This is a genomic window from Arcticibacter svalbardensis MN12-7 (genome assembly GCF_000403135.1).
Classification (GTDB): domain Bacteria; phylum Bacteroidota; class Bacteroidia; order Sphingobacteriales; family Sphingobacteriaceae; genus Arcticibacter; species Arcticibacter svalbardensis.
Window position 1 is genome coordinate 1 of sequence record NZ_AQPN01000022.1, and the last position, 53900, is coordinate 53900.

A 53900-nucleotide genomic window follows, 5' to 3' on the forward strand; every position below is an offset into this window, starting at 1 on the left:
GACCTTGGGATGTTTAAGGATCGTTTGACAGCATCTTTTGATGTCTATCAAAGAGAGACCACCGACATGATCACTGCGGGTCCCACCCTTCCTTCTGTTTTCGGGGCCTCATCACCCAATCAAAATGCTGCTGATTTGATAACCACAGGTTTTGACCTTTCTGTACGTTGGAACAACAATGGACAATTGGCTGGTAAGCAGATTTCTTATGATATTGGTGTAGTACTTTCAGATTATACCTCCAGGATCACAAAATTCAACAACCCAAATAAATTGCTGTCTAATTATTATGTTGGTCAAAAAGTAGGAGAAATATGGGGATATAGTCTAGATGGATATTTCACCTCTGATGAAGAGGCTAAAAATTGGCCAATTAATCAATCTTTTGTAAATAGTACCATTATAAGATCACCCGGTGAATGGAGCACCCTTCACGCTGGTGATATCAAATTCAAAGATTTGAATGGTGATAATATTATAAATAATGGCAAAAACACAGTAGATGATCATGGTGATTTAAAAGTAATTGGAAATAAATTGCCAAGATACTCTTATGGTATCAATGGATCTGTAAGATGGGCTGGTTTCGATTTATCATTATTCTTACAGGGTGTTGGTAGGCAAGACTGGTATCCGGGTAATAATGCTGATAAATTCTGGGGATTTTATTCCCGTCCCTATTTTTCCTACATCCCAAAAGATTTTGAAAGTCAAATCTGGTCGCCTGAAAATCCTAACGCTTATTTCCCACTATTGCGTGGATACACTGCTCTTAATAGTGGTAGTGAGTTAAATAGTCCGAATGACAAATACATTCAAAACCTTTCTTATTTGAGGTTAAAAAATCTAACAATTGGATACAACATCCCACAAACTTTTATTAAGAACTGGAAAAGGAATCAATTCAAAATATTTTTCAGTGGACAGAATTTAATGACGCTTACAAATCTTAACACAAAGTACATAGATCCAGAGCAGGCCATAGCTGAAGCCAATGGGCGTGTATATCCATTTTTTAAGATCTATTCTTTTGGTCTCAACGTATCATTTTTATAACTATAAAATATAATTAGTGATGAAAAAAATAATCTTGGCAATATTTTTAGCCCTCATTTTTGTTGGATGTAAAACGGACTTTTTAGAAAGAACTCCGCTATCCCAAATCTCACCAGAAAACGCTTTCAATACAGAGAGCGAACTACAATTATATGTTAATTCATTTTATAATAGCTTACCATCAGGTCCAGAAATTTATAGTGAAGATGCGGACAACATCGTAAAAACATCTCTTACTCCTGAGCAAACAGGAAATCGTACCGTTCCTCTCTCTGATGGTGGCTGGATATGGACCGACTTAAGAAATATCAATTATTTTTTGTCAAACTATACAAAAGGTGGCCTTAGTCCAGCTGTGACAAATAAATATGTAGGGGTAGCAAAGTTTTTTAGAGCCTACTTTTATTTTAACAAAATGATAAGGTTTGGAGATGTCCCTTGGTATTCAAAAGTAATTGAATCAAATGACATTGAAAACTTAACAAAAGCTAGAGATCCTAGACAATTAGTTATCGATTCTGTTATTGCTGACCTCGATTTTGCTATTGCAAATTGCAATACAACTGTTAGGAGTGACCAAGTCACCAAATGGACTGCTCTTGCATTAAAATCAAGAATTTGCTTGTTTGAAGGGTCTTTTAGGAAATATCATCCGGAGTTCAACCTGCCGGATGCAGATCTATTTTGGAAAAAAAGCGCTGATGCTTCAAAAGAATTAATGAGCGCTGAAAGTTATGGCTTATATGTTAGTACTCCTGATAAGTCATACGGAGAATTGTTTTCCTCTACTTCTGCGATCCCTAGAGAGATCATTCTAGCCAAAAAATTTAGTACAGAACTTCAGGTATTTCACAATGTAAATGATTATACAATTACGGCGACACAGGGAAAACCAGGTCTGGAAAAAAGTCTAGTGAACAGCTACTTAAATAAGGATGGAAGCAGGTTCACTGATGTAACAAATTATCAAACACTTCAATTTTATGATGAAGTTCAAAATAGAGACCCACGATTGTCACAGACCATACGAACACCGGGTTATACCAGAATTGGAGATAACGTGGTGAAGGTTCCAGAATTTGGATCTTCTGTTACTGGTTATCAATTAACCAAATTTGTTACAGGAAATGGAGGCGATGGAGCCAACCACTCTAACAATGACCTTCCTTTGTTGCGCTATGCAGAGGTACTTTTAAATTATGCTGAAGCAAAGGCCGAATTGAATGAATTGACTCAAAATGATATAAACATATCAATTAAATTACTTAGGGATAGAGTAGGTATGCCTAATTTGATTTTGGAGACGGCAAACAATACTCCTGACCCATATTTGGGCAACATATACAACAATGTGACTGGAGCAAATAAAGGTATTATACTAGAAATTCGTAGGGAGCGTAGGATTGAGCTGGTAATGGAGGGTTTTAGATGGAACGACATCTATAGATGGAAACTGGGTCGCTTAGTTACAAATCCATTCAAAGGTATGTATTTTCCCGGTCTTGGCCAATATGACTTGGATAGAAATGGAACAATAGATTTAGTAATTTATGAGGGCACTAAACCCGGAGGCAATGGACCTACTTACCTCAAATTAGGGAGTGAGATTGATTTAGAAAATGGCAATAATGGTGGCAATGTGGTGGTAAATAAAAATATCATTAAAAAATTCAATGAAGATCGGGATTATCTATTTCCATTACCTAGCCAAGAGATCTTATTAAATCCAAATTTGTCACAAAACAATCTTTGGACACCCTGATCTAAATTTATTATTCATCTTTAATCAGTAAATAATGATCCTTTATATTAAAAAAAACAGGCTTTACATATTCATACTATGTGTATTTTTTATTTCGCTACGAAATGCTAATGCAAACTCCAAGCTAGGTCTCCTCACTTTTGCTGTTGTAACAGATACGCATATTGGGAAGCCTGGCAATACAGAAGGGCTAATAAAAATTATTAACGACATTAATCAGCGATCAGAAATCAATTTTGTAGTTTTAACAGGAGACATCACCGATTTCGGTTTAATGCCTCAACTTTTGGAAGCAAAACGCATCTTAGATAAATTGAATAAGCCATACTATATCATTCCCGGAAACCATGATACTGCATGGTCGGGCAATGGAGGCCTATCCTTTATAAAGATTTTTGGTAGCGATAAATTTCTTGTGGACTACAAAGGCTACCAACTAATCGGTATAAACACAGGTCCATATATCAGACATGCTGGAGGCTTCGTGACTGACAAGCAACTTAAATGGCTTGATAGTGTGGTTAACGTAATCCCAAAAAACAAACCAGTTTTAATGTTCAGCCACATGCCATTTTTAGAAGACAATGTAAACAATTGTTCCTTAGTATTAGAGCGATTGGACCAGATGAATACATTAGTAACTTTTTGCGGGCATGGCCATAGTAACAAAATATTTGATTATGGAGGTCTTTATGGTATAATGACTGTTACTGCCCAAAAAAGAAATGGGATCACGGGATATAATATCTACAGATTGAATAGCGATTCGTTGGAAGTCAAATTGATAGATCCAGACTCACAGAAAGATTCTGTGTGGAAAAATCTGGAAGTTTCAGGAAATAGACATTTTGCATTTCACAAAACACCTATTCCGCTTGACACTTTAGAATTCAACAAAAAAAATCCACTATGGACTTTCCATTCTACAGGTAATATTGCTTCAACACCAGCTATATTAAAGGATTGTTTTTTTGTTGGTGATTTAAACGGAGAATTCAAATCTCATAATTTAAAAGATGGTAAAGTAAATTGGTCTTTTAAAACAACGCAAGCTATTTATTCTTCACCAGTGAGTTTTGAAAATAGTATTATTTTCGGTTCGGCAGACAGCAACATTTATTGTTTGAATGCGAAAAACGGCAAATTAATTTGGAAAATGAAGGTAGGTGATGCTGTTGTTGCTTCCCCAATTGTAAAAGATAATAAACTATACATTGGTGCAAGTGATCTCCACTATAGGTGCATAGATCCAAAAAAAGGGACTCTTCTATGGAAATCTCCGCAATTGGCTGGTTTCCCACCGGGCAAGCCCTCTATTGAAAACGGAAAAATCCTTTTTGGTACCTGGAACAGAGTATTATATGCTTTAAATATTAAAAACGGGCAGATCGCTTGGGAATGGCTAAATGAGTCAAAAAACCATTATTACTCTCCTGCAATCAGTACTCCAGCAATTTCCAAAAACAGAGTTTATGTGGTTGCCCCTGATGAAATGATACATATATTAGACTTAGCCACAGGTAAATTAATTTCTAAAATAGAAGGTCATCGTGTTAGAGAATCAATTGGGGTAGATAAAACTAACAATTTATTAATTGCAAAAACTATGAAGGATTCTGTGATTGTATGGGATATAAAAGATGATAAGCCAAAGATATTTTTTAAAATAAATGCAAAATTCAATGTCGACTATACGTTTTCTGACGTAAGTGTGCATAATAATATTGCAACCTTCGGTACAACATTTGGAAGAGTTTATGGGATAGATCTTACCAACAAAAAAATTAAATGGCAATCCAAAATAAGCAACGGTATGGTAAACTCACCCATATCGTTACCTAATGATAGGCTTTTAGTTACAGCTGTAGACGGAGGTATTTTCCTGTATGGTATTAAACCGAATTAAGATTTATAAATTCGGTTTAGAAGAAGTGAAATTTCATGTTTATAGCTAAGTGCTATTTTAAACATGAGGAAAGTATCTAAGAAAAACTCTAAAATTAAAACCCCTGTAATAATAAAACTACAGGGGTTTTGAATTTAATCGTACTCACTACGGAAGTTAGATCAATCCAGTTTATTGAGGATTTAAAGAAGATTGCTTATTTAGATCTTGAGATAAAAGAGTTTTCGAAATCCCGTTTTTAGGTCGATTGGCATTATCAAATTTTAAATAAATGAATTGATAATGTGGGTTTAAATGAGTTCCAGCTTGTTAAAATTTGGTAATAATGATTCTTCATGATTTAGGCATATTTCAAGAAATGAAATTTAATTTCAGTAATTAAAATATTATATTTGTATATGGTTATCATTTCAAAAGCCGTATTGCGTGATTTTTACCGGGTACATGCCGATGCAGAAACGCAATTGGAAAATTGGTATGAGCTGGCGAAAAATGCGGATTGGAAGAACTTCAATGAAATGAGAAACACATTTAACAGTGTGGATGCGGTGGGCAATGATCAGTATGTGTTTAATGTTAAAGGCAATTCCTACCGGCTGATCGCGCTGATCATATTTAAAGTAAGAACGGTATTTATATTGTTTATTGGTACCCATGCGGAATATAATAAGATTGAGGCTGGTACGGTAATATTTAAAAAATAAAATGGCTATGGACTATGCAATAAATTCTGAAAAGCATTATCACGAGACGATGGTTCAGATCTATGATCTGATGAACAAAGACGAGGAAAACCTCACTGAGGCGGATGTAAAAAAGTTGACGGCAATGACAAGCGCCGCAGAAAGATTTGAAGATGAAGTGCTGGAACTGAAACCTACAAGACAGCCCAACTCCTTACCTGAAGTAATTGAACTTTTTATGTTTGAAAATAAGCTTTCACAGGCCAGACTTGCCGATGAATTAGGTATTGGCAAGCCCAAGCTTTCGCAGATACTAACCGGCAAGCGTAAGCCGGACGTACCTTTCTTAAAAGCAGTTTACAATAAGCTAAGACTTGACCCAAAGTTCATTATGGATCATATTTAACCCTACTTACTCCGAGCTTGGCTAATCTACGCTTGAAGAAGAGTTTGAAAGAGCGTCATGCTGCCTAGTCTTCCAAATCGCTATTGCCTGAAACTTTCTTCCACTCCTCAAATTTAGCAAAGCGGTTTTTATAGTAACTATAGGTCTAGAACCATTACCTCATAAACCAAAAGCGTGGGACACATTCATCACAATTAGTTTATTTTAAACACATTACGCCTAAAAATCATTAACATCATCCTATGAAGCACAATGCGATCAGGAATATAATTTCATAAAACCACAAATGCAAGTCTCTTTCATCGGTCTAAATATATTCAAGTAAGTAATTCTTGTTTAATGTAATACCAAATCACAACTGTATATCCAAAGTAAGATTCATGATAGAGTTAAGAAGCCAATGACTCTTAATCACTGGGTCAACATTTCGAGGCTCTTCCAAGTCACTTGAGCGCAGTTTTCGTCAGGATTCACACATTTTTTTGTCTAATTTAACGCAGACCCGTCACAAATACGTCACAACAATTCTAGGTGATAGATAAGAAATCCCTAGTAACAGTCATTGAAAATCGTATAGTATTCTACATTAGCTTATCGTTACAGATATCATATTCATAATTTTATCAAACTGGATACTTCGTTGATTAATTGAACTACTGAACTTCACCTACATTAATATAATTCTTTACACCTCTATTCGAATAGGGCTTGACTTTTAAACATTCAGATTATTTCTCACACACCCTACTACCACCTTACTAACCGTTTATAAATTCCCCGCCTAAATTGCCCTTTGAAATTTAAAGGATAGTCCCTATGCTCAAACCAAAGCGTTCTGTAACCCCAGAAAAAGCAATAGAAATCCTTAAAAAACATGGAACAATTATTTCAAAAGAAGAGGCAGAGAAGATATTGCAAATCATGTACGATCTTGCTAAATTAGTTGTAGAAGAACAACTTAGATTGAAGAAACAACTTTAACTCGCTCTTTGATAAAATTAATATCAAACTATGAAAACTGCAGATCTATATATCCGGGTAAGTACAGACGAACAAGCAGATAAAGGCTACTCCCAAAGAGACCAAGATGAACGAATTAGAACCTATTGTGAAAAGAAAAACATACAATTAAGAAAAGTAGTCTTCGAAGACTACTCAGCCAAAACTTTTAACCGTCCGGAATGGACTAAACTATTCGCAGACTGGAAAAAAACTAAAGGAAAACAAACCGACTATGTGATATTTACAAAATGGGATAGATTCAGCAGAAACACCGCTGATGCTTATACCATGATCAGGACCTTAAAAACTCTGAATATAGAACCCATAGCAATAGACCAACCTCTCGACCTATCCGTCCCTGAAAGCAAAATGATCCTGGCAGTCTACCTTTCCACACCCGAAGTAGAAAACGACCGCAGAGCATTAAATGTATTTTATGGTTTACGCAGAGCGAAAAAAGAAGGACGCTGGATGGGAATGGCTCTACCTGGTTATATTAACCGGACCAGGGAAAATGGCACTAAATATATAGCCATTCACGAACCCGAAGCTTCACACATGAAATGGGCATTTGAAATGATCGCCAAAAACCAATATGCAATAGAACATATCTGGGCAATGGCAAAAGAAAAAGGACTCCGCTGTACCAGGACTTGCTTCTGGACCGCCATCCGAAATCCATGCTTTTGTGGAAAGATCGTTATTCCCGCTTTTAAAGAGGAAGAGAGGTTTCTGGCTAATGGACTCCATGAGCCTTTAATTTCGGAACGGTTATTTTATGATGTCCAGGACGTTCTTGACAACAAAAGAAGAAAAATAGGACAAGTAGTGCAAACAGATAACCTTCCCTTACGCGGATTTCTTATCTGCCCCGCCTGCAACAAACAACTTACAGGAAGCGCATCTAAAGGCCGCAATACCTATCATTACTACTACCATTGCAAATACCCATGCAAGGTTAGGTTTAATGCCAGGGAAGTAAATGAAACCTTTAAAAATGACCTCAGGAAAATCGTTCCCAAACCTGGTATGGCAGAACTTTTCAAAGCAGTCATTTGCGATGCCAACAGCGACAATGCACAATTACTTCAGCTGGAACGTAAAAAGACAATAGTAGAAATTACAGCCCAAAACAACCGGATCACAAAAGCTAGAGAATTACTTTTAACGGATGCTATTGAGAGTGCTGAATATAAATACATCAAAGCTGAATGTGAAAATAAAATCCTCCGGCTCGAAGCAAAATTGAAAGAATCTAATGATACGCTTTCCCTCGATATTGATTTAAACGACCTTGTCGATAAATCAGTGTTTAACCTCAAAAACCTCGTTTATTTATACCAAAACGCCGATTTAGCAGGAAAGCAACTGATCACCGGTTCGATCTATGCCCCAAAATGGGTAATTTCCAAAACGGGAGATCGAACCGCTCCGCTCAACGAAGTTGCCTCGCTTATCTACTTAATAAACAACAAGTTAGGACATAAAAAAACCGGAGAAAAAACTATTTCTAGTTTTTTCTCCGGTCAAGTACCCAGCGCCGGAGTCGAACCGGCACGGTTTCCCACAGGTGTTTGAGACCAGCGCGTCTACCAATTCCGCCAGCTGGGCATTGCTTGTTAGCGGCTGCAAATCTATCTATTCTAACCCATATTTGCAACAAATATCGAGAATTGTCTGACAGCCCTGACAGCCAGCAAATTACCTTATTTAATTACATATTTAAAAATGTCATTCCCTAATACGAACACCATTAAAGCCACAATAATAACAAAACCGACCAGTTGAGCCCGTTCCATAAACTTATCACTCAGCGGACTTCCCTTTACCATTTCCACAAGCAGAAACAACGAATGCCCCCCGTCCAATGCCGGAATAGGTAATAAATTCATTAAAGCCAACGCCATAGAAAGCAACCCTACCAGAGTCCAGAACCTAATCCAGTCAACTGTTCCACCAAACATATTCGCAATCCCTACAGGGCCTGTAAATGCTTTCTGGGCGTTTACTTTACCGGTTACAACCTTTCCTATCCCCTTGGCGTTATCAGTGAACAATCCCCATGCCTTTGAAGCTCCTATAGGAAGCGATGCAAAAAGGCCATGTTTTAAACTTTCAGTAGGAAGATTCGCATCTAGCGATATACCAATTAAGCCCTCCTCGTTTACTACAGGGGTTAATGTAAGCACCTGGCTATTGCGCCAAACATTAATATTTACCTTATTCCCCTTATTAACCTGCATCTGACCTTGAAACTCATCAAAATAAGTAATCAGTTTACTGTTAACACTAAGAATACTATCTCCCTTTTCAAATCCGGCAGCTCCTGCGTTACTGTTAGGCGTCACCTCATTTACCCTACTTATCGTAGTCCTTGGCTGAATAAATTCAGCAATACCGTAGTCTGCTACCTGATCAAGAATGTTTCCCGGAACGTGAATTTCCTTAGTCTGCGATCCTCTTATTACAGTAAGATCTCCGCCTCCTAGTAATACTTTCGAACTGGTTAATTCCTCAAAACGAACTACTTTAGCTCCATTAACAGCTTCAATTCGATCCCCCGTTTCCAAGCCTATTGATTTTCCAATCTTACCCGGCACAATTCCACTCACCAATTTATCATTAGGAATGTAGGTCTCACCCAACTTAAAGGTAAGCATCCAGAATATGAACATGCCCAAAACAATATTAACTGTAACACCTGCAAGCATCACTATTAACCGTTGCCAGGCTGGTTTTGAACGAAATTCCCAAGGCTGAGGCTCTCCGGCAAGTTGTTCCGTATCCATCGACTCATCGATCATTCCGGCAATCTTGACATAACCTCCTAAGGGAAGCCATCCCATTCCGTATTCACAACCCTTGTAAGTAAAACTGAATAACTTAAATCCCCATGCATCAAAGAACAGGTAAAACTTTTCCACTTTAATTCCGAAAGCTCGTGCGGCGAAAAAATGCCCTGCTTCGTGAAGTATTATTAATATTGAAAGACCCAGCAAAAGCTGTCCCGTCATAACCAATCCATCCATAGTACTTATAAATTCAATTAGAATATTTCTTTAATAATTTGTTACCAACTGCATGGCAATTTTTCTAGTTTCCTCATCTGTCTCCATAAAATCAGTCAAATTCGGATCACGAATATAGGAAACTTCACTCATACATCTTTCTATCACCTCGCTCATCTCCAAAAACCCAAGCTCATCGTTTAGAAAAGCGCGAACCACAACTTCGTTAGCTGCATTCATGATACAAGGCACATTTCCACCTCTTTCCATGGCTTCAAAGGCGAATCCCAGACTTCTGAATGTACTAAGGTCAGGCTGTTCAAATGTAAGCTGTGCATATTTAATAAAATCAAAACGCGGAAATGTGTTTAATATTCTATCCGGATAACCTAATGCATACTGAATCGGAAGCTTCATATCGGGTAAACCCATTTGTGCTTTCATCGATCCATCCTGAAATTGTGCAATAGAATGAATAACAGATTGAGGATGAATGATCACATCAATTTGCGAAGGCTCAAGATCAAATAGCCACTTGGCTTCAATAACCTCCAGACCTTTATTCATCAGCGTGGCAGAATCAATGGTAATCTTTGCCCCCATGGTCCAGTTTGGATGTTTCAATGCCTCCTTTTTGGTTACTGATGCCAGAAAATCAATCTTCTTTCCCCTGAATGGTCCACCTGATGCGGTAAGATAAATCTTTTCTACTTTATTAGCCGACTCCCCCTGCAAACATTGAAATATAGCAGAATGCTCCGAATCAACAGGAAGAATAGACACTTTATTTTTCTTGGCCAAAGCATTTATCAGCTCACCGGCAACCACTAAGGTTTCTTTATTTGCCAAAGCAATATGTTTACCCGCCTCAATGGCTGCAATGGTCGGGCGCAATCCACAAAAACCCACTACTGCAGTAAGCACTACATCAATAACCGTCAGTTTAACCGATTCAATTAATGCCTCTTCTCCTGCAAATACCTGAATCTCCGTACCTGCTAAAGCTTTTTTTACTTCCCCGTATTTTTGCTCATCTCCGATGACTACCTGAGCCGGATGAAATTCCAAAGCCTGCTCAATGAGTAACCCAGCATTGTTTCCGGCACTTAAAACGGATACTTTAAATAGTTCAGGATGATCTCGGATTACTTCTAATGCCTGAGTTCCTATACTACCAGTAGATCCTAATATCGCTATATGTTTCAATATTAATTTATTTTAAAGAATGTAAGTGGTTAGCTCATCCGCAATATTGCGATCGTTTGATAGTCTGGGTACTTTATTTTGTCCCCCTAATTTCCCCTCTTTCTTCATGTAACTCTGAAAGCTTCCACCACGAAGACTTCGTATTATTAATGGTTGCAAGATATTCCCTTTTATTAAATCAAAATAATAAATGTTCTTCTTTTGCATCACCTGGTCAACCTTTTTGCTAAAACCAGCCAGATCCTTAGGAGGTTTAGCAAACTCGATGAACCATTCATGATAAGGAAGCTCACCTACCGCCGGAGTTACCTGAGGTGCTACCGTAAACTCAACAATTTCCAGTCCCTCATCCAATGCAGCTTCCATTAAAGAACACTCTACCTCTTCTCCTATTACATGTTCCCCAAACGCGGAGATATAATGTTTTATCCTTCCTGTCACCAAGATCCGATATGGGCTTTTTGAAACAAATTTCACCGTATCACCTATACTGTATCCCCAGAGACCTGCATTTGTATTCAAAATCAGTGCATAGTTTACATTCAACTCTACCTCTCCTAAAGATAATCGCGAAGGATTTTCATTATAATACTCTTCTGCAGGGATAAACTCATAAAACATCCCGGCATGAACCTGTAATAACAGTCCCTTCTCCGTTTGCGAATCCTGATAAGCAATAAACCCCTCCGATGCCGGATAAGTTTCAATAGAATCTACTTTACGGCCAATCACATCTTCCATCCGATTTCTATACGGCTCAAAGTTGACCCCTCCATAAACAAAAAGACTAAAGTTCTTAAATATTTCTTTAATTTTCTTGCCCCCTGCTTTGTCGGATAAACGGTCAAAATACATTTGCACCCATGGCGGAATGCCTGATATTAAACGCATATCCTCATGGAAAGTCTCCTCCACAATGGCATCTACTTTCTCTTCCCAATCTTCAATACAATTCGTTTCATAGGAAGGAAGTCTGTTTTTCTGCAGATAGTGTGGTACAAGATGCGCAACAATGCCTGATAATCTTCCTATTAATATCCCATGCTTCTTTGTTAAAACAGGACTTCCCTGCAGAAATATCATCTTTCCATCTATAAAGTCAGTTTTACCTGTTTCATGAATGTAAGTTAACAGCGCATTTCGGGCGGCCTTGATATGCTCAGGCATCGACTCAGCCGTTATGGGTATATATTTCACTCCTGATGTCGTACCCGATGTTTTAGCAAAGTATACTGGCTTTCCTTTCCACATCACATCTTCCTCCCCATTTACAACTCGTTCAATATAAGGACGAAGTGCTTCATAATCACAAATCGGAATATGATGTTTGAAATCTTGATAGGACTTAATGGAAGAAAAATCATGATCCTTACCAAACGCGGTAGATGAAGCATCTTTTACTAAAGCTAACATCACATCCTGCTGAACTTCTACTGCTCTATTTTTCCACTGGTTAATTTGGTAAACGGCAAACGCTGCGAATGGTTTACTGAGAATGGCTTTTAGTCCCATAGCGCAGATTAAATAATATTACCCATAATACCCGGATCTTCCTCTCCCTGGTACTCATTCATCATTTTACGGTAAGCTACAGCTATCGCCACGCTCGAAAGTGGAATAATTAATAAGGCGTTAACCAGGTTAATGAATACAGCAGAAAGCATATCCTTTTCTGAATAAATAACAATATATAGTCCCTGAAATATTGCCAGTAACATGAGTAGCATCAGCAACTTGGTAAAGTTCCCACGGGTAATTGCCATACTAAACCGTATAGATTTAAAAGGGGAACAGGCACTGTCTATGATAAAAAAGGGAAAAAATGAGATTCGGATCCAGGTAAATATAATCCCTAAAACACCCAATGATGTGGCTACCTGGGTTACAATATCCATCGGAATCCGCGCAAATACAAAAGGCATAACAAGCACTATTATAATCCCGTAAACGATTAAAATGCAAAGCACAAAGTAAAACGTAGCAATAAGAAATTTGAAGATTTGCTTAGTTGTTGGAAAAGAATCTTTCACATATACTTCATGATCGGGCTCATCCAATACCTTAAGAATAAATTTAAAAAGTGTGAGCTGAAAGCCGAAATAGGCAAGTATGAAAATTACCATCATGAGAACACTCAACCCAATATTAATTCCACTGATAAATATGGATAATATGCCTGATAAATTAAAAACCAGGAACATGATAAGACACAATCCTAATATTTTAAAATATTGGATTTTAAGTACCTTCCAAGCAATACGGATCACATCATTAACAGCAAATGTGCTCTCCTTTAGAAATTCAATCATGAATGTTTAAGAATTATTTTCTTCCAAAAATCCTGCATAAAACCCAACCCATAAGCTATAAGCTGAATAGAGGCAGAAATTATACTTAAAAACGCCACCTTTGCTGATTTGTTCGCATTCCAGGAATGAAAGAACAATAACAGTATATACAAGGCAATAAAGAAATTACATATACCGGCTACCCTCAGGTTCAGGACGTTTGCAAGTGCTGTAAAAATAACAAATAATGTAGCTATAGCAGGAAAGAAATGAATAAGTTTTAATTGCGAAGGATGATATATGTAAATATTAATCCTTGCTCTTCCAAAAAAGTGGATCTGTTTGTAAAACTGCAGGAAATTTGTCCTGCGCTTATGATAAACCACTGCCTCTGGTATCAAGCCTGTTTTAAACCCAAGCGACTGAATCCGAATACTATACTCAATATCTTCTCCTAATCGTGTTAAAATAAATCCATTCGTTTCTTCCCAAACTCGACGGGAAATTCCCATATTAAAACTCCTTGGATGAAAGGAACCTCCTATTCGCTTTTTGTTTCCCCTGATCCCCCCAGTAGTAAAGGGTGAAGTCATCGAATAACTAATTGCTTTTTGTATGGCCGTAAAGGATATATGTGCTGCATCCGGACCTCCATAAGCATCGAGCTGATGCTTCAGAAGATAAGCTGATACAATTTCTAAATAATCACCTGGAATTAAACAATCTGAGTCAAATATCACAAAGTAATCACCCCTAGCCCTCGCAAATGCATAATTACGCGTAAATCCCTGCCCCTCGTTTTCTTTTACATAATAATGGAGGTCCAGCTTATCTTCATACTCCTTAATAACATGCCGGGCATCAATCTTCGATCCGTCTTCAATAACTAATACTTCAAACTGTGTATAGGTCTGAAGGGTAAGCGTGTACAACAGCTCATCTAATTCTTGTGGTCTGTTATAAACAGGGATAATTATGGAAAAGAACATCAAACCTCTCTCTCTATTTGGTAATTATTGCGTTCTGATGAATTCCGGGATACCAGTTCAGCTACAAATCCGGTTAAAAATAATTGGAATCCAACTACAATAGCCACCAAAGCAATGAAAAACAAAGGTTGATCCGTCGCATTTCTAAATTTAACACCCATGGAAATATCATACAACTTCTCCCCTATCAGCCATATTGAAATTACCGTACCCGTAAAAAAGCTGAGTACTCCCATCGAACCAAAAAAGTGCATGGGCCTTTTACTGAATTTTCCTACAAATAGAATCGACAATAAATCTAAAAATCCATTTATAAATCGACTTAATCCAAATTTTGTTGTACCATATTTCCTTGGATAATGCTCTACTACTTGTTCATCAATTTTTTTAAAGCCTGCCCATTTTGCCAAAACAGGTATATAACGATGCATCTCGCCATATACTTCAATATTCTTGATTACATCTCTCCGGTACGCTTTTAATCCACAATTAAAATCGTGTAAGTTATGAATGCCGGACATTCTTCGGGTAGCCGAATTAAATAACTTAGTCGGGAGGGTTTTGGTAAAAGGATCATGCCTTTTCTTCTTCCAACCGGAGATCAGGTCATATTTCTCATCCATAATCCGGCTATATAAAAGTGGAATTTCATCCGGACTATCCTGAAGATCGGCATCCATGGTAATTACGACATTGCCCTGCGCAGCTTCAAACCCTACATTCAGAGCAGCAGATTTACCATAATTACGTCTGAACTTAATACCCCTCAACTGAGGAGTCTGTTTTTTAAGTTCTTCTATTACTTCCCATGAACGGTCTGTACTTCCATCATCTATCAAGATGATTTCAAAACTGAAATTATGAGCTTCCATAACCCTGCAATTCCATTCCACCAGTTCAGGCAATGATTCATCTTCGTTAAATAAGGGTATAACTACAGATATATCTATTTTTGAGTTTGACATATTTATTCGTCCCCCGCCTTGAAATACACAGGAGGTTCTCTTTTAAAAATTGCAGCAAATACTAATGCAGCTACAAAGATAATAATGACAGCTTGCAAATAGCCCATTATAACATCACCAATCTTTAAATCCGGACTTTCAGCAAACCCTGCATTTACTTTATCTACAGCTGCATCTATTTCAACTTGATCCGCACCTTGTTTTTCTAAAAACGATGAAGTCACCCGGATTAAATTCTCTTTCGTATGCACCTTTATACCAGGTCCCGCTGCTTTTAAGTAAGCAATACTCCCGGATGTTGAAACGAAATAAGCAACAAGAAACAAGATAAATATACCTGTAGTTGCCTGACGCAAATCCCAATATCCGTTTATTTTTTTTCTTAAACTAAAAATCAATACTACTGCCGCTACGAGCGGCAGTAGTATTGAAAAAACGACAGGTGTTCCTACCACAACGGCCAGATTCGAAGTGCTTGACATTAAATAAAAAGAAATAATGCCAGCCAGTATCATCACCATACCGAGTATAAGACCATAAATAGCCCCCGTTTTTTTTAACTTTTTCTGATCTAATTCTATCTCAGCCACTAGTCTGCTTCATTAAAAGCGATCAATAATGAATATACCGGAGCATCAAATGCAGCATCATCACTATATATAACTACAGTCTCCACATCATCTTCTTCTGGATTAGTCTCGAAAAAGAAACTCATTATTGGATAAAATAAATCCACAAGTTCTGAATCTTCTGGAAGAGTTGCAGCAACTTTACTTATTTCTTCAATACTGCTTTCCATCAAGATCTGGTTAGAAATCATTTCTTCATAGATCCGATGTTCATCCTGAAATTCATCTTCATCAACCAATAAAAACTCTTTCAAGAAGTCTTCCAGATCGGGTTGAATATCTTCGTCTTCACACTCCTGAATGTACAACAATACATTTAAAAGTTCTGTACCGCGATCAATGGTCTCATTTTCAATCTCTTCCCATTCTGGAGTTTCCAGATAATCATCTGCCAGTTTATGGACGTCTTCTGAAAAGAAGTTTACCATGAGTAAGTCAAAAAACACTTCCCTCAAATTCTCCAATGCGGGTTCGTCATCAAACGTTGCGTCTAAATCAGCAACCTTATCCATGAAGCCTTTATCAGATTCGAATACAGAATTAACCTTGTCCTCAAACTCAGCAATTGATTTTCCTGTAATTTTCTCAAATTGTTCTAACGCGGCAACTATTGCCTTCTCGATCTGTCTGTCCATAGTATTTATTGTTGATAATAAAACTGTTTTTTATTACACACTGCCAGCACCTTCCCTTTTAGTTTATGATTAATAAAAGGCGAATTAGCTGATTTAGATTTATTTGTTGATGCCTCGAATGTCCACTCTTCTTCCGGATTGAACAACACCAGGTTCACCTCATCACCTTTTTCAAATCCCGGTATAGGAAGATGAAGGATCTGACGCGGATTGATGGCCATCTTCTCCACGATTAATGCAGGTGATAATCCTGCTTTTAATGCTAAAGGTAGAGCGGTTTGTAATCCAATGATTCCAAAAGAGGCTATTTCGAATTCTACATCTTTAAACTCAATTTCATGTGGGGTATGTTGCGAAACGATTGCATCAATTGTACCATCCTTGAGTCCCGCAATCAATGCATCGACATCATTTTGTGTTCTTAAAGGTGGCCTGACTTTATATTGGGTATCAAAACCTGATAATGCTTCATCTGTCAGCACCAAATGATGCACAGCCACATCACAGGTTACCTGTATGCCTTTCTCTTTCGCTTTGCGAATCAGTTCGACACTCCCGGCACAGGATATCGTACTAAAATGAATTTTAGATTCATTGTATTCGGCCAAATACAGATCCCGTGAAATCGAAACTTCTTCTGCCAAATTAGGAATTCCCTTCATCCCCAGATAAGTGCTCACAATGCCTTCATTCATTTTGCCCTTTCCTGCTATAGAGGTATCCTCAGGATAAGAAAAGATAAGTCCGCCAAACCCCTTTACATATAATAAGGCCCTGCTCATCAGTCCTGAATCATTGATCGGACTTGTACCATCCGTAAATGCGATTGCCCCGGCAAGCTTCATATCATAAAGTTCAGCCAGATCTTTACCCGCCCTGTTATAACTGATGCATCCTAACGGATATACATCTGTCAAATAACTACTCGTCCGATTTAATATATACGATACACCTGCTTTAGAGTGAACAGGAGGTTCTGTAGCGGGTTGTAAAGCGATACCAGTAAATCCTCCGGCTACGGCAGTCTGTGTACCACTTATTAAATCTTCGCATGTTTCATTTCCGGGTTCACCGAAATTCGCATTCAGGTCAAAAAAGCCAGTTGAGATAAAACAACCTTCCGCGTTTATAATTTCTAAATCATCACCGTTTACATCTATAGTTTGGGCTATATCTTCAATCTTTCCATCCAATATCAGTAGATCCACAACTTGATTATGAAATTTAGATTCCGGATGAATAAGAGTGGCTGAGCGAAAGAGTAGTTTATTCATTTGATCATTAATCTTTTATGTTCATCTGCCTGTAATACCGCAGAAGAAGGATTTCCGCAGCAACGGAAACCAGCGATAAAATTAGACAAAGTTTCCACAACTGCACACCAAAATTTACTGCTTTTATTTCCGACGACAAAGATTTCGTTCCTGGTTCGAATAATTTAAACGATTCGCTCTTGAAAATTTTCTTTAGTTCAGTATCATTCAGGTAACTTAAATCTGATTCTGAACGATTATCATTGAATGCAACTTTTGCGAGTAAACTATCTCCATTTGTGAGTTTATAGATCCCTGATTTCATACCCTGATCTGAAATGAACATCCTTCTGCCTGTTTCTGTTTTTCTAAAATCAGGGATGATTTCCTTGTCCTTATTATTTAACCGCAGAATCGGATTTGCATCAAGTCCTGTTTGATTGATCTCCATATACAAATCTTTTCCAGGTGTATAAGATAAAGCCTGATCCTTTAAACTGTTGAAAGCGAATTGAAACATAATAGGAACAAATAAAGAATGCCTGACCAGATTGCTGCTTTTTTCATTTAACGCCACAGCAGATAAGTACACCCTTCCCTGTCGTACTTTATATTGCGACAAAAAAGGAATCTGATCTTCCAATTCCAGCAGATTCCTGCCATTACCCGGATAACGAATATATGCCAAAGCAAATGGAAGACTTATATTTCGCGGTAACGATTTAAAGACCCCCTTAAATAGTGGATTTTTCATATCAATCTTATTCACTTTCCTGCGGGAGCTGATCACCTCTAAAGGTCGACTAATGCCTAATGCAGTGGTCAATGTCTGCAAACCCGTTAGTTTATTTGTTTCAGAAGGGAAAACTACTAAATCACCCCCATTCCTTACATACTGACTAAGTTGCTGAGCCAATCCTACCGTCATCTCTTCTACTCCGCTAAGTATAATCAAGGGATATTCACTTAACCGGGAATAGTCTACATTAGCCTCTAAAATAGTATTCACATTAAAAAAGGGTTCCGAACCATAAACCGCTTCAATATAAACGTTTGTTTGATGATCATTAATAACAAGCAAGGGGATCTCTTTGCGAACATAAAAACTAAAATAATACTGATCATCAAACGTAATCGGATTATCCGCTATCTCTACCCTACCTTCTTCCCAGCCACCACTGAGTCCGCTAAAACTTAGGGTATCCAAACTAATACCCCTTGCCTCAATGTTCACACTTGCAAATGCCTTTTGCTGTTCATTAACAAGTACTTTTAAAGGAACCTGGTCTGCCTGTGTATCCGAGTTATTTTTCAAACGCACAATTAATTGTTCCACACCACCTGATTTATGTAATGGGGAGAGAAACCAAACCGAATCCACAGAAATATTAGCCTGCTTATTTGCTTTAAGTTGCACAAGCCGAAAAACACTTGCAGGATCCTTTTCAATACTATCCTGATCCCACATATTATTCTGAAAATCGGAAAGCAGGTAGGTAACTGTCGATTGAACGCCCGAACCTTTAAATAGCAGGTTCTGCCTGTTGATGATCTGCTTAAAACTCCGGCTTATGGAACTTATTTTTATCGTATCCACAGCCTCGGTAAAGTCATTCCGGGTCATTAAACGCTTATGGATCCCATCAAAATCATTTGTAATGAGTTGAAACCGATCATTCAGCGCATAAGCCCCCACTATTTCCTTCGCTTTTCGCTTTGCCTCATCTAGTAAAGTACCTTCTCTATTCAGAGCCTCCATACTATATGAATTATCCATGTAGATACTCACTACATTTTGACTGACAACGGAATCTGGTGTCGATGAAGGAATATAGGGACGCGCAAAAGCGAACACCAAGAACACAATAGTCAATACCCTACATAATAAAAGAAGATATCGTTTCAGCTGCCTTGCTCCTGTCGTTTGCTGACTCACCCTCTTCAACAAGGCCACATTAGAAAAATAGACCTTTTTATACTTCCTGAAATTGAATAAATGGATGATCACAGGGATCACTACCATGATAAGCGCAAATAGAAATTCAGGATGGAGAAATCGCATTACTCAAATTTACATAATAATATTACGGATTGGTAGTCCATGAGTTATTCCTTAAATCACTATCCATAAAAAGATTGCCATCTATCCGCAATGACTTGAGTTTTTTATTGGTCTTAATAGCAAGACCTGCCTTTTTCTCATTCGCAAACCAGATCTGTGGTGTTTGATGAATAACTTGATTCGATCCATCCGCGAATTCAAGATACACATCAAAAGGGATGGCAAACCCACCAATATTAGCAATAGATACGGCGTATCCATTCGCGTTTTTCTGAACTGAACTAATAGAGAGATCAATATAATTGCTGGAGAAAAACCAGTTATTCCAGAACCAGTTGAGCGATTTACCCGTAACATTGTTAAATGTATAAAAGAAATCCCAGGGAATAGGATGTTTGCCATTCCATCTATCCATATAAACATGAAGCGACTTTTTAAACACGTCATCACCAAGCAAATCTTTTAATGCCAGATAGGCTAACGACGGTTTCCCGTATGCATTATGCCGATAGCCATCTTTCAGTTCGCTAGAAGGAGTAATAATAGGAATTTGAGAAACAGCTAACTTGTCTGTTGCCCAATGACTCACCCTTCCCTGTCTATACGTTTTATCTACCGCCTTAGGATCTGAAAAGGAACGTCCAATTAAAAGCTCCAGAGTGGTTGCCCAGCCCTCATCCATAAAAGCATACCTGCTTTCATTAACTCCCATATAAAAAGGAAACCAGGAATGCGCAATTTCATGGTCAGTTACCCTTCGTCCTTCCGGACCATCAATTGAGGAATCGTTAACTAACATGGGAAACTCCATATCTGCATTTCCTTCAAACGCCGTCATTTTAGGATAAGGATAAGGCAGGCCCGGAAAGTTGTGCGAATACCAGTTCAAGGCATAACTTCCGTCATGAACAATGCTCCTGAATGCTTTGGCCGTATCTGAATAGGCAGCTTGCATTTCTGCCCGTCGTCCCGTTTTATTATCTACTACCGCACTGGATGCATCCCATAGATAATGATCACTTAATCCAAGGGCTATATCCGAAACATTGGATGCTTCAAAATGCCAAATATTCCTTTCGGCCTGAAGAGTTACTTTATGTTGAAGAAGCTCTTCTTTATTCGCTATGCTAATGGTTGAATCGGCGGTTGCGGCAATCTTCAGTTTTTTTATAATAGCGGACTGCAATACTTGCTCCGGGTTTTTTAAAACTCCTGTCGCCCATACCACATAGTTTGCAGGAACACTTACCTTTAAGCTATATTGATTGAAATCATTGTAAAATTCCTGACCTCCGGTAAACTCTGTTTTATCCCAGCCCAAATAATCATCATAAACGGCAACACGCGGGTAGAAATAACCCAGATAGAATGTGGTAGAGTCTATCATTCCCTCTCTTCCGGCTTGTTTGGAAACGTCATAATGCCAATCAAATTCCAGGTTGATATGCGCTCCCGGCAAAACACTTTTTTTTAGCAAAACATCCACCAATGTGGTATTATTGGTATTGTCCCATAGCCCATCAGTACCATCAATTGAAAAACGATCTATTACAATACCATCTGTCTGGTAATCCATACCCGAACCACCATAACGCGCCGCACCTGGTTTATGCTGATTAAGAATAAGTTTAATAACTAGTTTATTTAATGTATCGGGACTATTATTGGTATAGGAGATCGTTTCTGTCCCTTTTATCAGGCGTGAAGGTGGATCTGCACTAATACTAATAGCATAAGTAGCCGTATTTTGCCAATACTTAACACCAGGCTGCCCATCTCTCGATCTTGTATTTTTAGTATAGGCATCTTTTATATCCCTGGTTTCATTTAATGACTGGGCTTCGAGACTAAATGAGCAAATTGAGATAAAAACACACAATAAACCCGTTAATTTTACAAAATTCGAACTGAAAGGCATAGCAAACATCTATTAAGTTGGGAAATTACTTCTAAATAACCAATTACACGAGAAATTTTGTGAATAATAACCAAAACAGCAACACTTGTTTCCTGTTTGCTTTTTATGGAATAATTAAGCGACCTTAGTTTTTTAAAAACTCATTCCAAAATGTCAGACCAAAACATAAAAAACCACATCAGATTCTATGTGCCTCATCACTTTATATTTTATCCCCTGATTCTGGCGCTTACCATTTCCAGCGTTTACTATTTGATCACACAGTCGCAGGACCGCGTTATATTCAGTTTTATAACGGCCATACTTATCCTGATCGGATGGCTTTCCTATATGACAAGGCAGCATTATGCACTAAACAATCAAAACCGGATTGTTAGGTTAGAAATGAGATTGCGGTATTACCAACTTACGGGTCAGCCATTTGAAATTATTGAAGATCAGTTATCTTTCTCCCAGATAGCAGCATTACGGTTTGCTTCCAACACCGAACTGGTAACTTTAATTAAAAGGAGTATTCAAGAGAATTTACAACCAAAAGCCATCAAACAAGCCATTCAACATTGGATCCCCGATCACATGCGCGCCTAAAAGCGTACTTGTTTTAATTTTAGAGTTTTAAAATATGTTTACTTAGGATCTGGTAGACTTCATTAATACTATCGCCCCTTTTGAACTCTTTTTTAATAGGGAGCTCCTCTCCTTTGATCCAAATTCTCAAATCCGCTTCCAGATCCATAATTCCAGCACTTTCTTTTGAGAATTTCCTGATACTGGTATATGGAACAGTTAAATAATCTATTTTAGAACCCGTAATACCTTGTTTATTTACTAAGATGAGCCTCTTATTCGTAAAAATAAACATGTCGCGTATTAACTTGAAAGCCTTTTCAACAAATTCTCCTTCAATCATTAAGGGCTGAAACTCTTTCGCTATGGCATCCAGAGAAACTTCTGAGGCATGCCCCATTAAACCATCAAATAATCCCATTTTTTATATGTATTTTGTTTCTCCTAAATTAACCATATTAAAAGAAATTTAAACCCCTATGATTAACTAGTATTCACACAATACCTCGTACTTATTTTTCTCGCACATTATACCCACCTCCTCCGCACCTTCTCCGCACCTTGTTCGCTCCGATGCACATAAACTGCGTACCAGGTGAAACTTATATCCCTCTCAATTATAACGCTGCTAATTCTCAAACTTATTTGTGTGTCTTATAGGAAAAAAGTATCTATGGAATCGATCCTAAATCTCCTGTGTCTTAAAAGTAATTTGATGATGCGAATCAAGCTTTTGAAGCAGCGTGATCAGTTCAAATTTTTCCGTTTCACTGATGTTACCTGAAACAATATGACTTGCTTTCCTGACTTTAGCCATTACTTCATTCAATGCCGTTGAACCAACCTGCGTTATTCTAATAATTTTGCCCCTTCTGTCCTGCTCATTGATATATTCTTCGACAAATTTTTGCTGAAGCAGCCGATTAATAATTTGAATTCCGGTTGTTTTATCCAATACGTTACGATCAACCAATTGAACCTTCCCCATTGGGCCTGAATGTAGCAGGTTGAGCAAAAATATGACTTCATCAATTGTTCGGAATGGCGATTCCAGAATAGCCATTTTACTATAGTGTTTGGCATATCTGCTTAAATGTAGAAGTAAGCTGTTTAAAATGCTATCTGCTGTCCGCCCTTCTTCCTTTCCTTGCCACACGGGTTCAATAATTGATTCCTCCTTTGCTAATTTAATATAAAGCCAACTGACAAACACCTGAAGATCATCACTTTTAAGCGTCTCTTTATTTTCAATCTCAAACTCTTCTACCTGAGTAATCAGCTTTTGTAACAATATATAAGACATAAAAAAAAATTTAACTTGAATATTTACAATAATAAGAAATATTAGTACGTTTACATTCATAAATTAGTACATTTAAATACTAATATAAATTATATGATGGATAAAGATATTTCTTTTTTAAAGGCTTCTCACCATGTCATACTAGTTGATAAATTCGACAAGGAAGTTGGCTATTGTGAAAAACTTGAAGCACATAAACTAGGGTTGCTTCATAGAGCCTTTTCCATCTTCATTATTAATGATGATGGAAAAATGCTTTTACAGAAAAGATCCAGAATAAAGTATCATTCAGCGGGACTGTGGACCAATGCATGCTGTAGCCATCCGGGACCTCAACAGTCCATTCTGGAGTCTGCCTCTGTGAGACTAACTCTCGAAATGGGTTTTGAATGCGATCTTCAGCTCGTTGACCACTTATTGTATAAGCATGGTTTCAAAAATGGATTAATTGAACATGAGTATGACCACATTTTATTGGGATACTACTCTGGAAAAGTAGTCCCCAATCCTTTAGAAGCTAGTCAATACAAATGGAGCTCGTTAGAGGACATCGAATTGGCTTTATTGAAAGATGAAAAGAGCTTTACCTTTTGGTTCAAACATGCTTTACCTAAATTAAAGTTCCACCTAAAACATTTAAACATAGCCTGACAAAATGCATATCTATGCATAAATATTAATTCTTATTCAAACTTAACAACCTCCCGTTAGTTTAAAGAGAAACATACAAAATAATAAAATGCAGGAAGAACGTACAATTGCAGGAGAAACCGAAGACCAAATTTGGCAACAGGTCGATGTTGACTTTAGGCCAGCAAATGACCTTTTAGATTATCACGTGGTACTGGATCAGGCCGGAAGACGAATTTTGTTGGATATGGGCATTGATTTAGGTGGAGGTTTTGAAAGTGGCAGTGCATATACAACCTTTAGTGCCTATCTATATGGCCGAAGTCCCTTTCGCTTTTCTATTCATAAACAAGGATTTATTGATGAAATAGGTAAGTTTTTCGGCATGCAGGATGTAGTTCTTGGCTACCTGGAGTTTGATGAAAAGTTTATTGTTAAAACGAACAGTGAAGTAAAAGCAGCTGAAGTTTTTGCTGACGATAGGGTAAGAAAAGTTCTTCTTAGCTATCAGGATCTGGAGTTCGGCATTGTAGAATATGCAATGGAAGATAGCACGGAGAAAGCTCCTTTTCTCGAACTTAAGATCGAAGCAGGCATAACTGACCCGGTTTTACTCCGTGAAATATATTCTGCCTTTTATTCAGTGATTCAGACTATTGATTAGTCTGATCCGGTATTCCGGCTAAAATTTTATTAATTTCATCTTCCGTAGCGCGTAGTCTGGACTGGCAGAATTGGATCAGTACAGCTGCCCGCTTTACTCTTTCGGCTAAAAGATCTACAGATACCTGCTCATTGTTGATTTCCTGATATATTTTATCCAGTTCAGCATAAGCACTCTCGTAAGTTAGTTCATCCATCATATTATAGTTTTTTTATTATTTCAGCCTCGTAACTGCTGGTTTCTTGAATAATTTCTATCTCTTCCCCTGGGTTTAATTTCTCATTAACGACATAAGTGCCATTCTTCTTGATTAACACAAAACCTCGTTTGAGAAGTCTTTGCGGACTTAAGCTCTGAATATGGTCTTGCAGGTATAACAGATTTTTCTGCATTGCAGTAAAATAAAAAGGCAATCGAAAACTAATTTGCAAAGATTTCTGCTCAAGCTTCAGCGCCTCATTTTTCAATACCCGAAACACGGATGGAACTAAATTAGATTCCACTTGAGACAGCTGGAACGTCTTATTTTGTAAGGCCTCCTTCGTAATGGAAAATAATTTAGATTGGAGCATTAAAAACTGATTGTTACGCGAAACATACAATGACATGGCGGTTTTATTGATTGATTCAGACAATAAATTAAGCCTGCTTTCAAACTGAGCATTGTAATCTATCATGTACTGGGCAGCCATGGTGGGTGTTTTCATGTGGATCCTGGCAAAGAAATCTGCTATTCCCTGATTCATTTGATGCCCGATACCCGTCAATATAGGGATTGGAAATGTCGCAATGCGAAGCGCCAGGTCATAGTCATCAAAAGGTAGAAAATCAGCAGGTGCCCCTCCTCCCCTGATTAAAACCGCAACATCATACTTTTTACCTGAGGCTAAAATTTGATCCATTGCCTCCATGATAGATATTGTAGTTGAATAACCATGCACCAGTGCCTCATATATGTCGGTATGAAAGCGATAGTCACGATCGTTATTCTTGATACAATGCATGAAATCGGCAAAAGCATCTGAAGATAAAGAAGTGATCACTGCTACACGTTGAATAACTAAAGGAATGGGCAACAGTTTATTTGGTGTCGAATAAATACCATCCCTCAGCAGAATCACACCCGGATTTTTAAGAAGTAATCGCTCCAGCGTTTGTTTACGCTGAAGCTCAATACCTCCAATTGTAAGTTCAGCATCCAGTTCCAAAAGATTTAAACTCAATCCATATACGGGATGGTAGTTTACTGTGGCCCTAAGTCCTATCTTAATTCCATAAGCAAACTTCTGACCAGTAGTCTTTTCGAAGTCTGCAATAGCCTGGGTGCCCTCTCCGTAAAATGCAGTACCTCTTATTTGTGCAACCTTTTGTCCGCTACTTAACTGAATGAGTTCAAAATAGACATGTCTGCCTACCTTGCGTACCCCTGCCAGTTCAGCTTTAATCCAATAACTTTCAGGGAAAGAATATTTGAGCTTTCCCTGGATGTTAAGGAGAAATTGTTGCAGACTGAGGTAAGATTGCATGTGTACTTTAGTTTTGTTTTGTCTTAGCAGTCGTTTTATCCTCTGGCAAAAGAATTAATTTGATCAGATTTTTACCACTTAAATAGGTATTAGCTGCTGCTTTTAAGCTTTCAGGCGTAACCTTTTTTAATGCCTCTACATAAGTAAGAATTTGATCCGGATCTTCCTGTAATTGATAAGAAGATGATAGATACCCTGACCAAAAACCATTTTGCTTAAGCTGTACTTCGGTACTCCGCTTTTCTTCAGCAAGGAATTTTCCTATGTCTGATGCTTGTGCACCATTTGTTTTCAATTTGTTAATCTCATCGAGCGTAGCAGCAATCAGCTTATCTACATTTTCGGGACCGCAGCCAAAGGATACCGTAAAGGAAAATTTGTTTTTTGGAAACTTGGTATAACTGGCTCTTGCACCCGGACTGTAAACACCGCTTTCCTCTTCACGCAAACGATCAATTAATTTAATTTGCAATACCTCTGCTAAGGCGTCTATTTGATTATTATTTTCTGCGTTGTAGGTATAATATCCACCGAATACCAAACGAACAGTTGCTTTAGGTTCTTGTCCCTTGTATACCTTTTTCTCAAGCAATCCTAAGGGAGCATTAATATTTAAATCTCTGGCTTCTTCAACTCTTTTTGTTGTAGGCAAAGATCCCAGATATTGTTCGAGCAAAGGTTTAATTTTCTCAATGTCAAAATTACCAACAAAGCTGAAGGTAAAGTCACCCGCATCAGCGAAACGATCTTTATACACTTTAAGCACCTGATCTGCCTTAACCTGGTTTAATTTTTCAAGAGTAGGTCCGGTGCGTCTCACATTATGATTTCCCATTACAGCGGATATCGTATCACTGAACACACTATTTGGATCATCAGAACGATTAGCCAATGCACCTCGTTGCTGTTGAATAACAGATTGGAAAATTTCCTGATCTAAGCGTGGTTGTGTAAAATACAGGTTAATCAGCTGAAAAGCTGTTTCCAGGTCTTTAGGCGCAGAAGATCCGGCAATACCCTCTGTCCTTTCGGTGATATATGGGTTTATAGATACCAGCTTTCCATTCAATAACTTAGGTAGTTGAATAGAATTGAAAGAAGCCAAACCACTTCTCGCAACTAAGGCACTGGCCCAAGAGGCAGATTCATATAAAGAGTCAGGGTATAAAGAGGTACCACCCGGACTAAAGGCATTAATCAGGATCTCATCATTTTTAAAATCAGTAGGTTTTAAAATTACCTTTACTCCATTACTTAGAGTCAATTCTGTAAAACCTACCTTATCATCCTTTTTCTCCGCAACAATCTTTCCTGGCTGAGGTTTAACATCCATTAACGGTTTATCGGATATCTGGTCTATATATGCCAGAACATTTGAATTTGTAACGTCCTTAATCCAGGAATTAACGATAGCTTCTTTAGGCAAACTTGCAAGATCTTTTTCGGGTGCCATAATAATTACATCACGGTTTACATCGGTGAGGTACCTTTTGGTCAATCCATTCACTTCTGCAAGGGAAACCCCAGGGAGTGTCTTTTTTGCATAGTTGTATTCATATTCAATACCGGGACTAGCAGATCCTTTTAAAAACAGCTGCACGTATTCCTGTACATAATTCTCAGAACTGGTTTTATCTTTTTCTTTTAAAGCGGCTTCCATTCCGGTTAGGTAGGTTTCCTTAACACGATTCAGTTCAGTGGAGGTAAAACCAAATTTCTTGACCTTTTCCAGCTCTGTAAATACGGCCTTAAATCCTTTTTCAAGTTCACCAGGTTTAGCTACCACTACAGCAGTTGCAGCATCAAGACCAGCAAGGAAATTGCCGATATCGCTTCCGCCCTGAAGAAAAGGAGGATCAGCCTGTTTCATCAATTCGGAAAAGCGGGCATCCATCATTTGATTATATAGGGATCTGATGATACTGTTCCGAAGATCAGTTGTGGTGATGATTTCAGTTCCAGGATGTTTGATGATCACTTGCGCAACGGTATACTGCATTTCTTTATCCGTTACGGCAATAAACTGATTTTTATTAAGCAAAGGGATTTTATACTCTATTCTTTTGGGGGCATTAGCGGGGTTCTTAAGATCAGAGAATTTATCCTTGATCATTTTTTCCATCTGAGCCACATCAATATCTCCTACAACAATTAATGCCTGCAAATTAGGACGGTACCAGTCTTTGTAAAACTGTGTTAATGTAGCAGGTTTAAAGTTATTTAATACTTCATCCGTTCCAATAGGTAAACGTTTTGCATATCGTGATTGATTTAAGATAGCCGGAAGATACTTGTTCTGCATTCTCTCCTGTGCTCCTTTTCCTAAACGCTTTTCTTCGAGAACCACTCCTCTTTCTTTGGTTATTTCGGAGGGGTCAAGTAAGGCATCCTGTGCCCAGTCGCGCATAATTTGCATACCATTTTTAAGCAGTTCAGGGTCGTCTGTAGGAAGTGGCAATTGGTAAACAGTTTCGTCAAAGCTGGTATAAGCATTCAAATCTGCGCCAAAACGAATACCAGACTTTTGCAGATAATTAACCAATTCATTTTTAGGATAGTTTTTGGTGCCATTGAAGCTCATGTGCTCCATAAAATGCGCCAGCCCCTGTTGTGTGTCATTCTCTAAAATTGAACCGGCTTTTAAAGCCAGGTACAGTTGCACACGATTTTTGGGCTCAGTATTTTTACGGATATAATAGGTAAAGCCATTGGCTAATTTACCGGTTCGGACCTGCGCATCGAGTGGTATTTTCGTCTGTGCGGATCCAAAAAAAGAGCTCATAACCAGTGCTACGAGCATAAAAATGATTCGATTAAGATAGTTCATCTGCAATATAAATTGGGATAAGATCAATTAAGTATTTATTATCAAAGGTCATTATGACACTAATTTAAAAACATTATCTTTACAAGAGTTATTAACCAAAGTTTAAACGTAAATCACTACTTGTCTGTATGTATAATCAAAAAATTTAACTTGATCATCTTTGGCCCGCTATCCTTATTAAGCCTCCAGTCCATTGCTTCAAACAATCAGATTAATTTAAAGGATACCACTTTCAAATCAAATGGAAATCCTATTATCAAACACAAATATACTGCAGATCCTGCGGCGATAGTTTATAAAGATAAGGTTTATATTTATACAGGCAACGATGTAGCTCCGGCAGGGAAAAGTAGCTATGTGATGCACGATTGGTTATGCTTTTCATCTTCAGATCTGGTAAATTGGACGGAACATCCGATACCTTTACGAGTAACTGATTTTAAATGGGCTCAAGATGATACATGGGCATCGCAGGTAATCGAACGTAATGGGAAGTTTTACTGGTATGTAGCAGTGGAACACGGCACTATTCATGTCAAATCAATCGGTGTAGCCGTATCGGATAGTCCTACCGGTCCTTTCAAAGATGCCCGCGGCTCTGCTATTATTACCAATGACATGACTAAAGCAGCATCTATCTCCTGGGACGACATTGATCCTACAGTTATTATTGACGATCAGGGACAAGCCTATCTTTTCTGGAGAAATACGGCCTGTTACTATGCTAAGCTTAAACCGAATATGATTGAGCTTGACGGCCGGATAAATACCATTAAGCAGGTAATTCAAATACGATTCATCAGGCCATCATTGACTTTAAAGGCAAAAGTTATTTTTTTATCATAATGGTGCTTTATCTGCGAATGCAGGTAGTTTTCACCGTTCGGTATGTATAGATGAATTGTTACAATAAAGATGGCACCATTAAACGTGTGTTTATGACTTCAGAAGGGTTAAGGCTATTACATAAAGTGCTTAAAATGGACTTTAACTAGGCAGATATGCCTGATACTTCTGTGCCATAATGAATCACCTTAATGGTACTCACTCCACCCGGTTGCTTGCCAACCTGAATTTGGGTAGCTATACGCTCCTTGAGGGCTTCCACGTGAGAGATAATGCCAATGGTCTTTCCATTCGCCTGAAGGTTCTCTAATGCTGAAATTGCCACATCCAGGGTATCGGCATCCAATGTCCCAAAACCTTCATCAATGAACAGGGAGTTAATTTGGGTTTTGCGACTTGCCAAATCAGACAATCCAAGTGCTAAAGCCAGACTCACTAAAAAGCTTTCACCACCTGAAAGTGTGGCCATTGGTCGCACTACATCTGCCTGATAACCGTCTATTATCTGAATTTCCAGATCTTTAGCCGGAGTTTTAAGAATCTGATACCTATCGCTGAGCTTTATGAGGTGAATATTTGCTAGTTCTGTTAGGCGGGCAAGTGTTAAACCCTGAGCAAAATTACTAAACCGCCTTCCATTGTCTGAGCCAATTAATACAGACATTTTTTGCCATCTGTCATATTCAAACTTCTGGGCCTTTGCCTGTTCGACTAAATCTTTCGATTTCAACTTCAAACGGGTATCTTCATCCAGTTTTTGTTTAGTTACACCCATCTGCTGGTTTAATGAAGAGGTCAATTCCCCAAAAGACTCTGCTTGTTCATGAAGTTCTTCATCAGAAAGTGTAGTTAGATTTTTGTTTTTTTCTGTAAGAAGTTCATCTAAAGTGCTTTTCAGGACTTGCTTCCCGGTTGCAATGGACGTAGCTATACCTTTCTCTAATGCAGATAAACGTTCAGCTGTGGAAGGATCAAGAAACAAAGCATTTAGCTCTTCAAGAGAAGGAATTCCCTTTTCTAACAGATTGATTTTAAGTTGTAGAGTGGATTGATCAATAAGTACACGGAGCTGTTCTAAGTCGGTTTGATACTGCCCTATTTTTGTTTCTGTAATCTGCAAGGTTGCCGTACAGCCATTTTCTACTGCCCTTAGTTTTTCTACCCGATCTCTTTCCATCCGCAATAAACCGGTTAGACGCTCGCGTTCCAAATCAGGGTTCTTATCCCCAAAAAGCTCTGTTCGTTCCGAGGTATGAACACTCAATTGGTTCTTTTCCTGATTAAAGGCTTTTGACCGCTGATCATAGAGGAGCTTTTTCTCCAGGATAGCCTCTTTGGTACTTTCCAGATAGGATGCCAGCTCAGTCCTTTTAAGTATATGGGTCTGAACGGAACGCGTATTTGTGCGAAACTGATCTGCCCTTTCATTCAGCGTAATACTAATTTCAGCACCAGTACCGGTTAGTTTGAAGGGAGTTAGAAGGTCTTTGATCTGATTTTCTGCCGTTACATAAGCTGCCTTGATTTGTTCCGTATCATTTTGCAGTTTCAGCATTTGATCTTCCACCTGCTTGAACTGAATCAAGCTGGATTCTAATCGTGTGCCATTGTTTTCAATGGCATGCTGAGTATCAACACAGGCTGATTGGAAAAGAGCGATCGTCTTTTGTAATTCCCTTAATGTCTTAATCTTTTGCTGTAGCGCATCCAGCTCGTTTTTCTTTTTATCAATAACCGCTTCAATTACGGCTGGTTTATCTAAAGAAAGCGAAACGGGTAATAACTTATTTTGCGAAGTAAACTCTTCTTCTTGCTTTGAAAGACGGTCTTCAAGTGCTTTTAGTTGATCTTTAGTGGTTGATAAGTTGACACTCAACCCTTTTACATCAAGACTGGCTCCATTTACTAAATCTGTTAATTTCTTGACTCGTAGTGCATGCACATCTCTTTCCTGTTCAGCCAGATTGACCCTACTTTTATAATGACCATGCACAAAAGGATGTTCGGTAGAGCCGCATAATGGACAGGGTTGATCTACCTGGAGCTGATCACGATCCGCATCATAATTCTGGATCCGTAATTCAATTTCTACCTTTCTTTTATAATCCTCCAGGATCAGATCAGCCGCCGTTTTTTCCTGTTGTAAGCCAGTTATAAGATTGTTCTTAGTATCAAAAGACTGCTGATATTCGTTTAGCTGCTTATTTAAGTCTTTGCTGTTTTGTTTGGATAAGGAGATATCTTTGGCAAGTTTAAGTTGACCCTGACAAATCCCGATGATGGAGGGTAAACCGGAAGCAATTACTTCTAATTCCTCTAAAGGCTGACCTTGGGCTACTTTTTGTTGATAAGAATTTAATTTATCTGTTTTAATGATTAAATCCTGTTTTAAACCCTCAATTGTTTTATTTGTGCTTATTGAAAATTCATTTATCTTTTTCTTTTCATTCAGTGCATTTGTAATACCTAATGAGTTGATCTGAAGCAACCTTTCCGCAGTTAATAACTCCTTTCGATACTGTTCATACAGGAGAATCGCTTTATCAAGATCCTGATCGTGAGGATTGTTCAAAATCCAATCTTCCAGCTCTTTGATAGCGCCTTCTACTTTTAGTAATTCGACAGATCGCTGCTCTTGTTCTTTCTGCTTCAGATCAAGCTCTTTTTCTGCATCATGGAGTAAAGATTCGGTGCGAAGGAACTGCCCCTTAATTACCTCTATAGCAGCATCTTTGCGCGACACTTCCTGTAATAAAGGTTCCACTTCCTTTAACACACTTTCTTGTTGTTCAGCTGATTTTTTAGCAAGTAAAAGATCTTGCTGCGCCTTTTTTAACTGCTCCAGAATAACGGGAAAATCAAGTTCCAATTGATCTAATGAAGCTTGTTTGATTATCTGCTGTTCCGTTTGGGTTTTTATTTCCCTAAGAGCTGGCCTAAACGATTCTGCTACCTGATGAGATGCCAGCCGTTCGAAATCTTGCTCATGCTGCAGGTATAAGGCTGTTTGTTCATCTAAAGATAGTTTCTGGTTGATCTGTTGCGCGCTGAGTTTAACAAGGCCTGAAAGCCAGTTTCGCTTTACATTCACTTCCTGCAGAGAAGTTCTTATGTTTTTATCTGCAACAATGAGTTCTTCGAGGGAAAGCTGAAGTACCTTTATTTCCTCATCAGATAATAATTCAGTGCTATTGAGCTGCAATTTTAGATTTTCAAGCTTATCCTTTTCAGTTCTCGCCCGGTCATACACATATCTGGAGATGTCTGAATAAATCGCCGTATCTGTAATGCGTTCTAACAGTTCACTCCGCTCATTTTCTTTTGATTTCAAAAACTGCGTAAAGTCGCCTTGCGAAAGCATCACCGAACGTAAAAATTGGTTATAATCTAATCCGCATAGATCTACAATATACTGTAATACCTCTGCCAATGGGTGATTGATAATGACTTCAGAAGAACTTAGATCAATAAGCTCCATTTTATGCGTTTGAAGTGTGCCCTCTACCTTACCCCTACTCCTTCTTTGCGACCATTTAGCGCGGTATGATTTATCTTTTACTTCAAATTCAACTTCTGAAAATGACTCTGCCGTATGGCGTGTCATATTTTCAGATACATCGCGATCGTGACGATGTACACGGCCATACAACGCTACTGTAATAGCATCAAGAATAGTCGTTTTGCCGGCACCTGTAGGTCCTGTAATCGCAAATAGACCACTTTCAGTAAAGGGATATTCATCAAAGCGAATCTGATGTTCACCCTTAAGCGAATTTAAATTCAAAAAGCGTACACTTAATATCTTCATTATTAATCTTTTTGATCCATATGCTCCAACACTTCATTAAACATGTGCATCAGATCGGTGTAATCTGCATCGGGAAGTTCCGATTCACAGCGTTTCAAAAAAACAGTTTTAGGATCAAGCTCATTCAAAGCGCTAGCTATGATCTGTTGTTCATTCAAACTTTGACTTTGTCGGCTCCTAATCTGCCGCGGAAAGAAGCGCTCTATAAAAGGTTTATTTTTTTTCAGTTGATCCAACTGCTCATCCAGATCATTAATGAATTTATCGGTATCAATTTGTAGCTCTATCCAGGCAGGAAACCGGAGTGCTTGATCCTCAAGCAAATCAATCTGTTTTTTTATGGCATCCATACTTCCTTTCATACGAATGAGCCGCCTGCTGGAAGGAACGATCAGCTCCTCAATATGCAGGTTCTGCGTTTGATCAAATTCAAGAATAAGCACTTGTTTATGATCCTCTGTCTCCGAAAAGCTTAATGGAATTGGTGATCCGGAATAACGTACATGATTCATTTTATTGACAATCTGGGGACGGTGAATATGCCCCAGGGCCACATAATTGAATTCTTCCGGAAACTGATCACCACAAATCTGTCCCAGGTTTCCAACATGTATTTCTTTCTCACTATCAGATGTACTGGATCCAGCAGCAAAGAGATGCCCTGTAGCAATGACAGGGATTCCTTGTTGTTTGAATGTGGTAATATGCTCTCGGAAGTTATTATAATGCGCACAAATGCCTTGTTTAATCCGTGCTTCACGATCAAGGGAAGACTCCCCAGCCACAGAAAGCCGTACATCGCGGTCACGCAAAAAGGGAATGGCACAGATCACTAATTGTATTTCCTGCTGTGCATTTCTGATCGGAATGATCTGATCATTAATATCAGGTGGAACCCCTCCTATGACATGAATATTAAAAAATCGCAACAGCTCTTTAGGGGCGTTTAATGTACTGATCGAATCGTGATTGCCGCCAATGATAATCACTTCCCGGCAACAGGTACCCTTCACTTTCCACAGGAAATTATAGTATTGCTGCAATGAGGCATTGGAAGGACTGCCTGTATCAAATATATCGCCCGCTATAATAAGCACGTCAATGCAATGGCTATTGAGTTCCTCAATCAGCCAATCCAGAAAATACTGATGCTCTTCTGTTCGTTCACACTGTTCTAATCTTTTACCTAAATGCCAGTCGGCGGTATGAAGGACTTTCATATAAAACAAACTTCGTGATATGATCGCTATTTACGCATACAATTTTTCATTTTTTAGATTTATTAAAAAACTTAGCTTCCCAATCGAGATCATTAAAGAAAGTATTGGCCCTGTGAATATTCGGGATTCCTGGAAAAAAAGATTGAATTTACCGATCAAATACAACCATGATTTAGCCTAATCATAAATTATGTCTACATTGGCAAACATTAACAAGTCAAACATAACACCTGCTTATTCCTTTACTATATAGTACAATTTGTCAAAACATAATTTCAACTAATAACAATAAAACAATTTAGATTTAACACCATGACAATCTTATTTAATACAGACAAAAATATAACCGTAAGCGAAAAATTTGATGCTTCGTTAACTACCTTAATTACTAATGAATTAACCAGATTCACTGATCACATTACAAGATTAGAAGTTCATATTTCCGATGAAAACGGAAGTAAAGAAGGGCCCAACGATAAACGCTGCATGATCGAAGCACGTCTTGAGGGACTACAGCCTATTGCTGTAACCGGTCAGGGAGACAGTACAGAACATGCCGTTAAAGGAGCTGTGGCAAAGCTAAAAGCAGCCCTTGATACCGTAGTTGGAAAATTAAAGAGCCACTAATTCAACAATATTTAAAAATATTTGATGGATAATTCTCATAATTTTCCATCCTTTTATAATCCTGGTTAGTCCTGAAACTTTTTAATTTAATAAACACCATTGTTTTAAATAAAACGTTCAATAAGAAGGAACCTTATATTATGGCTTATATTGATTATTACAAATTACTTGGTGTTGAAAAGAACGCTACAGATAAAGATATAAAAACCGCTTACCGTAAATTAGCCCGCAAGTACCATCCTGACCTTAATCCTGATAATAAAGAAGCGAATTTAAAGTTTCAGCAGATAAATGAAGCCAATGAGGTATTGAGCGATAAAGAAAAACGCAAAAAGTACGATCAATATGGAGAACATTGGCAAAACTCTGAAGCCTATGAACAGGCACAGCAGCGAGGTTCTTCGTATAACCCGGGGACTTCAGGAGGAACCAATGCCACGGGAGGTTATGATTTTGATGGATTTGGTCAAGGTGGAGATTTTTCTGATTTTTTTCAATCAATGTTTGGAGGTAATAGAGCATCAGGTAATAAAAGGCAGGCCAAATATCGTGGTCAGGACTATCAGACCGAACTTCATTTAAGTTTGCTGGATACTGTCGAAACACATAAACAGACCTTGTCTGTAAACGGTAAAAGCATCCGAATTACTATTCCAGCCGGTATAGAAAATGGTCAGGTAATTAAAATCACAGGGCATGGAGCACCCGGTGCGAACAATGGACCTGCTGGAGATCTCTTGATTACATTTCTAATTCAGGATGACCCTCACTTTAAACGAGATGGCAAAGATCTGTATAGCACCGTTCCATTGGATCTTTACACTGCTATACTAGGTGGAGAGATCGTTACCGAGACTTTAAATGGGAAAGTGAAAGTGAAGGTAAAACCGGAAACACAGAATGGAACAAAAATTAAGCTTAAAGGAAAAGGGTTACCGATATATAAAAGTGAAAACGTATTTGGCGATCTTTATGTCACCTATTCTATTCAAATACCGGTAAATCTGACCGATAAACAAAAAGAATTATTTAAAGAACTTGCTCAATTATAATTGAAGAAAATGGCAACAGAAGAATTAATTAAAGCAACCGTTTTTTGCACCTATCATGAAATTGACTACTCTTTTATCCTTTTATTGGAAGAATCGGGTCTACTCGACCTTCAACTGGTAGAGGAAGAAAAATTCATTTCGCATAGTCAACTGCAGCAACTCGAACAAATGACAAGGCTTCACCAGGACCTGGAAATAAATATTGCAGGTATAGATGCGATTGTAAATCTTCTTCAACGCATGCAGGAAATGCGGGAAGAGATGGAGAGTATGAAAAACAAACTCCATTTTTATGAATAGGTTATTTTTGTTTATTTTAAATATTCGGGCATTACTTCTCAGCCCCTCTGATATTACAGTTAATCATTTTAAGATTTTCTACCCGAGATGATTTATAAGCTCTGACGTATAAACCGTATTTTACTCTCGTGTTATACCATTTCACCATGAGCTTTAAACAAATATGGCTCCCTAGTCAGAAGCCATCAAACAAGTTATTACCCCTTCTCCTTACCCATTGCTTCACCCTTTAAATACACTTGAACAAATCGTTCGGCATACTCACGGATCATATCCCGTACTTCATTAAATAGGTTCCTTACTTCCTCCTCTGTTCCACTTGTCTTAGCCGGATCGGGAAAATCACAATGAAGTTTAACCGCTTTTGAAGGGAAAAAAGGACAGTTTTCCTTGGCGTTATCACATACAGTAATCACATAGTCAAACTCGACATCCTGGTATTCATTTACGTTATTTGAGGTATGACCCGAAATATCTATCCCATCCGCTTTCATGGTTTCAATTGCCTTTGGGTTAACCCCATGTGTCTCTATCCCTGCACTATATATTTTTGCAGTATCGCCAGCAAAATGTCTTAAATATCCTTCGGCAATCTGACTGCGGCAGCTATTGCCTGTACATAATACTAATACTTTTTTCATATAAATACGGTTTGGCTTCTTCGTTCTAGTAACATGGAATTTCTCCACACCCCATTCATCTGACCTATTTTTTCCCTGTAACCCACTTCCCGAAATCCTGTTTTTTTGTGAAGTGCTATACTGGCGGTATTTTCCGGAAAGATCCCGGATTGAAGTGTCCAGATCCCATGTTTTTCACTATCGGCAATCAGTTGATTCATCAGCAACTTACCGATCCCTTGTCTGGAAAAAGCAGAGGACACATAAATACTTACTTCAGCCACTCCTGCATACACACATCTGGAGGACACGGGTGATAATACTGCCCAGCCAGTGATTGTACTATCCTTTAAAGCGACCAACCGGCAATTAGACAAGTGACTGGCATCCCATTCCTCCCAGGTCGGTACATCCTTTTGAAAGGTTGCATTGCCTGTAAGAATCCCTTGGCTATATATTTCCCTGACCTGTGGCCAGTCCTGTACGAGTAATTCTCTGATGATCATAATACAAAGTTATCGACTAGCTATCATTTTGTTAGCAGCATCCCTTTGGATCCTGATAAGAATTGAAGAATACATTCATTTCTTTTGCCAGCAAGTTCCAGGCTTTGGGCTCTATGCAATAACATACCTTGACTCCTTCTATCGTTCCCTGAATAATTCCTGCATTCTTTAATTCTCTTAAATGCTGCGAGATAGTGGGTTGTGCTAGTCCTAACTCGTCGACTAAATCGCCGCAGATACAACTATTTGCCTTGATAATAGATTGTAGAATAGCTATCCGGGCAGGATGGGCCATTGCTTTTAACATAGTGGCAAGCTGATTCTGCTCTTCTGTGAAGATCTCTGTTTTTGTAAGTCCCATAACGCATTGCAATATTACGATTAAATAATAATGAAATCAAATGTAATACACTGATTTATAAAGTATCCATTTTAATAGCATAAATAACCGGATATATTAAATCAGTACACCAAATTTTAAAACAGCTTGACATTCAATTAATTTTCGTTCCGGCTTGTTTACTTACAAAACGTGTTTATTTTTGTATATTATTTTTTACTTAAAAAGCGTTTTAAAGACATGAAACCAGGAGACAAAGTAATTTGCATTAATGCGCTTATTGACGCCAATAAAAAGGAGGAGATTAGACGCGATTTCGAGATTTGGGTTACTAAAGATAAAGAATATACAATCAGGGAGATCCTGGATAATAAAGGCATTGTAACAGGCGTACTTTTAGAAGAAATTTATAATATTCCAAAGTTTTTCAAGCTCATTAACATGAATCAAGAGCCTGCTTTCGCAATATGGCGCTTCAGAAAACTAAATTATGCTACCGCAGCTGCTGCTGAAGAACATGAGGCAGAATTGGTTGAAGTGGAAATTGAACGAAAAAAAGAAGCTTTGCCTTTAAAACAAAAGCCTTAACCCGAGGGATTTTGTTTTAAGAGCTTAGGTTGATACCGGATCAATTCATTGGCCATACCTTTGAATATAAACAAATGGAAGGGCCACATCGCATACCAGTATAAACGGCCCCATAGTCCCCTTGGACGGAAAGTAGCCGTTTGTATCAGGGTATTTCCGCTAGGATCCGACTTATCTATACAGAATTCCAGCCATGCTTCGCCAGGCAACTTCATTTCGGCATAAAGCAGGAGTCGCCTTTTCTCTTTGTCAGCTAGTAATACACGCCAAAAATCAAGGGTATCACCGGCAAGAAGGGAAATAGGACTGCGCCGTCCTCGCCTCATACCTACCCCTCCTACTACTTTGTCAGCAAAACCGCGCAGTTTCCATAGAAAGTTTAGATAATACCATCCCCGGTTTCCACCTATTCCCCAAATATTATCCAGCACTTCATTGGAGTTTCGCTTGAATACTACTTTCACTTTGGAACTCACTGTACCGTTTTGAGGCACCTTTACCTGGTTCATGAAAGTTGTTTCGAGGTAACCTTTATTTAAAGCGTCTTTCCAGCTGGAGACAATGGAGTTTTGTTCTATTTTAACAAAGGCCAATTTTAAAGACTCTCTGTAGGTCAGACAATCGCCTGGTATGATTTTCTTGATAAGGTCGTTGTGGCAAACCACTTCGTTCTTCATACTCTCTACCAGTGAACTGGCTAAAGAAAACGGAACTGAGGTTACCAAATTGAGCCAGTAAGAGGATAGCTTGGGAGTAAGAAAGGGTACGTTGAGAATATATCTTTTTAAATTCCTTGATGCAGCATAGATCAGGAGCATTTGCTGATAGGTCAGAATATCGGGTCCTCCTATGTCAAAGGCCTTCCCGTAACTCTCCTCTTTATGCAGAATTCCTGTCAGATAACGAAGTACATCACGGATCCCTATAGGCTGACATCGTGTAAGAACCCATTTGGGGGCAACCATGACAGGAAGTTTCTCTGTCAGATCGCGGATAATTTCAAACGAAGCACTTCCAGAACCAATTATAATGGCAGCACGCAAAACAGTGCATGGAACTTTGCTTTTATTGAGTACATCTTCTACAGCCAAACGGGATGATAGATGTTTTGATAGCTTTTTATCATTGACGATACCGGTTAAAAAGATCACTTGCTTGCAATTAGTCGAATCCATAGCCTGAGAAAAGTTCTCCGCTGATGTTTTTTCTGTATCGCTAAAATCGCCTTTAGGAGATGACATAGAATGCACCAGGTAATAAGCGGCTTCAATATCGCGGGGAATCTGGTCCAGCCCCTTACCGGAAATAAGATCTGCTTCGATGATATGAACGTGTTCAGACAAATCTACTTTTTGTATGAAACGTCTTTTATCGCGTACCATGCAGACTAAATCATGCCCATCTTTTAATAATAATGGAATTAACCGGGTTCCGATGTAGCCGTTAGCACCTGTGATCAATAATTTCATAAAAACTTAAAATCTATATCATAGCTATAACAATGCAATGAATTCTTTGTTAGGCAAAAGCATCTTATTACATTAATATGCTTAAAAATACTTCTGTTAAAAAGTTTAATTGATACATTTGAATACTCAAACAAAGCAAACCCATGAAATCATTATTTAAGAAAATACTTTACACTTTCTTGCTAATTACTTCTGTATCATACTCTTCATTTGCAGTGAATGTAGTGGATAGTGATTTAAGCAATACAGCGGGATCAAACTCGGGACACAGTAATGCAACCATCTATGCTTTTATCGTGATCTTTTTAATTCTGGCGGCTACTGCTCCCTTTTATGATAAGAAGGCCAAAAAAAGCAGCAACGAAAAATAAAGAAATCAGCTTTAGATAGACAATTCTAAAAATAATTAAAAATAAATCATTTTGTTGAAACCAAAAGGTAAGTTTCTACGTTAATATATTCGATAAGGTTTAGGTGCCCTTGCTATACTCATTATAGCAGGGGCTTTTTTTTGACCTTAATTATATAAGAATACCCCTGCTATTAAGGCTGCAAAGAGCGTATTCAGAAAATTTACCATGTTATTATTGAGTATAAATCTACGTTCCAGAGTTGCCCCTAATATAGAATCCACTATGTTTCCTAAAAATCCCGCTATTAAAATCAAGAAGACATAGGCTGAAAAACCAAAGCATACAGCATAAATCAGCGAAATAAATGTACTACCTGCAATTCCGGCTAGGGTTCCTTCCAGACTCACCACACCATTTTCGCCTCTAAGATCTTTTTTCCAGGTAATGATATGATAATAATTTTTACCGTAGACGTTACCAAGTTCGGAGGATACCGTATCAGACGTTGCAGCAGCGAATGAAGAGGCTAACATCACCTCCCACATGAACTGATTAGATGGATAAAAAAAGGCAAAGATTGCAATAAAAGCCGGTACTCCTGCATTTGCGAGTACCTGAAAGGCTGATCTTCTGCCTTTATTCGTTTCGGAAAGGCCTGCCAAAACTTTTTCTTTGAGTTTCCAGGCAGTGGCAATAACGGCTATAATAAAAAATGATGCCATCGTAAGCAAGCCCCCATATCCGATTCCTGCAAACAGGAGCAACCCAATTATACCTCCGGTTAATGATGCTCCAACGGTCAGCTTTTTAGTGGATACACTAAAATACATCCCCAGCATCAATATGGAAATTAAAAGAAAATAGTCCGGTTTCATCAATTAAAGGTAAGCCTTAACAGGGACATAATAGTTTTTGTATCACCTGTATAAGAAGATTGAAAAGTACTTAAAACGGGTAACAATTTTAATACAAAGCATTAAATCAAGCAATTAGGTTCATTAAGCAGCTAAAAATATTTTATCTTGCAAAAGATCAAAACCAAAATAAGGCAATTAAAAGTTTTATAAAATAATAAGATCGGCCTTACGTTACAATAGCATTATGTAGAACCATTTTAAACCATCGAAATCATATGGATGATATCTTAATTATAAATCTAAGGCATTTATTAATTCACAGTTTGAATGAAACCAGATTTTATGATCAGGCTATTGATCTTGTGAAGGTTCCTTCATTAAAATCATCTTTTGCCAAATATTTATGGATGAGAGGGGAACATATTGTTGGAATCCGTTCGTATTTACTTCGGTCAAATTGCCGGTTAAATGAACTCAACTTTCCACAGTGTCCAGATCCGGCTGCATGGGAAGCGTTTAAAAATACCATTGTTAAGCATGATAGTCAGGCTTTGATGCGTTGGGGTATGCAAAAAGGTAAACAGACCCTGCGTAAGTATGATTCTGCGCTCTCTAATATATCCAGCGATATTAAGTTACAGACTATGCTTCATCATCACATGATGGATATTAAACATTCCCTGGATTCTCTTTCTTCAATAAAAATCATTACTCATTAATATTATTTGTGCTTTTTATCGTTTAAGTGTTTGCTTTGTAAAACAACTAGTTTAATTTTACCTTGTGCTAGTATACGCGTACAATGTATTATAAACTAGAAATACTTAAATCTTTTAATTATGCAGGAATTAGAGCCATCTGTTCTAAACAAAATTAATGAGTGGCTTCAGGGAAGCTATGATAATGAAACGAAACAACAGATTCAAACCTTATTAGATGAAAAGTCTTTTACCGAATTAACGGATTCTTTTTACAAAGATCTTGAATTCGGAACAGGTGGTCTGCGTGGACTAATGGGACCAGGGTCAAACCGTATAAACAAATATACGATTGGCTCGGCAACACAGGGTTTAGCTAATTTTCTTAAAAAAACATATCCAGAAGAGCAGATTAAAGTCGCCATTGCACATGACTGCAGAAACAATTCTGCTTTCTTTGCTGAAATTACGGCTGACGTGTTTGCTGCTAATGGCATCTATGTTTATTTCTTTCAGGAATTACGTCCTACTCCTGAGCTATCTTTTGCTATAAGGGAACTGGGATGTAAAAGTGGGGTGATGTTAACGGCATCTCATAATCCAAAAGAGTACAATGGCTATAAAGCATATGGTTATGACGGTGGACAGTTTGTGAGTCCTGCAGATACCGATGTGATGACAGAAGTTTCTGCCATAAAAAGCATAGATGATGTAAAATTCATGCCTCTGCCGGGACATCTTGAACTTCTGGGAGAAGAAATGGATGAGCTTTACTTGAGCAAAATTATTAAGCTGAGCATATCTCCGGATGCTATCGCAAAACAACGGGATCTTAAAATCGTATATTCTCCTATTCATGGGACAGGAATTACATTAATTCCAAAGGCTTTAGCCCTATTCGGTTTTACCAATGTGCACCTGGTTGAAAAACAAGTTAAACCAGATGGTAATTTCCCAACTGTAATTTATCCGAATCCAGAAGAAAAAGAAGCATTAACGCTTGCGCTGGAAAAAGGTGCAGAAGTGGATGCGGATTTGATTATGGCTACTGATCCTGATGCGGATCGGATTGGGATTGCTATTAAAAATAATGATGGAGAGTTCATTCTATTGAATGGAAATCAGACCGGAAGTTTATTGATCAATTATCTTTTGACTGCATGGGCTCAAAAAGGCCTGTTCACCGGTAAGGAATACATTGTTAAAACGATTGTTACCTCTTATTTAATCGATGAGATAGCAAAAGCTAAAAATGTAGAGTGTTACAATACCTTAACCGGATTCAAATATATTGGTGAACTCATTACCCGTTTTAAAGACGAGAAGGTTTTCATTGGTGGAGGTGAGGAAAGTTATGGGTATCTGATCGGCGACCTGGTTAGGGATAAAGATGCCGTGGTTTCTGCTGCATTTATTGCTGAAATGACTGCTTTTTATAAAAACAATGGCAGCAGTTTATACAATGCCTTATTGGATATGTATTTACAATATGGCCTGTATAAGGAAAAATTAGTTTCGGTAACCAAGAAGGGTAAAACCGGCGCCGAAGAGATCAAGGCTATGATGGAGCGGTTCCGTAATACTCCTCCTACTTCTTTGGGTGGTTCAAATGTAATTACCTTGAAAGATTATGAACTTAGTGTTCAAACGGACTTGATAACAGGAATAAAAACTCCTATTGATCTTCCTACATCAGACGTGTTGCAATTTGTGACTCAGGATGGCAGTATTATTTCTGCCCGTCCATCTGGTACAGAGCCTAAGATTAAGTTCTATTGCAGCGTTAAAACACCTTTACAGGATAAATTAGCATATGAGCAAAAAAGCCAGGAGCTTGAGGTGAAGGTTGATGCTATTATGAGTGATCTGGGAGTTTAGGCTCGCTAATCATTAACATAAAAAAGAGGTTGTATCTATTTTAAAATTGATCAACCTCTTTTTTATTATCTATATTGGGCTTTTTAAAATAGTAAAGGATGCGTATAGTTTATGGTCTATGGCTTTTTTATATAAAACTCATTATCCCTTCATTAGTCGTTTCAATTGCGCTATCCTGTTTAATGACAGCAGCAAGCCATTTTCTAGTTGGTATAGGAGTTTCCTATATATTTTTAACTCCAACATTCCATTACCTTACTTATGAACTTAGAAACCCCAATGAATACTACTTCTATTACAACATAGGCCTTAGTAAGTTTATTTTATGGACGAACACACTGGTTATTAGCACAATTATAGGAATGTTATTTATGCTGATATGAGCGAACTACACGTTGATAGCATTAGAAAACGATTTGGAGATAAACAAATCCTCAATGATATTTTCATCTCTTGTAAGCCCGGGCAGATTATTGCCCTCTTAGGAAGAAATGGATCGGGAAAGTCTACCTTATTAAAGATAATTTTCGGGTCTTTAAGTGCCGATAATAAATTCATTAAAGTCGATGATAGAAAGATAGATTCACTATATCAAAAGAGAAAACTAATTCACTATTTAGCTCAAGACAATTTCCTGCCTAACCATGTTAAGATCAAAAATATCATCCGCTGTTTTTGTGATACAAAAAATGCTGCCCTGATAATGGGGAATGATTTAATCATACCTTTTTTGCAAAAGAAAGTGAATCAGTTATCAGGAGGTGAAAAAAGAATAATGGAGATATTGCTAGTGGTTCATTCCAATGTAAAATATGTATTGCTTGATGAACCGTTTAATGGGAGTTCTCCATTACATATTGAAATCATTAAAGAGCTAATTAAAGAACATTCAAAAAATAAGGGCTTCATCATTACTGATCATGATTATAAAAATGTATTAGATATATCATCAACGGTTATTTTAATGGATAGTGGAAATACCAGAGTGATCAAAGAGTTCAGTGAATTAATAGATTATGGGTATCTACCTGCAACATCTGAAAGGACACAGCACCCTTAATATTGAATGATAGCGTCTTTACTGTTTTTCCGATCCTTAATGCCGAATCCTGATCAAGATTAGTTTGTTAATATGTTAACAAAAATTAAACCTATTGTGTATCTCCTTTTAACTACCTTTATATCAGGATCAACAATTGCTTTTTAAGTTTTTGTTCTTTCATATATGTAATCGTAAAATCATGACCTGGAAAAAATTTAGTGGAGAAATTATCCCTAGTTCTATACATGAGGCAGTGGAAAACGCAATTGAAAGAGAGTATAGACAAGGAAACAAATTAAAAGTGTGTATTGGCACAGATTCGCAGGTGAAAGGACCTGTTACGGATTATGCCACAGTAATCGTATTCATTCGGGAAAAGAAGGGAGCATTCATGTTCATCCATCAGGACCGCAGTTCCATTAAGATGAGTATCAAAGAACGCATGTTAACAGAGGTGCAGAAGTCTATTGAGGTAGCTTATTCACTATGCGACTTGCTGGACCTGTATCATGTCGATCTGGAAGTACATGCGGATATCAATACAAATCCGATGTTTAAGTCAAACCAGGCTCTTCATGATGCGATGGGATACATACTCAGTATGGGATTCGTGTTTAAAGCCAAACCTGAAGCATTTGCCAGTTCTGCCTGTGCAAATAAAATGGTACATTAAATTAAAAACTCAGATTGGGTTAATGCCCAATTAGAGGTTTAACGCTAATTTTGTATATTAGCAATATGCAGGGTTGGGGATTTTTATACGCTTTATTTTTCTTATCGCTTTTTTCATTTCTGAAAGGGCAACCTTTTGACCTGAAAAATCGTCTATGATCCATCTTCCACAGCTTGTAACCGATCTCGGATTAATTCTTGCCGCTGCGGCATTTACAACACTCCTTTTTAAGAAGATTAAACAACCTCTTGTATTAGGCTATATCATTGCTGGCTTATTGGTAGGGCCTCATTTTAATTTTTTTCCCTCTGTAAGTGATGAAGCTAGTATTTCTACATGGGCAGAAATTGGTGTGATCTTTTTATTATTTAGCCTTGGACTAGAATTCAGTTTCAAGAAATTAGCGAAAGTTGGAGGGGCAGCTTCGGTAACTGGAATTACAGAAGTGAGTATCATGTTTTCTTTAGGATATACAGCAGGTATGTTGCTGGGTTGGTCTACAATGGACAGCATCTTTCTGGGTGGTATGTTAGCCATTTCCTCCACGACAATTATTATAAGGGCTGTTGATGAACTTGGAATCAAGCATAAAAAGTTTGTCAACCTTGTCTTCGGTGTACTGATTATTGAAGATCTGGTAGCCATATTGCTTTTGGTGGTACTTTCAACTATGGCTGTGAGTAGAGAGTTTGAAGGCTCAGAAATGCTATTTTCTATTTTAAAATTTGGTTTTTTTCTAATCCTATGGTTTATAGGGGGAATATTTCTGATCCCAACATTTCTTAAAAAGACACATAAGTTGATGAATGATGAGACGATGCTGATTGTATCTATCGCACTGTGTCTGCTGATGGTGATGCTGGCCGTACAAGTTGGCTTCTCTCCTGCCCTTGGTGCCTTTATAATGGGCTCTATATTAGCTGAAACTACTATGGCCGAAAGAATTGAGCATATTACTAAATCGGTCAAAGATCTTTTTGCTGCGGTATTTTTTGTTTCCGTCGGAATGTTAATTGACCCCTCTGTATTGATTAATTATGCCATTCCTATTGTCATCCTGACTATGGTCTCCATTTTTGGTAAACCGATCAGTGTGTTGATTGGAGCACTGTTATCCGGACAAACCTTAAGAACTTCCCTTCAGTCAGGTATGAGCCTGGCTCAAATAGGGGAATTCTCCTTTATCATTGCCACTTTAGGATTAACATTAAATGTAACCAGCTCTTTTCTTTATCCTGTTGCTGTTGCGGTATCTGCCATTACAACGTTTACAACACCTTATATGATTAAAGCATCAGGGCCTTTTGCAGAGTACCTGGAGCGGATCCTTCCTACAAAATGGATCACTACTTTGAATAAATATAGTTCCAGCACACAAGGGATTTCGGAAACGAGTGACTGGAAGATTCTTTTAAAATCATATTTCACAAATTTCCTTATTCACTCTGTCATTTTAATAGCTATTTTGTATGTGGTTCAGCATTATCTGCATCCTTTTATAATCACTAACATAACAAATGGAATTAAAGGTACTGGCTTGACCATAATCATTTCCTTTATACTGATGGCTCCATTTCTATGGGCATTTGCATTAAGAAGGATTGAAAAAAGAGCTTATGCGCATTTGTGGCTAAATAAAAAGTATAGTCGAGGGCCGCTGGTTGCTTTGGAAGTATTACGGGTGTCATTAGCAATTGTATACCTTGTATTCTTATTAACCATTGTTCTGGATACTAACCTTGCTATTATTATTGCGATCCTCACTATTTTAGTGGTGGTATTCATCTTTTCAAAAAAGCTTCAGGTATTTTACGGAAGGCTGGAAAACCGATTTCTGCTTAACTTAAACGACAGGGAAAATAGTATGGATAAAACACGTCCCAATCTCGTCCCTTGGGATGCCCATTTAACCGAACTCATTGTTTCGCCTGAATCAGAATTGGTCGGTAAAAGCTTGATTGAATTAGCAATCAGAGAAAGACATGGCGTAAATATTGCGCTTATAGAAAGAGGAAATCTGTTTATTGCAACACCTTCAGGAAATGAGCGCATTTACCCCAATGATCAGTTGACGGTGATTGGCACAGATGATCAGATTGCTGCTCTAAAGGCACAACTTGAGGTTTCTGATCAGTACAATGAGACTATTCAATCGTCTAAAAAAGACTTGGAACTTCAAAAAATAGTACTTACTTCGAAGTCTCCGGTATGTAATCAAACCATTCGAAATTCAGGTGTTAGGGAGAAAACACAAGGTTTAATTGTTGGAATTGAGCGCCTTAATGAACGGATCTTAAATCCGGACTCCACCCTTACCTTGTTAGCCGGAGACATCGTATGGATAGTAGGAAACCGTAAAAAAATTGTAGAACTTTTAAAAGGCTAAGGTTTTTGTATTTTTGTAACATGCTTTCTTTTACAGAAGAGAATTATATTAAAGCGCTGTTCCATATTACGTATGAGACAGAGCACAATAATGAGGCGGGAACGAATCAATTAGCTTCTTATATGTGTGTGAAGCCTGCTACGGCAACAGACATGTTAAGGAAGTTGAAAGAGAAGGGTCTGATCGATTATGAAAAGTATGGTAAAATTACTTTGTCAGAAGAGGGTAGAGTAAATGCTTTGGAAATATTAAGGAAACACCGGTTATGGGAGACTTTCTTGTTTCAAAAGCTTGATTTCAGTTGGGATGAAGTGCATGAAGTGGCCGAACAGCTTGAACATATTCATTCAGCAAAGCTGATTGACAAACTAGATAATTTTCTTGGGTACCCTGAATTTGATCCTCATGGAGATGCTATACCGGATTCAAAAGGAATTATTAAACCATTGTCCCGTAAGTCACTTGCCGAAGTTGAACCGGGTTATACCTGTAAAATGGTAGCTGTTAGGGATAATACACCGGCTTTTTTGCAATATGTAAGTCAGTTGAACTTAAAGCTAAACACGCCGATAAAGGTTTTATCCAGGCAAGGTTATGATGGGACTATAGAAATTCTCATTGATAATCAATTAAATACTGTTTCGCAAAAGTTTGCGGAAAACATAATGATTGTTTGACACGTCTACATAACAACCACAAAACAAAATGAACGTTAATATCCGAAATAAAAAAGCATACTTTGAATATAATATACTCGATAAGTTTGTAGCTGGAATCCAGTTTCTGGGTACTGAAATTAAGTCAGTAAGAGAGGGTAAGGCCAATATCAATGATGCTTTTTGTGCTTTCCTGGGCAATAATCAACTATTTATACGAAACATGCACATTGCCGAGTATTCGCATGGGTCGTTCTATAATCATGAATCAAAGCGTGACAGGGTGTTATTACTAACGAAAAAGGAATTTAAGAAGCTGAAGGATAAAAGCGAAGAAAAGGGCTATACCATTGTTCCACTTGCTTTATTTATTAGTGAACGTGGTTTTGCTAAGCTTGAAATTGGTCTGGCTCAGGGTAAAAAGACGTTCGACAAGCGGGATACCATTAAGGACAGAGAGAGTAAGATTGAATTGAACAGAGCGATGAAACAATAGTTTTGGTGATTGATTACCAGGCCTGATCGCCTACCAGGGGAACGAAACGGAAAGTATCCAGCTCGATTCTTTCATAGTCATTTTCGTTAACGCGAATTATGGTAATCATTTTCTGACTCTTTTCATCGCCTACAGGGATAACCAATGTACCTCCAATACGGAGTTGTTTGAGCATAATTTCGGGAACAAATGGAGCTCCGGCAGTAACCAGGATTTTATCGTATGGTGCGTGTTCGGGAATGCCCTTTGATCCGTCACCCAGGAAAAAATTAGGATGATAGCCCATTTTACTGAGGAATAATTTTGCTCTGTGATACAGTTTTTCCTGTCGCTCGATGGTATATACAGAAGCTCCCAGCTCTAATAAGACGCAAGTTTGATAACCAGATCCTGTTCCGATTTCCAATACTTTATCCCCTTCGCTGACATGAAGTAATTGAGTTTGATAGGCTACGGTATAGGGCTGAGAAATGGTTTGGCCCTCTCCTATTGGAAAAGCGATGTCACGATAGGATTGACTCCAAAACGTCTCATCAAAGAAATAATGCCTTGGAACTTTGCCTATTGCATCTAATAAGTTAGTGTCTTCAATCTTTCTTTCTTCTTTAAGCAGATTCACTAACTTTTTCCGAGCACCCTGTTCTCTGTAATTATCAACAAACTTGTAAGCCATCCTTTTTCAAAAATAAGCTTATTTCTATAAAAAAGCGCTATTTTCAGACGGGATCATGGTAGCAGTGTAGGAATCAGGTTTATAAAATTGTCTTTAATACGGATCAACGTCAACCTGGATAAAAGTTCCTTTATTTAATTTATCCGCTTCAAAACCAATTAATGCGGTCTTGAGATAGTCTTTGACTTTTGAAACAGGAATTCCATTCCGCTCAATCTTGACATAAATAGTTTTGATATAAAGGTTACGGATGCGGGTGATCATCGGATCTTCAGGACCGAGTACACGACTTCCCAGATCTTTCTTAATGGCTGATGCAAAACGTTGTGAAGCGTTATTTAATACAGCCTGATCCTTATGTTTAATATCAAGACGGATCATCCTGTAAATGGGCGGATATTTAAAGTTCTGCCTTTCCTGAATTTCTGTTTTAAAAAGGCCTTCATAGTTATGATGAATTACCTGGTCAATAACCCGGTGTCTTACATCGTAGGCCTGAATGATAACCTTTCCGGCTTTATCACGGCGACCTGCTCTTCCTCCTACCTGGGATAACATCTGGAAGCTTTTTTCGAAAGCCCTGAAGTCAGGAAAGTTTAATAAGCTATCGGCATTGATTACCCCGATTAGGGTTACATGACTAAAGTCAAGACCTTTAGCAACAATTTGCGTACCTACCAGGATATCAATTTTCTGGTCTTCAAACTCTGTCAATATATGCTGGAAGCTGTGTTTTGCCCTCGTGGTATCGAGGTCCATTCTAGCGATACGGGCATCGGGAAAAATATATTTCAAGTCGTCTTCAATCTTTTCGGTACCAAACCCTTTGGGCTCGATATGAACCGAACCACATGCAGGACAAACAGATAAAATATCCTGCTTATAGCCACAATAATGACAGTGCAGTTGATGCGTACTTTTATGATAATTTAAACTAACATCGCAATGGATACATTTTGATATATAGCCACAGGTGCGACAGATAGACATAGGTGTATATCCTCTTCTATTCTGAAATAAGATTACCTGTTCTTTTTTCTCCAGATTTTCCCTGATGGCATCAATTAAAACACTCGTAAAGTTATTCTGGATAGTCTTTTTATTCGTTTCATCACCAATACTGACCACTTGGATTTCAGGCAGCCCTGCTTCTCCATAACGCTCAGAGAGCTGAACAAAACCATATTTTCCGGTTTTTGAATTATAAAAACTTTCGAGGGAAGGCGTTGCGGATCCAAGCAGCACTTTAGCCTGATGAAGATGTGCCAGGTAGATAGCGGTATCTCGTGCGTGATAACGGGGAGCAGGATCCTGCTGTTTATAGGAGGTTTCATGTTCCTCGTCGATAACGATTAAACCCAGGTTCGAAAAGGGCAGAAAAACAGCTGATCGTGCCCCAAGAATAATAGTGTACTCGTTCTTTAATACCTTTGACCATACTTCTGCACGCTCATTATCGCCCATTCTGGAATGATAGATTCCAATGGCATTTCCGAAGAATTTCTTGAGTCTTTCTACAATCTGTGTGGTTAGTGCTATTTCAGGAAGGAGGTATAACACTTGTTTCCCTTGCTTAAGATTTTCTTCAATGAGGCGTACATACAGCTGGGTTTTACCGGAAGATGTGACTCCATAAAGCAATACGACTTCTTTATGAGTAAATTGAGTATGTAATTCTTCATAAGCCACTTCTTGTTTAGGACTTAAAAGAAAATGTTCATCTATGTCAGTATCTCCTTCAGGCAGGCGGCTTACGGCTATACTGTCCTGAATCAGAATTTCTTTATCAACGAGCGTTTTTATAATGGCGGCACTACAACCACATTCTTCCATGATCTCCTTTTTGAGAACAGCCGGATTGGAACGGCTTAACTTAGTAAAGGCGAGGAAAGCATCCAGCTGTTTTGGACTGCGTTCCAAGACGGCAAATAAAGCCTTTCTGTTTGCATCGTCCTGATAAAAAGGATTTAAACGATAAAATGATTTCATCCGGGGTTTATACCGTTCAATTACTTCCTCGGATATATGGATAATTCCTTTGTCAAACAGAGACTTTAAAAGTTTAAAAACAGACTTCTGACCTAAGAGTTTAACAATTTCATTTACCTTGAGCTCAGGCTGGATCTCCAGGGCATCAATTATCAAGAATTCTTTGTCGTTTAAATCAGCTTTATCGTATTCAGCGTCTTTCAACAGGATGACCCTGGTTTCGCTGGCTAATTTTAAGGCAGAAGGTAAAGCCGCTTGCATCACCTCCCCGATTGTACACATATAATAAGAGGCAATCCATTCCCAAAGTTTTATTTGCTTTTCATTTACTATCGGTGTATCATCCAGGATATCTATAATATACTTGGCTTCGTACAAAGAAGGAGCTTTTTCTGAGATAGAATAGATGATAGAGGTGTAAATTCTACTTTTACCAAATTGAACCACAGCACGTTTTCCTACTTCAATTTGTTGATTAAACGACTGCGGTACCCGATAGGTATATGTTCGGGAAATAGAAAGTGGTAGTATTACTTCTATAAAAAAGGTTCTATGTTCGCCGGGGGCTTCATTAAATTCAAGCATTATTTATTTTTAATTGCAGCCAGTAATAAAAACACCCAACCTAGTATAAACATTAATCCGCCTAATGGAGTGATGGGACCCAGTACACTGACAGGAAGACCTGTTATAGAGCGGGTAGCCAGAAGATATAAGGATCCGGAAAAAAAGATTATTCCCAATAAAAAAGTGTAATAGGAAAGATTGGTATACTTGCTCTTAAGTGGTACTACGGATAAAAAAAGTAGCACCAGGGTATGATAAAAGTGATAGTTAACAGCTGTTTTCCAGTTTTCAAGATCAGAAGGTGCAATTAGTTGTTTTAATCCATGCGCTCCAAAGGCTCCTGATATCACAGCGATGATTCCGAAAATACAGGCTGTTATGATAATTTTTCTGTTCATAAATGATCTAAAGTGCTAATGTAGTCATCCTGTTTTAATCCTCTTGTAAATTTATACAAGCTTTAATTTTATTCTAATTTTTTGATAAAATCAAAAGCTTTTTCTTATCCAGTTAAAGGCAAAATTATCTAAGTTTGTAAGCAAACGATGAAGAAAATAATAATTCTAAGTTCTGTTTTGTTAATCGCTATCGCAGTTATTGCGGTAAAATATTTCTCAGAGCTAACAGGTAATTCAAATAACAATACAAAAGTATTAAAATATATTCCTTCGGACGCCACACTGATTGTCAACTTCAGCAATGATGACTACTTCTATGACATCATAAAAGATTATGATCTTTTTGATGAATTGATTGGAGAAAAACAGAGTGTTGAGATCTCTCAACTGCGGGCAATGCTACTTAAGCAACCACTTATAGCAGAGGAAATTAAGGGTCAGAAAATTTTCATCTCTTTTCATAAGATGCATACGGATTCGCTGGATTATCTGTTTTCAATGGGGATGAATGAATCGGTAAATCAGGAAGAAGCGGAGCTTTTATTGAAAGGCTGCACAGGGGTTAAATATAGC

At 38.0% G+C, this 53900-nt stretch carries 50 protein-coding genes, 1 tRNA gene and 1 pseudogene; 25 read left to right on the forward strand and 27 right to left on the reverse strand.

What is annotated here, in order from left to right; all coding sequences use genetic code 11:
- The 7 genes and pseudogenes from ADIARSV_RS21770 to ADIARSV_RS20910 form a co-directional block, all read left to right on the forward strand.
- Positions 1-1056 (forward strand): annotated as a pseudogene (locus tag ADIARSV_RS21770) (SusC/RagA family TonB-linked outer membrane protein); the annotation flags it as partial.
- A gap of 19 nt (positions 1057-1075) precedes the next feature.
- Entirely contained in the window at positions 1076-2818 is a 1743-nt protein-coding gene (locus ADIARSV_RS02740) for a RagB/SusD family nutrient uptake outer membrane protein (RefSeq protein ID WP_016193834.1), read from the forward strand.
- Positions 2819-2852: 34 nt separating this feature from the next.
- Positions 2853-4724: an outer membrane protein assembly factor BamB family protein gene (locus tag ADIARSV_RS02745; RefSeq protein ID WP_016193835.1), complete on the forward strand. Its 1872-nt coding sequence runs from the start codon at positions 2853-2855 to the stop codon at positions 4722-4724.
- A 398-nt stretch (positions 4725-5122) separates the two neighbouring features.
- Positions 5123-5428 carry a type II toxin-antitoxin system HigB family toxin gene (locus ADIARSV_RS02750; RefSeq protein ID WP_040298904.1) on the forward strand — a complete coding sequence of 102 codons (306 nt, stop codon included), beginning with the start codon at positions 5123-5125 and terminating at the stop codon, positions 5426-5428.
- Positions 5429-5435: 7 nt separating this feature from the next.
- The gene (locus tag ADIARSV_RS02755; protein ID WP_040298915.1) at positions 5436-5813 is read left to right on the forward strand and encodes a helix-turn-helix domain-containing protein; all 378 of its coding nucleotides are present in this window, start codon (positions 5436-5438) and stop codon (positions 5811-5813) included.
- 816 nt (positions 5814-6629) lie between these two features.
- A complete protein-coding gene (locus ADIARSV_RS22070; protein WP_016193839.1) occupies positions 6630-6794 on the forward strand; it encodes a hypothetical protein in 165 nt (54 codons plus the stop codon).
- A gap of 30 nt (positions 6795-6824) precedes the next feature.
- Entirely contained in the window at positions 6825-8393 is a 1569-nt protein-coding gene (locus ADIARSV_RS20910; RefSeq protein ID WP_083936514.1) for a recombinase family protein, read from the forward strand.
- Here the strand turns inward: ADIARSV_RS20910 and ADIARSV_RS02765 are convergent.
- From ADIARSV_RS02765 to ADIARSV_RS02820, 12 genes are all read right to left on the reverse strand, one after another.
- A tRNA-Leu gene (locus ADIARSV_RS02765) sits at positions 8347-8426 on the reverse strand. The two genes, ADIARSV_RS20910 and ADIARSV_RS02765, sit on opposite strands and share 47 nt — an antisense overlap.
- Before the next feature lie 95 nt (positions 8427-8521).
- Complete coding sequence (gene rseP, locus ADIARSV_RS02770) at positions 8522-9844, reverse strand: RIP metalloprotease RseP (RefSeq protein ID WP_016193840.1); 1323 nt, start codon at positions 9842-9844, stop codon at positions 8522-8524.
- 30 nt (positions 9845-9874) lie between these two features.
- Positions 9875-11029, reverse strand: coding sequence for a 1-deoxy-D-xylulose-5-phosphate reductoisomerase (locus ADIARSV_RS02775; protein ID WP_016193841.1), 1155 nt, complete (start codon positions 11027-11029; stop codon positions 9875-9877).
- A gap of 12 nt (positions 11030-11041) precedes the next feature.
- Positions 11042-12541 carry a GH3 auxin-responsive promoter family protein gene (locus ADIARSV_RS02780; RefSeq protein ID WP_016193842.1) on the reverse strand — a complete coding sequence of 500 codons (1500 nt, stop codon included), beginning with the start codon at positions 12539-12541 and terminating at the stop codon, positions 11042-11044.
- Between the two features lie 8 nt (positions 12542-12549).
- Positions 12550-13338: a hypothetical protein gene (locus ADIARSV_RS02785; RefSeq protein WP_016193843.1), complete on the reverse strand. Its 789-nt coding sequence runs from the start codon at positions 13336-13338 to the stop codon at positions 12550-12552.
- A complete protein-coding gene (locus ADIARSV_RS02790) occupies positions 13335-14306 on the reverse strand; it encodes a glycosyltransferase (RefSeq protein WP_016193844.1) in 972 nt (323 codons plus the stop codon). Before ADIARSV_RS02790 ends, ADIARSV_RS02785 begins: the two co-directional genes overlap by 4 nt.
- Positions 14306-15256 (reverse strand): glycosyltransferase family 2 protein, encoded by a 951-nt coding sequence (locus tag ADIARSV_RS02795; RefSeq protein ID WP_040298917.1) that lies wholly within the window; start codon positions 15254-15256, stop codon positions 14306-14308. Before ADIARSV_RS02795 ends, ADIARSV_RS02790 begins: the two co-directional genes overlap by 1 nt.
- 17 nt (positions 15257-15273) lie before the next feature.
- Entirely contained in the window at positions 15274-15861 is a 588-nt protein-coding gene (locus ADIARSV_RS02800) for a DUF4199 domain-containing protein (RefSeq protein WP_016193846.1), read from the reverse strand.
- The gene (locus ADIARSV_RS02805) at positions 15861-16535 is read right to left on the reverse strand and encodes a hypothetical protein (protein WP_016193847.1); all 675 of its coding nucleotides are present in this window, start codon (positions 16533-16535) and stop codon (positions 15861-15863) included. The genes ADIARSV_RS02800 and ADIARSV_RS02805 overlap by 1 nt, the downstream gene beginning before the upstream one ends.
- A gap of 5 nt (positions 16536-16540) precedes the next feature.
- Positions 16541-17809, reverse strand: a complete 1269-nt coding sequence (locus ADIARSV_RS02810) for a dihydroorotase (protein ID WP_016193848.1) — start codon at positions 17807-17809, stop codon at positions 16541-16543.
- A gap of 7 nt (positions 17810-17816) precedes the next feature.
- Entirely contained in the window at positions 17817-19850 is a 2034-nt protein-coding gene (locus ADIARSV_RS02815) for a BatA domain-containing protein (protein WP_040298906.1), read from the reverse strand.
- A gap of 22 nt (positions 19851-19872) precedes the next feature.
- Complete coding sequence (locus ADIARSV_RS02820; protein WP_152439749.1) at positions 19873-21768, reverse strand: M1 family metallopeptidase; 1896 nt, start codon at positions 21766-21768, stop codon at positions 19873-19875.
- A 150-nt stretch (positions 21769-21918) separates the two neighbouring features.
- Here ADIARSV_RS02820 and ADIARSV_RS02825 point away from each other — a divergent pair, with 150 nt between their 5' ends.
- Positions 21919-22356: a DUF6526 family protein gene (locus ADIARSV_RS02825; protein WP_016193851.1), complete on the forward strand. Its 438-nt coding sequence runs from the start codon at positions 21919-21921 to the stop codon at positions 22354-22356.
- Between the two features lie 19 nt (positions 22357-22375).
- On the opposite strand, the gene ADIARSV_RS02830 is transcribed toward ADIARSV_RS02825, so the two are convergent.
- Together ADIARSV_RS02830 and ADIARSV_RS02835 are read right to left on the reverse strand one after the other, a co-directional pair.
- Positions 22376-22756: a PH domain-containing protein gene (locus tag ADIARSV_RS02830; protein WP_083936512.1), complete on the reverse strand. Its 381-nt coding sequence runs from the start codon at positions 22754-22756 to the stop codon at positions 22376-22378.
- 264 nt (positions 22757-23020) lie between these two features.
- Entirely contained in the window at positions 23021-23638 is a 618-nt protein-coding gene (locus ADIARSV_RS02835; RefSeq protein ID WP_016193853.1) for a MarR family winged helix-turn-helix transcriptional regulator, read from the reverse strand.
- Between the two features lie 93 nt (positions 23639-23731).
- Here ADIARSV_RS02835 and idi point away from each other — a divergent pair, with 93 nt between their 5' ends.
- Both idi and ADIARSV_RS02845 read left to right on the forward strand, forming a co-directional pair.
- Positions 23732-24289, forward strand: coding sequence for an isopentenyl-diphosphate Delta-isomerase (gene idi / locus ADIARSV_RS02840; RefSeq protein ID WP_016193854.1), 558 nt, complete (start codon positions 23732-23734; stop codon positions 24287-24289).
- Between the two features lie 88 nt (positions 24290-24377).
- Positions 24378-24932: a hypothetical protein gene (locus tag ADIARSV_RS02845; RefSeq protein WP_016193855.1), complete on the forward strand. Its 555-nt coding sequence runs from the start codon at positions 24378-24380 to the stop codon at positions 24930-24932.
- Here the strand turns inward: ADIARSV_RS02845 and xseB are convergent.
- From xseB to ADIARSV_RS02860, 3 genes are read right to left on the reverse strand one after another with little or no spacing between them, the layout of a single operon-like run.
- Positions 24922-25131: an exodeoxyribonuclease VII small subunit gene (gene xseB / locus ADIARSV_RS02850; RefSeq protein WP_016193856.1), complete on the reverse strand. Its 210-nt coding sequence runs from the start codon at positions 25129-25131 to the stop codon at positions 24922-24924. The two genes, ADIARSV_RS02845 and xseB, sit on opposite strands and share 11 nt — an antisense overlap.
- A gap of 1 nt (position 25132) precedes the next feature.
- Positions 25133-26458 (reverse strand): exodeoxyribonuclease VII large subunit, encoded by a 1326-nt coding sequence (gene xseA / locus ADIARSV_RS02855; RefSeq protein WP_016193857.1) that lies wholly within the window; start codon positions 26456-26458, stop codon positions 25133-25135.
- Positions 26459-26465: 7 nt separating this feature from the next.
- Positions 26466-29285, reverse strand: a complete 2820-nt coding sequence (locus ADIARSV_RS02860; protein ID WP_152439750.1) for a M16 family metallopeptidase — start codon at positions 29283-29285, stop codon at positions 26466-26468.
- Between the two features lie 150 nt (positions 29286-29435).
- Between ADIARSV_RS02860 and ADIARSV_RS02865 the strand changes: the two genes are divergently transcribed.
- Positions 29436-30131, forward strand: coding sequence for a family 43 glycosylhydrolase (locus tag ADIARSV_RS02865; protein WP_016193859.1), 696 nt, complete (start codon positions 29436-29438; stop codon positions 30129-30131).
- Positions 30132-30276: 145 nt separating this feature from the next.
- On the opposite strand, the gene ADIARSV_RS02870 is transcribed toward ADIARSV_RS02865, so the two are convergent.
- Both ADIARSV_RS02870 and ADIARSV_RS02875 read right to left on the reverse strand, forming a co-directional pair.
- Positions 30277-33939, reverse strand: coding sequence for an AAA family ATPase (locus ADIARSV_RS02870; RefSeq protein ID WP_016193860.1), 3663 nt, complete (start codon positions 33937-33939; stop codon positions 30277-30279).
- Between the two features lie 2 nt (positions 33940-33941).
- Positions 33942-35159 carry an exonuclease SbcCD subunit D C-terminal domain-containing protein gene (locus ADIARSV_RS02875; RefSeq protein ID WP_016193861.1) on the reverse strand — a complete coding sequence of 406 codons (1218 nt, stop codon included), beginning with the start codon at positions 35157-35159 and terminating at the stop codon, positions 33942-33944.
- 312 nt (positions 35160-35471) lie between these two features.
- Here ADIARSV_RS02875 and ADIARSV_RS02880 point away from each other — a divergent pair, with 312 nt between their 5' ends.
- From ADIARSV_RS02880 to ADIARSV_RS02890, 3 genes are all read left to right on the forward strand, one after another.
- Positions 35472-35786 carry an HPF/RaiA family ribosome-associated protein gene (locus ADIARSV_RS02880; RefSeq protein WP_016193863.1) on the forward strand — a complete coding sequence of 105 codons (315 nt, stop codon included), beginning with the start codon at positions 35472-35474 and terminating at the stop codon, positions 35784-35786.
- A 140-nt stretch (positions 35787-35926) separates the two neighbouring features.
- Entirely contained in the window at positions 35927-36838 is a 912-nt protein-coding gene (locus ADIARSV_RS02885; RefSeq protein WP_016193864.1) for a DnaJ C-terminal domain-containing protein, read from the forward strand.
- Positions 36839-36847: 9 nt separating this feature from the next.
- Positions 36848-37138 (forward strand): chaperone modulator CbpM, encoded by a 291-nt coding sequence (locus tag ADIARSV_RS02890; RefSeq protein WP_016193865.1) that lies wholly within the window; start codon positions 36848-36850, stop codon positions 37136-37138.
- Positions 37139-37335: 197 nt separating this feature from the next.
- Here ADIARSV_RS02890 and ADIARSV_RS02895 read toward each other — a convergent pair whose 3' ends face one another.
- The 3 genes from ADIARSV_RS02895 to ADIARSV_RS02905 are packed head-to-tail and all read right to left on the reverse strand — an operon-like array spanning position 37336 to position 38625.
- Complete coding sequence (locus ADIARSV_RS02895; protein ID WP_016193866.1) at positions 37336-37779, reverse strand: arsenate reductase ArsC; 444 nt, start codon at positions 37777-37779, stop codon at positions 37336-37338.
- A complete protein-coding gene (locus ADIARSV_RS02900; RefSeq protein WP_016193867.1) occupies positions 37776-38264 on the reverse strand; it encodes a GNAT family N-acetyltransferase in 489 nt (162 codons plus the stop codon). The genes ADIARSV_RS02895 and ADIARSV_RS02900 overlap by 4 nt, the downstream gene beginning before the upstream one ends.
- A gap of 31 nt (positions 38265-38295) precedes the next feature.
- Positions 38296-38625 carry an ArsR/SmtB family transcription factor gene (locus ADIARSV_RS02905; protein WP_016193868.1) on the reverse strand — a complete coding sequence of 110 codons (330 nt, stop codon included), beginning with the start codon at positions 38623-38625 and terminating at the stop codon, positions 38296-38298.
- Positions 38626-38844: 219 nt separating this feature from the next.
- Between ADIARSV_RS02905 and ADIARSV_RS02910 the strand changes: the two genes are divergently transcribed.
- Positions 38845-39192: a hypothetical protein gene (locus ADIARSV_RS02910; RefSeq protein ID WP_016193869.1), complete on the forward strand. Its 348-nt coding sequence runs from the start codon at positions 38845-38847 to the stop codon at positions 39190-39192.
- Here ADIARSV_RS02910 and ADIARSV_RS02915 read toward each other — a convergent pair.
- A complete protein-coding gene (locus ADIARSV_RS02915; protein WP_016193870.1) occupies positions 39189-40661 on the reverse strand; it encodes an SDR family oxidoreductase in 1473 nt (490 codons plus the stop codon). The genes ADIARSV_RS02910 and ADIARSV_RS02915 overlap by 4 nt on opposite strands.
- A gap of 143 nt (positions 40662-40804) precedes the next feature.
- On the opposite strand from ADIARSV_RS02915, the gene ADIARSV_RS02920 reads away from it, so the two are divergent.
- A complete protein-coding gene (locus ADIARSV_RS02920) occupies positions 40805-41032 on the forward strand; it encodes a hypothetical protein (protein WP_040298909.1) in 228 nt (75 codons plus the stop codon).
- A 146-nt stretch (positions 41033-41178) separates the two neighbouring features.
- Here ADIARSV_RS02920 and ADIARSV_RS02925 read toward each other — a convergent pair whose 3' ends face one another.
- Positions 41179-41889 carry a DUF92 domain-containing protein gene (locus ADIARSV_RS02925; RefSeq protein WP_040298910.1) on the reverse strand — a complete coding sequence of 237 codons (711 nt, stop codon included), beginning with the start codon at positions 41887-41889 and terminating at the stop codon, positions 41179-41181.
- 305 nt (positions 41890-42194) lie between these two features.
- Between ADIARSV_RS02925 and ADIARSV_RS02930 the strand changes: the two genes are divergently transcribed.
- From ADIARSV_RS02930 to smpB, 8 genes are all read left to right on the forward strand, one after another.
- Positions 42195-42590, forward strand: coding sequence for a hypothetical protein (locus ADIARSV_RS02930; RefSeq protein ID WP_016193873.1), 396 nt, complete (start codon positions 42195-42197; stop codon positions 42588-42590).
- Between the two features lie 120 nt (positions 42591-42710).
- On the forward strand, positions 42711-44447 hold the full coding sequence (locus ADIARSV_RS02935) for a phospho-sugar mutase (RefSeq protein ID WP_016193874.1): 1737 nt from the start codon (positions 42711-42713) through the stop codon (positions 44445-44447).
- 98 nt (positions 44448-44545) lie between these two features.
- Complete coding sequence (locus tag ADIARSV_RS21410) at positions 44546-44830, forward strand: hypothetical protein (protein WP_152439751.1); 285 nt, start codon at positions 44546-44548, stop codon at positions 44828-44830.
- On the forward strand, positions 44827-45507 hold the full coding sequence (locus ADIARSV_RS02940) for an ATP-binding cassette domain-containing protein (protein WP_016193875.1): 681 nt from the start codon (positions 44827-44829) through the stop codon (positions 45505-45507). Before ADIARSV_RS21410 ends, ADIARSV_RS02940 begins: the two co-directional genes overlap by 4 nt.
- A 181-nt stretch (positions 45508-45688) precedes the next feature.
- Entirely contained in the window at positions 45689-46162 is a 474-nt protein-coding gene (locus ADIARSV_RS02945) for a ribonuclease H-like YkuK family protein (protein ID WP_016193876.1), read from the forward strand.
- Between the two features lie 154 nt (positions 46163-46316).
- Positions 46317-48548 carry a cation:proton antiporter gene (locus tag ADIARSV_RS02950; RefSeq protein WP_016193877.1) on the forward strand — a complete coding sequence of 744 codons (2232 nt, stop codon included), beginning with the start codon at positions 46317-46319 and terminating at the stop codon, positions 48546-48548.
- A 20-nt stretch (positions 48549-48568) separates the two neighbouring features.
- Complete coding sequence (locus ADIARSV_RS02955; RefSeq protein ID WP_016193878.1) at positions 48569-49225, forward strand: metal-dependent transcriptional regulator; 657 nt, start codon at positions 48569-48571, stop codon at positions 49223-49225.
- Positions 49226-49253: 28 nt separating this feature from the next.
- Positions 49254-49700, forward strand: coding sequence for an SsrA-binding protein SmpB (gene smpB, locus ADIARSV_RS02960; RefSeq protein WP_016193879.1), 447 nt, complete (start codon positions 49254-49256; stop codon positions 49698-49700).
- Positions 49701-49713: 13 nt separating this feature from the next.
- Here smpB and ADIARSV_RS02965 read toward each other — a convergent pair whose 3' ends face one another.
- The 3 genes from ADIARSV_RS02965 to ADIARSV_RS02975 all read right to left on the reverse strand — a co-directional run bounded on the left by ADIARSV_RS02965 (position 49714) and on the right by ADIARSV_RS02975 (position 53327).
- Positions 49714-50373: a protein-L-isoaspartate(D-aspartate) O-methyltransferase gene (locus tag ADIARSV_RS02965; protein WP_016193880.1), complete on the reverse strand. Its 660-nt coding sequence runs from the start codon at positions 50371-50373 to the stop codon at positions 49714-49716.
- Positions 50374-50466: 93 nt separating this feature from the next.
- Positions 50467-52947 carry a replication restart helicase PriA gene (gene priA / locus ADIARSV_RS02970; protein ID WP_016193881.1) on the reverse strand — a complete coding sequence of 827 codons (2481 nt, stop codon included), beginning with the start codon at positions 52945-52947 and terminating at the stop codon, positions 50467-50469.
- Positions 52947-53327: a DUF423 domain-containing protein gene (locus ADIARSV_RS02975; RefSeq protein ID WP_016193882.1), complete on the reverse strand. Its 381-nt coding sequence runs from the start codon at positions 53325-53327 to the stop codon at positions 52947-52949. The genes priA and ADIARSV_RS02975 overlap by 1 nt, the downstream gene beginning before the upstream one ends.
- 147 nt (positions 53328-53474) lie before the next feature.
- Here ADIARSV_RS02975 and ADIARSV_RS02980 point away from each other — a divergent pair.
- Positions 53475-53900, forward strand: a 426-nt coding sequence (locus ADIARSV_RS02980) for a hypothetical protein (protein WP_040298913.1), incomplete at its 3' end; no start/stop codon positions are given.

Excerpts from the sequence above, each read along its gene's own strand:
- ADIARSV_RS02740 (WP_016193834.1), top strand. The coding sequence starts at position 1,076 with ATGAAAAAAATAATCTTGGCAATATTTTTAGCCCTCATTTTTGTTGGA.
- ADIARSV_RS02745 (WP_016193835.1), top strand. The coding sequence starts at position 2,853 with ATGATCCTTTATATTAAAAAAAACAGGCTTTACATATTCATACTATGT.
- ADIARSV_RS02750 (WP_040298904.1), top strand. The coding sequence starts at position 5,123 with ATGGTTATCATTTCAAAAGCCGTATTGCGTGATTTTTACCGGGTACAT.
- ADIARSV_RS02755 (WP_040298915.1), top strand. The coding sequence starts at position 5,436 with ATGGACTATGCAATAAATTCTGAAAAGCATTATCACGAGACGATGGTT.
- ADIARSV_RS22070 (WP_016193839.1), top strand. The coding sequence starts at position 6,630 with ATGCTCAAACCAAAGCGTTCTGTAACCCCAGAAAAAGCAATAGAAATC.
- ADIARSV_RS20910 (WP_083936514.1), top strand. The coding sequence starts at position 6,825 with ATGAAAACTGCAGATCTATATATCCGGGTAAGTACAGACGAACAAGCA.
- rseP (WP_016193840.1), bottom strand. The coding sequence starts at position 9,844 with ATGGATGGATTGGTTATGACGGGACAGCTTTTGCTGGGTCTTTCAATA.
- ADIARSV_RS02780 (WP_016193842.1), bottom strand. The coding sequence starts at position 12,541 with ATGGGACTAAAAGCCATTCTCAGTAAACCATTCGCAGCGTTTGCCGTT.
- ADIARSV_RS02785 (WP_016193843.1), bottom strand. The coding sequence starts at position 13,338 with ATGATTGAATTTCTAAAGGAGAGCACATTTGCTGTTAATGATGTGATC.
- ADIARSV_RS02790 (WP_016193844.1), bottom strand. The coding sequence starts at position 14,306 with ATGTTCTTTTCCATAATTATCCCTGTTTATAACAGACCACAAGAATTA.
- ADIARSV_RS02805 (WP_016193847.1), bottom strand. The coding sequence starts at position 16,535 with ATGGACAGACAGATCGAGAAGGCAATAGTTGCCGCGTTAGAACAATTT.
- ADIARSV_RS02810 (WP_016193848.1), bottom strand. The coding sequence starts at position 17,809 with ATGAATAAACTACTCTTTCGCTCAGCCACTCTTATTCATCCGGAATCT.
- ADIARSV_RS02815 (WP_040298906.1), bottom strand. The coding sequence starts at position 19,850 with ATGCGATTTCTCCATCCTGAATTTCTATTTGCGCTTATCATGGTAGTG.
- ADIARSV_RS02820 (WP_152439749.1), bottom strand. The coding sequence starts at position 21,768 with ATGCCTTTCAGTTCGAATTTTGTAAAATTAACGGGTTTATTGTGTGTT.
- ADIARSV_RS02825 (WP_016193851.1), top strand. The coding sequence starts at position 21,919 with ATGTCAGACCAAAACATAAAAAACCACATCAGATTCTATGTGCCTCAT.
- ADIARSV_RS02830 (WP_083936512.1), bottom strand. The coding sequence starts at position 22,756 with ATGGGATTATTTGATGGTTTAATGGGGCATGCCTCAGAAGTTTCTCTG.
- ADIARSV_RS02835 (WP_016193853.1), bottom strand. The coding sequence starts at position 23,638 with ATGTCTTATATATTGTTACAAAAGCTGATTACTCAGGTAGAAGAGTTT.
- idi (WP_016193854.1), top strand. The coding sequence starts at position 23,732 with ATGATGGATAAAGATATTTCTTTTTTAAAGGCTTCTCACCATGTCATA.
- ADIARSV_RS02845 (WP_016193855.1), top strand. The coding sequence starts at position 24,378 with ATGCAGGAAGAACGTACAATTGCAGGAGAAACCGAAGACCAAATTTGG.
- xseB (WP_016193856.1), bottom strand. The coding sequence starts at position 25,131 with ATGATGGATGAACTAACTTACGAGAGTGCTTATGCTGAACTGGATAAA.
- xseA (WP_016193857.1), bottom strand. The coding sequence starts at position 26,458 with ATGCAATCTTACCTCAGTCTGCAACAATTTCTCCTTAACATCCAGGGA.
- ADIARSV_RS02860 (WP_152439750.1), bottom strand. The coding sequence starts at position 29,285 with ATGAACTATCTTAATCGAATCATTTTTATGCTCGTAGCACTGGTTATG.
- ADIARSV_RS02870 (WP_016193860.1), bottom strand. The coding sequence starts at position 33,939 with ATGAAGATATTAAGTGTACGCTTTTTGAATTTAAATTCGCTTAAGGGT.
- ADIARSV_RS02875 (WP_016193861.1), bottom strand. The coding sequence starts at position 35,159 with ATGAAAGTCCTTCATACCGCCGACTGGCATTTAGGTAAAAGATTAGAA.
- ADIARSV_RS02880 (WP_016193863.1), top strand. The coding sequence starts at position 35,472 with ATGACAATCTTATTTAATACAGACAAAAATATAACCGTAAGCGAAAAA.
- ADIARSV_RS02885 (WP_016193864.1), top strand. The coding sequence starts at position 35,927 with ATGGCTTATATTGATTATTACAAATTACTTGGTGTTGAAAAGAACGCT.
- ADIARSV_RS02890 (WP_016193865.1), top strand. The coding sequence starts at position 36,848 with ATGGCAACAGAAGAATTAATTAAAGCAACCGTTTTTTGCACCTATCAT.
- ADIARSV_RS02895 (WP_016193866.1), bottom strand. The coding sequence starts at position 37,779 with ATGAAAAAAGTATTAGTATTATGTACAGGCAATAGCTGCCGCAGTCAG.
- ADIARSV_RS02900 (WP_016193867.1), bottom strand. The coding sequence starts at position 38,264 with ATGATCATCAGAGAATTACTCGTACAGGACTGGCCACAGGTCAGGGAA.
- ADIARSV_RS02905 (WP_016193868.1), bottom strand. The coding sequence starts at position 38,625 with ATGGGACTTACAAAAACAGAGATCTTCACAGAAGAGCAGAATCAGCTT.
- ADIARSV_RS02910 (WP_016193869.1), top strand. The coding sequence starts at position 38,845 with ATGAAACCAGGAGACAAAGTAATTTGCATTAATGCGCTTATTGACGCC.
- ADIARSV_RS02915 (WP_016193870.1), bottom strand. The coding sequence starts at position 40,661 with ATGAAATTATTGATCACAGGTGCTAACGGCTACATCGGAACCCGGTTA.
- ADIARSV_RS02920 (WP_040298909.1), top strand. The coding sequence starts at position 40,805 with ATGAAATCATTATTTAAGAAAATACTTTACACTTTCTTGCTAATTACT.
- ADIARSV_RS02925 (WP_040298910.1), bottom strand. The coding sequence starts at position 41,889 with ATGAAACCGGACTATTTTCTTTTAATTTCCATATTGATGCTGGGGATG.
- ADIARSV_RS02935 (WP_016193874.1), top strand. The coding sequence starts at position 42,711 with ATGCAGGAATTAGAGCCATCTGTTCTAAACAAAATTAATGAGTGGCTT.
- ADIARSV_RS21410 (WP_152439751.1), top strand. The coding sequence starts at position 44,546 with ATGCGTATAGTTTATGGTCTATGGCTTTTTTATATAAAACTCATTATC.
- ADIARSV_RS02940 (WP_016193875.1), top strand. The coding sequence starts at position 44,827 with ATGAGCGAACTACACGTTGATAGCATTAGAAAACGATTTGGAGATAAA.
- ADIARSV_RS02945 (WP_016193876.1), top strand. The coding sequence starts at position 45,689 with ATGACCTGGAAAAAATTTAGTGGAGAAATTATCCCTAGTTCTATACAT.
- ADIARSV_RS02950 (WP_016193877.1), top strand. The coding sequence starts at position 46,317 with ATGATCCATCTTCCACAGCTTGTAACCGATCTCGGATTAATTCTTGCC.
- ADIARSV_RS02955 (WP_016193878.1), top strand. The coding sequence starts at position 48,569 with ATGCTTTCTTTTACAGAAGAGAATTATATTAAAGCGCTGTTCCATATT.
- smpB (WP_016193879.1), top strand. The coding sequence starts at position 49,254 with ATGAACGTTAATATCCGAAATAAAAAAGCATACTTTGAATATAATATA.
- ADIARSV_RS02965 (WP_016193880.1), bottom strand. The coding sequence starts at position 50,373 with ATGGCTTACAAGTTTGTTGATAATTACAGAGAACAGGGTGCTCGGAAA.
- priA (WP_016193881.1), bottom strand. The coding sequence starts at position 52,947 with ATGCTTGAATTTAATGAAGCCCCCGGCGAACATAGAACCTTTTTTATA.
- ADIARSV_RS02975 (WP_016193882.1), bottom strand. The coding sequence starts at position 53,327 with ATGAACAGAAAAATTATCATAACAGCCTGTATTTTCGGAATCATCGCT.